Source organism: Cellulosimicrobium sp. SL-1, assembly GCF_011033075.1.
Taxonomy (GTDB): Bacteria; Actinomycetota; Actinomycetes; order Actinomycetales; family Cellulomonadaceae; genus Cellulosimicrobium; species Cellulosimicrobium funkei.
In genome coordinates this window covers 1-55,471 of record NZ_JAACJC010000004.1, presented here as the reverse complement: position 1 = coordinate 55,471, position 55,471 = coordinate 1, and the positions used below count along the sequence as shown (strand labels likewise).

Here is a 55,471-nt window from a genome sequence, read left to right as displayed (position 1 = left end):
CCTGCCCGACCTCCTCGCGCACCGACATCTCGCAGTGGCCGCACGTCATCCCGGTCACCTGGTACTCGATCTCGACGATGCTCACGACGTTCCTCCTCCGTGCTGATACCCCCATGGGGTATGGCTAGGATGGCGAATATACCCACAGGGGGTATCGAGGTCAAGGAGGAGAGATGGGCGACGTGGACAGGCCGGACGTGGCAGGTCGCCGGGTTCGGCGTCGCCGTGCCCGGCGCGACCCCGGAGCACCGCACGCTCGACGGCGGCGGGCTGCTCACCGAGCTGCGTGTCGGGGGCGACCTGGTCGCCGTGGTCGGCCTCGGCGCGACGCGGGAGCTCCACGCGCTGCGCCGAGACCTGCGCCGCCCCTGAGGCGTCGTCGGTCCACAGCGCGCCGGCGCGCGAGAATGGCCGCGTGACCACCGAGCGACTTCCCCGTGTCCGCGCGTCCGAGCTCGTCGGGCGCGGCTGGCTCAACACCGGCGGCCGCGACCTGACCCTCGCCGACCTGCGCGGCAAGATCGTCCTGGTCGACTTCTGGACCTTCTGCTGCGTCAACTGCCTGCACGTCCTCGACGAGCTGCGCGAGCTCGAGGAGCGGCACCGAGACGTGCTGGTCGTCGTCGGCGTGCACTCGCCGAAGTTCGAGCACGAGGCGGACCCGGCGGCGCTCGCGGCCGCGGTCGAGCGGTACGAGGTCCACCATCCCGTGCTCGACGACCCGGAGCTCGTCACCTGGTCCGCGTACGCGGCGCGCGCCTGGCCGACGCTCGTGGTCGTCGACCCCGAGGGCTACGTCGTCGCGCAGATGGCGGGGGAGGGGCACGCGTCCGCGATCGCCGCGCTCGTCGAGGAGCTCGTCGCGGAGCACGACGCGAAGGGCACGCTGCACCGGGGCGACGGCCCGTACGTGGCGCCCGAGCCGTCGTCGGGCACGCTGCGCTTCCCCGCGAAGGCGATCGAGCTGCCCGGTGGCAACATCCTCGTCGCGGACGCCGGGCACCACGCGCTCGCCGAGCTCCTGCCCGACGGCGAGACCCTCGTCCGGCGCATCGGGTCCGGCGAGCGCGGGCTCGCCGACGGCGGCCCCGAGGACGCGCGGTTCGCCGAGCCGAACGGGCTGTGCCTGGTCCCGGTCGAGCTCCGACCGTGGCTCGGGTACGACGTCGTCGTCGCGGACACGGCCAACCACGTCCTGCGCGGGGTCCGCCTCGAGGACGGCCACGTGACCACCGTCGCGGGGACGGGCGAGCAGTTCATGGTCGGCGGGGTCGAGAACGTCGTGCTGCGGGAGGGACGGGGCGCCGACGTCACGGGCCACGGCCCTGCCGAGGCGGGCGGGCAGTACGCGCCGCTCGACGTGCGCCTCTCGTCGCCGTGGGACGTGGCCTGGTCGCAGGACCTCGCGGCGTTCGTCGTCGCGATGGCCGGGAACCACACGCTGTGGGCGTTCGACGGCGAGCAGGGCTCGATGACGCACCTCGCCGGGACCATGAACGAGGGTCTGGAGGACGGGCCGGGAGCGTCGGCCTGGTTCGCCCAGCCGTCCGGGCTGGCCGTCGCACCCGACGGCGCCGTCTGGGTCGCCGACGCCGAGACCTCGGCGCTGCGCCGCGTGACCGCGGTCACCGGTGGAGATGTCGAGGTGCGGACCGCCGTCGGGCAGGGGCTGTTCGACTTCGGCCACCGCGACGGCCCGGCCGAGCAGGCGCTGATGCAGCACCCGCTCGGGGTCGCGACGCTGCCCGACGGGAGCGTCGTCGTCGCCGACACCTACGACGGCGCGCTGCGCCGGTTCGCGCCCGCGGCCGGTGACGCCGGGAGCGTCGGGGACGACACCTCCGGAACCCGCCTCGCGGGCGAGGTCACGACCCTGGCGACGGGCCTCGCGGAGCCGAGCGGCGTCGTCGTGCAGGTGGGCGAGGGGCCGGACGGCGAGCCGCAGGTCCACCTGCTGGCTGTGGAGTCCGCGGCGCACCGCCTGACGCGCGTCGCGCTCCCGGCGTCGCTCGCGGGCGAGGTGCTCGACGGCGGCGCGCACCGCACGCAGCGCCCCGTCACCGACATCGGGGCCGGGCCGCTGTGGCTCGACGTGCCGTTCGTCCCGGCGCCGGGGCAGAAGCTCGACGACCGGTTCGGCCCGTCGACGGAGCTGCGCGTGAGCGCGACGCCGCCCGAGCTGCTGCTGTCCGGGGAGGGCGTCGGCGTCGAGCTCGGCCGCGACCTGGTCATCAACCCCGCGGTCGGGGAGGGCGTGCTGCACGTGACGGCCCGGGCAGCGTCGTGCGACGTCGTCCCGCTCGGCCCGGACGGCGAGCCCGACCCGGACGTGTTCCCCGCGTGCCACCTCGCGCAGCAGGACTGGGGCGTGCCGGTCCGCGTGGTCGACCGCGGCGAGCCGGGGGACGTCCCGTCCCTCACGCTCCCGCTGCGCGGCTAGACCACGGTCCGCACCGGGGCCGTCGGTGGACGTGCGCGGGGTCGGGCTCCGACGGAGCCCGACCCCGGTGACGCATGATCGTCAGCAGGCGGTCCAGGAGTGGCCGAGGATGTGGCCCGCGGTGCTGAAGGTCTTGGACTGCCCGCCCAGGAGCCGGTAGGTGGCCGTCGTCTTCGCCCCGCCGGCGTTGGCGTAGGAGATCACGAGGACCCGGCAGCTGCCGAACGTGTTGGTGTACGTCCGTGTCTCCGCCGCGTTCGCGACGGTCGGCGTGGCGAGGGCCAGCGCCGCAGCGGCGGCGACGACGGCGACGAGCTTCTTGAACTTCATCGTTCCCCCTTCATCGGGTGTGATGCGCGAGCATCCTGACGCCGTGCTCGCCCCCTGTGGACGTGGCGTCAGTATCGAAGCCTCGCATATGGAAGGGGTCCGCACAATCGCTCGCCGTGGCCCTCCCGGCCGATCGGGGGCCCGACGCATCAGCCCCAGGTGAGCAGCTCCTCGCCGTGGGCGGCCCACGCACCGACCTCGGCGAGCGAGGTCACGTCGTCGGGCGCCGCCTCGAGCGCGACCACGGGGCACACGGCCGAGCGGCCGCCGGCGCGCACGGCCTTCGGGTCCCACGTGACGAGCACCGTGCCGCGCTGGACGTGGTCGCCCTGCGCGACGTGCGTCGTGAAGCCCTCGCCGCCGAGCTGGACGGTGTTGATGCCGAGGTGCACGAGGACCGCGCGGCCGTCGTCGTGCTGGACGACGAACGCGTGCGGGTGCAGCTTGACGACCGTGCCCGTGATGGGCGCGACGGCCTCGCCGCCCTGCGCGTCGTCGGGCTCGACCGCGAGCCCGGGGCCGACGAGCCCGGCGGAGAAGACGGGGTCGTCGACGTCGCCGACGTCCACGACCGTGCCCGTGACGGGGACGAGCACCGTGAGCGGCGCCGCCATCAGCGGAGGTCCTCGATGTCGGAGGCGATGTTGTCGGCCTCGGGGCCGACGATGACCTGGATCGCGGCGCCCGACCGCACGACGGCGATCGCCCCGGCCGCGGTCAGCGTGGCGTCGTCGACGAGCGCCGGATCCTCGACCTCGACGCGCAGGCGCGTGATGCACGCCTCCAGGTCGAGGACGTTCGCGTCGCCGCCGAGGCCTCGGAGGATCTGCTCTGCCTTGCTCACGGGTGCTCCTCGTGGTCGGGGTCCGGCCGGGGCCGGGTCGGGGGGCCCGGCCGGCAGCCGTGCCGGTCGGGGTGCGCGGGGTGCGCTGGAGAAGGGCGGTGGCCCGGGTCGCGCCCGGGCCGGGTTCCTCACATGAGGTCGGCGAGGTCGGACGCGATGGTGTCGACCTGCGGGCCGACCACCACCTGCACGACCCGCCCGTTCACCATGACGCCGAACGCGCCGGCGCGGCGCAGGAGCGCGGCGTCGACGAGTGCGGGGTCCTTGACGAGCGACCGGAGCCGCGTGGTGCACGGGTCGATCTCCTCGATGTTCCCCACCCCGCCGAGGCCGGCGAGGATCGTCGCGGCGCGTTCCGCGTCGGACTGTGTCATCGGTCGTTCCCTTCGGTCGCCCGTGCCGGCACCGGCACGGGGGCGAGCTGGTCGGTCGGCGCGTCGTCGGTGACGGCGCCCCCGTCCGCGGCGGCGGCGTCGTCGGCGGTGGTGCTGCGCGGCACGAGCGTCGGGCGCGCCTCGCGCAGCGGGACGAAGACGCTGTACCGGTCGCCGCGGTAGCTGGACCGGGAGTACATGAGGGGCGAGTCGCCCGCGAACGTGCGTCGCACGGTGCGCATGACGGCTCGCGAGGCGCGGAGCCCGAGCAGCTTCTGCTCCTGGACGGTGGCGTCGGACGCGGTGATCGTGTCCTCGCCCCACGTCGGCGCGAGGCCGCGCTCGCGCAGGGCGCCGTACAGGCTCTCGGGCACGCCGTCGTCGAGCAGGTCGGGGGCGAGGTCCACGGGGATCCAGGCCTCCTCGACGCTCATGGGCGACCCGTCCGCGGTGCGCAGGCGCACGACGTGGTGCATCGGGTCGCCGGTCGCGCGGCCGAGCGACTCGGCGACGGAGGCGGGCGCGGGGACGGTCCCGACCTCCAGCACCTCGGTGCCCGGCTCCATGCCGCGCCGTCGTGCCTCCTCGCCGAACGTCGTGAGGCGCATCTCGAAGTCGGCGCGCGGCGGAGCGACGAAGGTGCCCCGCCCCTGCGCGCGCTCCAGCACGCCCTCCGTGACGAGCGCGTCGACGGCCTGGCGCACGGTCATGCGCGAGACGCCGAACTTCTCGGTGAGGCTGCGCTCGGACGGCACCGCGTCGCCGACGGAGAGCTCGCTCGCCACGAGGTCGGCGAGGTAGGCGCGCACCGTGAGGTACTTGTGCTCGCTCGCCTGCGATCGTGACCTGCTCATCGTCGTGCCGCGTCCTCGTCCTCGTGCCGTCCCTGGTCCCGGTCGTCGCCGACCGTCCTGCTCCGGTGCCGCGTTCTCCACGGCTGCATTCTCGTTGCCCGGCCGTGGTGCGACCTGCGGCGACGCGCCCCGCGGGGCCCGCCGTGTGTCCCGGGTCACCCTCCGGGGTTGACACATCATGAGGTCTAGACCACTCTTCCTGCAAGTGGTCCAGACAACCTGGACCGACAGCCCGGGCACGACGACCCCAGGTCTTCTCGTCGCGCCCCGGGACCGGCAACGACGCCGCTCGACGTCGCGCCACAGCCGCCGCACGACGCACCTCGCCTGCGCCCCAGGCCTGCCCAGGAGGAGAAGGACATGACGACCGTCGCCGAACCGACGAGGACCAAGAGGGGGGTGCCCGGCTTCGCGCAGCTCCAGCGCGTCGGGCGCTCGCTCATGCTGCCCATCGCGTCGCTGCCCGCCGCCGCGCTGCTGCTGCGCCTCGGCCAGCCGGACATGCTCGGGGCCGACGGCGTCGCCGGCACCTTCGCGTGGATGCAGCCCGTCGCCGACGTCCTCGGCGCCGCCGGGAACGCGCTGTTCAGCAACCTCCCGATCATCTTCGCCCTCGGCGTCGCGGTCGGGTACGCGAAGAAGTCGGACGGCACGACGGGGCTCGCCGCCCTCATCGGCTACCTCGTCTTCAAGGGCGTCAGCGACTCGCTCTCGCCCTACGTGCTCGGCGAGGCGGCGGAGGGCGAGACGCAGGCGCTCATCAACTACGGCGTGCTCGGCGGCATCGTCATCGGCCTGACGGCCGCGCTCCTATACCAGAAGTACTACCGGATCAAGCTGCCGCAGTACCTCGCGTTCTTCGGCGGTCGGCGGTTCGTGCCGATCGTCACGGCGGGCGTCTCGGTGCTCATCGCCGTGGTGGGCGCGCTGATCTACCCCGCGTTCGACTGGCTCATCAACGAGCAGATCGGCGGGTTCGTCACGGGCTCGACCATCCTCGGCGCGTTCGTCTTCGGCACGCTCAACCGCCTCCTCGTGCCCATCGGCCTGCACCACCTGCTCAACTCGCTGCCATGGTTCCAGTTCGGCGAGTACACCGCCGCCGACGGCACGGTCGCGCAGGGCGACATCTTCCGGTTCCTCGCGGGCGACCCCACCGCGGGCACCTTCCTCACCGGGTTCTTCCCCATCATGATGTTCGCGCTCCCGGCCGCCGCGCTCGCGATCGTCCACACCGCCAAGCCGGCGCAGCGCAAGGTCGTCGCGGGCATCATGGGCTCGGCCGCGCTCGTCTCGTTCGTCACGGGCGTCACCGAGCCGCTCGAGTTCGCGTTCGTGTTCGTCGCCTACCCGCTGTACGTCATCCACGCGGTGCTCACCGGCACGTCGATGGCGCTCGTCAACGCGCTCGGCATCCGCGACGGGTTCGGCTTCTCCGCGGGCGCGATCGACTACCTGCTGAACTTCCGGATCGCCGAGATGCCGCTGCTTCTCATCCCCATCGGGCTCGGGTACGCGGTGCTCTACTACGTCCTCTTCCGCTTCGTCATCACCCGCTGGAACCTGCGGACGCCGGGTCGTGAGGACGACGACGCGGAGGGCGCCGTCCAGGCGACGGGCGCCGTGGACACCACCGACGACGCCCGGCCGGACGCCTCGGCGGCCGAGGCCGCGTCGGTGCGGCGCACGGCCGCCGACACCGCGGAGGCAGGCACCCCGAGCCGGACGGGCGCGTCCGGCGGCGGGGGCACGGCGTGACGCTCGCCGACGACGTGACGCGCGCCCCGGCGCGGGCCGCCGACCCGGGGCTGACCGGCGTGCCGGTCAGCCCCGGGCGGGGGGCGGGGCCGGTGGCCCGGATGCCCGGCTCGGTCGCGGAGCCGGACCCGGCTCCGCTGTCCGCCGCCGCGTCGGGCGCCGACGTCGACCTCGCGGTGACGCAGGTCCTCGCGGCGGTGACGACGGTCCAGGAAGACCTCACGGCCCGCGCCGCGCGGGCCGAGGGCACCGCGGCGGAGGTCCTGGGCGTGACCGCCGCGATGGCGGCCGACCCCGCCCTGGCGCGCGACGCCGTCGGGCGGGTGCGCGAGCAGCGGGCCACCCCGGCCCGGGCCGTGTGGGACGCGGCGGGGGTCGTCGTCGGGCGGCTCGAGGCGCTGGGCGGCCTCCTCGCCGAGCGGGCGCGCGACGTGCGGGACGTGCGCGACCGGATCGTCGCGACCCTGCTCGGCCTCCCCGTACCCGGCGTGCCCGATCCGGGCCACCCGTTCGTGCTCGTGGCCGACGACCTCGCGCCCGCGGACACGGCACAGCTCGATCCCGAGCGCGTGCTCGCGGTCGTCACGCGCGGTGGTGGGCCGACGTCGCACACCGCGATCCTCGCGCGCGCCCTGGGCATCCCGGCCGTCGTCGCGGTCGAGGGCGCGCTCGCGCTGCACGACGGTGAGACCGTGCTCGTGGACGGCGGCCTCGGCACGGTGGAGCGCGACCCGTCGGAGCACGACGTGGCGGCGGTCGTCGCGGCCCGGGGTACGCGCCGCGCCCGGCGGCGCCTCGACGGCCCGGGGCGGACGGCGGACGGCCGGCGCGTGGAGCTGCTCGCCAACGTCGCGGACGGCGCGGACGCGCGCGCCGCCGCCGAGGCGGGCGCGGAGGGTGTCGGGCTGTTCCGCACCGAGGTCTGCTTCCTCGGTCGCACCGTCGAGCCGACGGTCGACGAGCAGGTCGCGGCCTATCGGGAGGTGCTCGCCGCGTTCCCGGGCCGCAAGGTCGTCGTGCGCACGCTCGACGCGGGCGCCGACAAGCCGCTCCCGTTCGTCACCCCCGACGCCGAGCCGAACCCCGCGCTCGGGGTGCGCGGCCTGCGGACCGCGCGCCGCCACCCCGACGTGCTCGACCGCCAGCTCACGGCGGTCGCGCGCGCGGCGGAGGCGGAGGCGGCCGACGTGTGGGTCATGGCGCCGATGATCGCGACGCCGGACGAGGCGGAGTCTTTCGTCGCGCTGTGCGCGGACCACGGCCTCGCGACGGCGGGCGTGATGATCGAGGTGCCGGCCGCGGCCCTCGGCGCGCGCTGGGTGCTGGCCAGGGCGGCGTTCGCGAGCATCGGCACGAACGACCTCACGCAGTACACGATGGCGGCCGACCGCGAGGTCTCCGACCTCGCGCGCCTGTCCACCGCGTGGCAGCCGACGGTCCTCGCGCTCGTCGGGGCCACGGGCTCGGGGGCGGCGCTCAACGGGCGACCGCTCGGCGTGTGCGGGGAGGCGGCGGCCGACCCGGTGCTCGCCCCGGTGCTCGTCGGGCTCGGCGTGACGTCGTTGTCCATGACGCCGCGCGCGCTCCCGGACGTCGCCGCGGTGCTGGCGGCCACGACGTCGGGGGAGTGTGAGGAGCTCGCGTTCCTCGCGCTCCAGCAGCCCACGCCCGACGCCGCGCGCGCGGCAGTGCGCGCCCGGCTCCCCGTGCTCGACGAGCTGGGTCTGTGACGAGCGCCGTGCCCGGCCCCGCGCCCGCGGGGCCGGGCACCGCGTCAGGCGACCTCGGTCTGCTCCAGGAAGGCGACGAGCGCGTCGATCGACGCGCTCGCTTCGTCGCCGTCGGCGTCGGTGGAGAGCACGACCTCGTCCCCGGCCGAGACGCCGAGCGTCATGACCCCGAGGATGCTCGCCGCCTCGACGGCGTCGCCGCCGGGCTTGGCGATGCGCACGGGCGCGGGCTGGGCGGCGGCAGTCTTGACGAAGAGCGCGGCCGGGCGGGCGTGCAGGCCCTCGGTGATCGCGACGACGACGGCACGGTCCATGGTGTTCCTCCGGCAGACAAGTGGTCTGGACCAGTGCATCCTAGGCGATCCGGCCCGGAAAGGGGAGGGTCGGAAGCCCTTCGCGCGGCGCGGCGTCGTCGGCGCCGCCCGTCCGCTGGTGTGGGCCACAGCGGACGGGTCTAGGGTGACCGGCATGTCAGACGCGACGACGCCGCGAGACGCCCCCCGGTCACCGGGGGAGCAGCCGCGCATCCACGTCACGCTGTCCACGGCGAGCGTCTACCCGCGCAAGGCCCAGTACGCCTTCGAGGCGGCGGCCGACCTCGGGTACGACGGCGTCGAGGTCATGGTGTGGTCCGACGAGACGACGCAGGACGCCGCGGCGCTGCGCCGGCTCTCCGCCGAGCACGACGTGCCGATCCGCAGCATCCACGCGCCCACGCTCCTCGTGAGCCAGCGCGTGTGGGGACGGTCGCCCGGCCCCAAGCTGCGGCGCAGCGTCGAGCTGGCGCAGGAGGTCGGGGCGAGCACCGTCGTCGTGCACCCGCCGTTCCGCTGGCAGTACCGGTACGCGCGCGAGTTCGAGGACCTCGTCGGCGAGCTCGACGAGACCGAGGGCGTCACCATCGCGGTCGAGAACATGTACCCGTGGCGCAGCCGCAAGCGCGAGATGCAGGCGTACCTGCCCGGCTGGGACCCGTCCGAGCACGGCTACGAGCACGTCACGCTCGACCTGTCGCACGCCGCCGTCGCGCAGCAGGACGCGCTCGCGCTGCTCGACGTGTTCGACGGTCGTCTCGCGCACGTGCACCTCGCGGACGGGTCGTCGTCCATCACGGACGAGCACCTCGTCCCCGGGCGCGGCGACCAGCCGTGCGACCTCGTCCTCGCCGAGCTCGTGCGCCGCGGCTGGGAGGGGGACGTCGTCGTCGAGATCTCGACGCGGCGCGCCCGCACCGCGGCCGAGCGGCGCGAGGACCTCGCCGCCTCCCTGTTCTTCGCGCGCACCTACCTCACGCCCGGGCCGCACCCCGGGTACTCGCCACCGCCCGGACCTCCGCACCGCCACGTCGACGCGTGGGGCGAGGCGGAGGCGCGCGAGATAGCGGCGGCGGAGGACGCCGCGGGCAGCGCCGGCACCGGCTGACGGCGGAGCGTCAGAACCGTAGCGAGCCGAGGATCCCGCGCAGCGTCTCGAGCCCCGCGTCGTCACCGGGCAGCGAGATCATCAGCATGAGGTTCTCTCCGCCGTCCGCGCCGTGGACCCGGACGTCCGCGCTGAGCGCCGAGATCCCGTCGTCCGCCCAGAACGGCCCCTGGTGCAGGAGCACCTCGGCGAAGTCGGCGCCCGGGACCTCGATCCGCTGCCCGTGCCACCCCTCGCCGGAGTAGTCGAACGCGCGCGCCCCGGAGCCGCCTCGCTGGACGAACATGTTCCAGTGCACGTCGGGGGACGTGCCGTCCTGGATAGGCCCGGGGTTCGTGGCGAACGGGCCCGTCCACTCCACGCCGGGACCGTAGTTGCCCTCGACGTCGGCGACGGTCCAGCCCGGCGGCACGGCGTAGGAGAGGGTGCCCGTCGTGGCCGTCTGCCACCCGGCGGGCGTGCCCGTGGTGAGCGGGCCGATCTCCGGGTACGTGTACGTCGGGCCGAACCACTCCGGCGCGCCCTCGGCCGCGAACCACAGGTTGCCGAGGAAGTCGCGGGCGAGCTCGTCGCCCACGGCGTCGTCCGTGAAGTCGAGGCGGATCGTCCAGCCCGTTCCGCCGTACCGGACCCGGGCCTCCCAGCGGGCGAGGTCCGGGTCGTCGGCCGGGCCCCGCGTCACCACGACGAAGTCCGAGCCGGGGACCTCGACCGTCCAGGCCCCGGAGTCCCGGGCCGGCACGACCCACGACGCGGCCCCGGGGTCGACGTCGATGCTCACCGTGGCGCCGGAGTCGACCATGGGCGGCGGGACCGCGTCCGCGGGGATCTCCGACCCCGGAGGGGCCCAGTGCTCCGGGCCCTTCCAGCGGACCGACGCGGGCTCGCCGGACGCCTCGCCCTCGACCTCCCACCCCCCGGGGGGCAGCGTGTACGTGAGCCCGCCCTGCACGGTGTAGTCCCCGTGGTGCGTGCCGACGACGCCGTGCTCGACACCCGGCAGCTCCGGCAGCTCGCCGTCGCCCACCGGCAGGTAGCGTGCGGGCTCCTGCGGTGGCGCCGCGGGAGCGGGGGCCCCTCCCTCCGACGCCGGTGCGGTGGTCCGCGCGGGGGCCGCCGCGAGCGCGGGCGGCGGCGCCGACCCGCGGGACAGGGCCCCGGGGAGGAGCGCCGCGACCGCGACCAGCGCCGCCACGGCGACGGCCGACCCGCTCGCGGCGACCACGCGCCGTCGTGCCCGCACGCGCCGGACCGCGCGGCGCGCCAGAGCGTCCGGGTCCAGCGTGGGCGGCACCTCGACGGCGGTCTGCGCGGCGCGCACCCGCTCCACGAGGTCCTCGTCGTCCGGGGTCCTGCGTTCCGGCGTCGTGCTCATCGCTCGGTCTCCGTCCCGTGCTCGGGTGCGATCAGGGTGCGCAGGCGGGCCAGGGCCCGGGACCCGGTCGACTTCACGGTGCCGACCGCGATCCCGAGCTCCGCGGCGGTCTCGGCCTCGGACCGGTCGAGGACGTAGCGCAGCAGGACGACCCGCCGCTGCTTGACGGGGAGGGCGAGCAGGGCCCGCACGACCCGGTCCCGGTCCTCGATCCCGGACGAGTCGCCCGTCGCCGGGACGTCGAGACCCACGAGGGTGTCGTGCTCCACGGAGACCTCCCTCCGGGTGCGCCGCCACGAGTCGATGCGAGCCGTCACCACGACGCGGCGCGCGTAGGCGAACGGCTGCCCGTCGCCCACGCGCGTCCACGCGCGGAACGTCCGTTCGAGCGCGAGCTGCACCAGGTCGTGCGCCCGGTGCGCGTCCCCGCACAGCAGGTACGCGTACCGGTACAGGTCGGCGGAGCTCGTCCGGGCGAACTCGGTGAAGCGCTCCTCGGCGGTCAGGCCGACGCGCACGACCTGCACCTCGGGCGCGCCGCCCCACCGCTCGGTCGTGACGTCCGTCATGGCCGACCGCCCCCCTGCTGCGGTCGGCGCCTCGGCCGACGTCGGTTCCTCACGACTGCTAGACGCAGCGGAGGGTGCCACGGGTTCCACCTTTCTCCGGGAGCTCGCAGGGATCGCCCAGGATGCCACCGTCGACTCCCGAGCGTCCCGCGCCCGGCCGGCCCGCGCGGCCGGTCTGCCCGCGCGGCCTGCGGGCTGACGTAGGCTCGGCGGTCGTGGCTCGAGTCAACGGTCTTCTCGCCGACACGACCCCGCTGCGCATCTCCCCGCCGTTCCGCCGCCTGTGGTGGGGGCTCGGCATCTCCAACCTCGGCTCGCAGCTCACGGTCGTCGCCGTCGGCCTGCAGGTGTACGCGCTCACGGGCTCGTCGCTCGCGGTCGGCGTGCTCGGCCTCTGCGCGCTCGTCCCGCTGGTGGTGCTCGGGCTCTACGGCGGCGCGCTCGTCGACGCGTACGACCGCCGCAAGGTCGCGCTCGCGGCCTCGACGGCGCTGTGGGTGGTCACCGCGCTCATCGCCGTCCAGGCGTGGCTGCACCTGAACTCGGTCGGGGTGCTCTACGCGCTCGTCGCGGCGCAGTCCGCGGCGTTCGCGATCAACAACCCGGCGCGCTCCGCGATCATCCCGCGCCTCGTCGAGCCGCGGCTCCTGCCCGCGGCGAACGCGCTCCAGACGATCGCGTGGAACGTCGCGCTCACCGTCGGCCCGCTGGGCGGCGCGTTCCTCGTCGCGCTGTGGGGCTACCAGGTCGCATACACGATCGACGCCGTCCTGTTCACGGCCGCGCTGTGGGCCGTGTGGCGGCTCCCCGACATCCCGCCTCTGCCCGCCGGGCCCGGCGCCCCGGCCGCGGTCGCCGCCGCCCCCGCGGGGCGCCGGCGCCGCGTCGTGGGGTGGCGGTCCGTCGTCGACGGCCTGCGGTACCTCGCGACCCAGCCCAACGTCCGCACGACGTTCCTCGTCGACCTCGCCGCGATGGTGCTCGCCTCGCCGCGCGTGCTCCTGCCCGCCGCCGGGGTCGTGTTCCTCGGGGGCGGCGAGGCGACGACGGGCGTCCTCACCGCGGCGTTCGCCGTCGGGGCGGTGCTCGCGGGCGTGTTCTCCGGGGGCCTGTCGCGCGTGCGGTGGCAGGGCCGCGTCATCGTGTGGGCGATCACGGCCTACGGGCTGTCGATCGTGCTGTTCGGCGTCGTGCTCCTCGGCGTGGGCGCGACCACCCCGACGACCGTCCTCGTGGGCGGCGTCGTCGCGGCGAGCGTCGCGCTGGCGCTCGCGGGCGCGTCCGACGCCGTGAGCGCGGTGTTCCGCCAGACGATCCTCCAGACCGCGACGCCCGACGACATGCGCGGCCGCCTCCAGGGCGTGTTCATCGTCGTCGTCGCGGGCGGGCCCCGCCTCGGCGAGCTCGTCCTCGGGGCGCAGGCCACCTGGGTGGGGGAGGCGTGGGCCGCCGTCGCGGGCGGTGTCGCGTGCGTCGTCGTGCTGTGGCTCGTCGTGCGGGCCCAGCGCCGGTTCTGGCGCTACGACGCCCTGCACCCGGAGCCCTGAGGCCCCGGCTCAGCCGAGGCGTGCGGCGCCGATCCGCTCGATGCGGTCACGACCCCAGTCCCCGAGGGACTCGAGCGCCGCGTTGAGCGTGCTGCCGTGCTCGGTGAGGGAGTACTCGACGCGCGGCGGCACCTCCGGGAACACCTCGCGCACGAGCAAGCCGTCCGCCTCCATCTCGCGGAGCTGCTGCGCGAGCACCTTGTCGCTCACCCCGGGCAGGCTGCGCTTGAGCGCGGCGTACCGGCGCACGCCGTGGTCCTCGAGCTCCCAGAGGATGAGCGACTTCCACTTCCCGCTCACGACGTCCATCGCGGCGTCGAGCCCGCAGACGTAGGGCCCGCGCCGCGCGGTGCCGGTGGACGTGCCGGTGGGCGTCCCCGTGCCGGGGGAGGTGCGGACCGTCGTCGTCATCGTTCGCTCCTTCGTCGCAGACCCGTTCCGTTCCGGGGGACGCCCTGACCTGCACGCTCACCCAGAGGTGAGAACCCCACCTCGAAGTGCGTTCTTCCCGGGGGACCGCACGCCGGGGAGGGTGGACCGCGAGGGCACGCCGCGCCGCCGGCCGCCCCAGGACCCACGACCCGACCCGGAGGAACGATGCCCGACCAGTCACCCGCCCCAGCAGCCGTCACGCGGCCCGTCACCGTGCTCGGCCTCGGGGCGATGGGCCGCGCCCTCGCCGCCGGGACCGTCGCCGTCGGTCACCCCACCACGGTGTGGAACCGCACGCCCGGACGTGCGGACGTGCTCGTCGCGGCCGGCGCGCGCGAGGCGGCGTCGGTGCGCGACGCAGTCACCGCCTCGCCGCTCGTCGTCGCGGTCCTCCTCGACCACGCGTCGGTGCACCAGACGCTGGACCCGGTGGCGGAGGAGCTCGCGGGCCGGACGCTCGTCAACCTCGTGACGACGACGCCCGAGGAGTCGCGCGAGCTCGCCGCGTGGGCGGGCTCCCACGGGGCGGCCTACCTGGACGGCGGCATCATGGCCGTCCCCGGCATGATCGGCGGGGCGGGGGCCGAGATCCTGTACAGCGGGTCGCGCGCGGCGTTCGACGACTCCCGCCCCGTGCTCGACACGTGGGGCGCGAGCACGTGGTTCGGCGAGGACCCGGGCCTCGCGCCGCTCTACGACCTGGCGCTGCTCGCGGGCATGTACGCGATGTTCGCGGGCTTCTTCCACGGCGTCGCGATGGTGGGGACGGCGGGTGTGAGCGCGCGCGACTTCGCACGCCGTGCCGCGCCCTGGATCGCGGCGATGACGTCGGAGCTCGCCGGCTACGCCGACGTCATCGATCGCCGTGACTACGCGGGCCCCGGCCAGCAGAGCCTCGAGTTCTCGGACCTGTCCGACATGGTCCGGGCGAGCGCGGAGGCCGGGCTCGCGACCGACGTCGTCGCCGCCGTCCAGGCGCTGGTCCGCCGTCAGATCGAGGCAGGCCACGGCGCCGACGGCTTCGCGCGCGCCGTCGAGAGCCTCCGAGACCCGGTCCGCACCCCCGTCGGCACCGTCACCGCAGGAGGAGCACGATGAGCACACCCGCCCCCGTCACCCTGATCGGCCTGGGCCCGATGGGCCAGGCGATGGTCCGCACGCTGCTCGCCGCGGGCCACCCCGTCACCCTGTGGAACCGGACGCCGGCGCGCGCCGACGCGCTCGTGGCCGAAGGCGCGGTCCTCGCCACGACGGCGGCCCAGGCCGTGGCGGCGAGCGACCTCGTCCTGCTGAGCCTGACGGACTACGCCGCGATGCACGACGTCCTGGACGCCGCGACGGAGGTCCTGCGCGGTCGGACGGTCGTCAACCTCGGCTCGGGCACCCCCGGAGAGACCCGCACCGCGGCCCGGTGGGCGGACGAGCACGGCGCGACGCTCGTCACGGGCGGCGTCATGACGCCCCCACCAGGTGTCGGGGGCGCCGACGCGTACGTGTACTACAGCGGTCCGGAGGCGGCGTTCCGTGCGCACGAGACCACGCTCGCGCTGCTGGGCGCACCCCGCTACCTCGGCGATGACCCGGGGCTCGCGCAGCTCCTGTACCAGGCGCAGCTCGACGTGTTCCTCACCGCGCTGTCGGGCGTCGCGCACGCGGCCGCGCTCGCGCAGGCGGCCGGGGTCGCACCCACGAACTTCGTCCCGGAGGCGCTGCGGACGCTCGTCGAGACGCCCGCGATGATCGCGGGCGACGGCCCGCCGGGCGCGGAGTTCGAGACCGGCGTCCACCCGGGCCACCTCAGCACCGCGACGATGATGGGCGCGACCGCGGCGCACGTCCTCGGAGCGAGCGAGGAGCTGGGAGTCGACGACGTGCTGCCGCGCGCCGTGCTGTCGCACTACGAGCGCACGCTCGCCGCCGGGCACGGGCGGGACGGCTGGACGGCGATCTTCGAGGTCGTCAAGGCGCGGACGCCCGCGGCGCAGGGCGTCGGTGGAGACTCCTAGGCTCGGGGCGTGCCCCCGAAGAAGCCGACGACCGAACCACCCGCGATCGACCCGGTCGTCCTGGACGACCTCCAGCCCGGCGACGCCTACGACCTCGAGGCGGAGGCCGATCTCGAGGGGTTCGAGATCACGGACCTCCGTCTCGACCGGCTCGACCTGCACGGCGCGACCGTGTTCTCCACGCGGCTCGACCAGGTGCGCGCCGACGAGGCCGACCTGGGGGCGGTGACGCTCACGGAGGTCATGCTGGGGCGCCTCGACGTCCCGGTGGTGCGCGGGACGCGCGGCCGGTGGCGCGAGGTCGAGGTGCGGGGCGCGCGCCTCGGGTCCGCCGAGCTCTACGAGTCGTCGTGGGCCGGGGTGCGGTTCGTCGGGTGCAAGCTCGGGTTCGTCAACCTGCGCGGCGCGTCGCTGCGCGACGTGGTGTTCACCGACTGCACGATCGACGAGCTCGACCTCGTCGCGTCCGACGCGCTGCGCGTCGCGTTCGAGGGCACGCGCGTGCGCCGGCTCGACGTGCAGGGCGCCACGCTCGCCCACGTGGACCTGCGCGGTGCCGAGATCGACGAGCTCGGCGGCATCGAGTCGCTGCGCGGCTCGACCATCGACTCGATGCAGCTCGCCCGCCTGGCCGCGACGTTCGCCCACAGCCTCGGCATCACGGTGACGGACTGATGGCGGCCCCGCAGGCCGAGGTCCTCGTGGCCGGGCCGGCGTCGTGGAACCTCCTCGTCCAGCTCGACGAGCTGCCCGCTCCCACGCCCCACACCGTGTTCGCGCGGTCGCACCGGCACACGGTCGGCGGCACGTCCGCGGGCAAGGCGCTCAACCTCGCGCGCCTCGGCCGGTCGGTGCTCCTGCGCACCGTGCTCGGGGCGGACGACGACGGCGCGCGCGTCCGGTCCCTTCTCGAGAGCGCGGGCGTGCGGGTGCTCGCGGAGCCCTCGCCCGACGGCCGCACCGAGAGCCACCTCAACCTCATGGACGACGGCGGCGGCCGCGTCTCGGTCTACCTGCGCGCACCGGGCGAGGTCCCGGCCCAGGGCGAGGCATGGGACGCCACGGTCGCCGCGCTCGACGTGGCGCGGGCCGTCGTCGTCGACCTGGCACTGCCCGCCCTCCCGGTGCTCGACCTCGCGGTGGCCCGAGGCCGCGACGTCTGGGTCGACCTGCACGACTACGACGGCGAGTCCGCCTTCCACCGGCCCTGGGTCGACGCGGGCACGCACGTGTTCCTCAGCGGGGACCGGCTCGACGACTGGCGCGGTTTCATGGCCGCCCGGGTCGCGGCGGGCGCGCGCCTGGTGGTCTGCACGCACGGCTCGCGCGGCGCGGTCGCGCTCACGCCGGAGGGCGGCTTCGTCGAGGTCCCGGCACAGCCCGTGCCGCACGTCGTCGACACGAACGGCGCCGGTGACGGCTTCTTCGCCGGGTTCCTCGACGCGCACCTGCGCGGTGCAGGCGTCGAGGAGGCGATGCGGGCGGGCGCCCGGCACGCCGCCCTCGTCGTGCAGAGCCCGGACCTGGCCCCGGCCTGACCAGCCCTGACGACCCGACCCCTCGCCTGCCCCGCCCCGGCGCCGACCCCGGCCCGCCGCCCACGCCCCGCCCCCGCCCACCCGTCGAGCACGGGGTCGGCGACCGGATCGGGCGGGTTCCGGTCGGTAACCCCGTGCTCGGGCGGGCGTCGGGCGCGTGGTTGGCGGTCGGGTGCAAGGGGCGGTCAGGCGAGGCCGGAGTCCCGCGCGACGATCGCCGCCTGCATGCGGGTCGCGACGCCCAGCTTCGCGAGCACGCGTGAGACGTGCGTCTTGGCCGTGGCCTCGGTGATGTAGAGGTCGGTCGCGATGCCCTGGTTGGACAGGCCCCGGCCGAGCGCCGCGAGCACGTCGACCTCGCGCGGCGTGAGGTCGGCGAGCCGCGGGTCGGGCCGGTCGTCGACGACGCCCCCGCCGCCCGACGCCGCGGGGTCCCCGGGACCGTCCGCGCCGCCCGGGCGCGATCCCGAGTGGGGCCGGGGGGCGGCGTCGGGCACGGGGTCGCGCGCGAACGCGGCGAGGAGCCGGCGGGTGACCTCGGGTGCGAGGACGCCGTCTCCGTCGGCGACGCGCCGCACGGCGTCGATCAGCGCGGCGGGCTCGGCGGACTTGAGCAGGAACCCCGCGGCCCCGGCGCGCAGCGCCCCGTCCACGTACTCGTCGAGGTCGAACGTCGTGAGCACGAGGACCTCGGCGAGGCGCTCGCCGGTGATGACGCGTGTCGCCTCGATGCCGTCGACGCCCGGCATCCGCAGGTCCATGAGCACGACGTCGGGCCGGAGCGCCCGGGCGTTCGTGACCGCGGCGGTGCCGTCCGCGGCCTCGCCGACCACCTCGACGTCGGGCGCGGCGTCGAGCAGGAGGCGCAGGCCCGCCCGGATGGCGGCGTGGTCGTCGGCGAGGAGCACCCGGACCGGTCGTCGCGTCACGCGTCCTGCCTCTCGACGGGCAGCCCGGCCACGGGGATCTCGGCGCGCACGGACCACCCGCCCGCGGGCAGCGGGCCGGCGCTGCACGTGCCGCCGAGACCGTCGGCGCGCTCACGCATCGTGAGCAGGCCGGTGCCGGCGCTCAGCGGCGCCTCGACCGTCCCGGAGCCGGGGGCGCCGTCGTCGCGCACCTCCAGCACGACGGCCGCCCCGTGCCGGGAGAGCTCGACGACGACCGGGGCGCCGGGCGCGTGCTTGAGCGCGTTCGTCACGGCCTCCTGCGCGATGCGGAACAGCGCCTGGTCCGCCGCCGCGGGCAGGGGCGACGCGGCGACACCGTCCGGGTCGTGGAGCGTGACGGTCGTCGTCGCGCGTGCGGCGGCGAGGAGCGTGTCGAGTCCGGCGAGGCGGCCGGGGGCGACGACGGCGTCGGACGCACCGCCGTCCTCGCGTCGCCCCTCCGTGCGCAGCAGCAGGATCATGGACCGCATCTCGTCGAGCGACGCGACGGCGCTCGCGCGCACCTGCTCGAGCGCGGCGCGGTCCTTCGCGGCGTCGGGCGGGAGGGCGAGCGCGGCGCCGGAGTGGATGGCGATGGTCGACAGGTGCGACGCGATGACGTCGTGCAGGTCGCGCGCCATCGCGGCCCGCTCCGCGCGGACGGCCTCGTGCCGGTCGAGCTGCGCGATGCGCTCGAGGTCGCTCGCGCGCTGGCGCTCCAGGTCGGCCGTGCGGGCCGACGCCTCGGCCTCGCGCGCGGCGAGGTCGGCGCGCTCGCTCGCGACCTCGGCGAGCTCGCTCGTGGTGCGCACGTTGGTGGCCCACCACATCGGCACGAGGAGCAGCGCGCTGAGCTGGAGCCCCATGTACACGAACTCCCGCACGTCCCGCGTGGCCTCGCCCGCCCCGACGGCGCCCACCGCCACGACCGTCGCCGCGACGCCCCAGAGCCACGCGCGCGCCCGGGGCCGCGACCAGAGCGCCGCGGCGTAGAGCAGGTCCCACAGGACGAGCATGAGGGCGAGGCTCCCGCCCCACCGCAGGTCGACGGCGGTGACGACGACCCCGCCGAGGAGCGCGAGGATCGGGTGCGCGCGCTTGACGAGGATGAGGAGGCACCCGACGCCGAGCAGCGCGACGCGCCACCAGGCGTGCGGGGGCTCCACGACGAACGACGCGCGGACGATGCCGACGAGCCCGACCTCGAGCAGCACCCACCCGAGGACGAACGTCGTCACGGCGGAGAACAGGTCGTTGCGCCGGTCCTCGATGCGCCACACTCCGCGGAGGGAACCGGTCAGCGCGCGCCAGCGCCCCGCCCGCCCGGGCGCGGTGGCGCGCGCGTCCTGCGTCCCGCCGTCGTGCGTGCTCACGCCCCCATCCCAGCACAGCCCGCCGGGCAGCGGATCGGTCGAACGGTGTACGACGCCCGCGCCCGCTCCCCGGAACTGCGCCCGTCTCGCTCCTCCGCGGCCCGCGGTGCGGCGCGCGGGTCGGTCGTTCGCCGGACGACGCGCGCGCGCCCGGACGGGAGGCTCGGGCCATGGACCTCCCCCTCGACCTCGACGCCGTCGGCGGTCCGGGCCTCGGCCTGGCCGCGATGGCCGGCGTGCTCGTCGTGCTGGCGCTCATCGACTCCACGAGCTTCGGCACGCTGCTCATCCCCGTGTGGCTCCTGCTCGCGCCCGGGCGGCTGCGTGCGGGGCGCGTGCTCGTGTACCTCGGCACGGTGGCGGGGTTCTACCTCGCCGTCGGGATCGTCGTGCTGCTCGGCGCGGGCGCGTTCCTCGACCGGTTCGGCGACGCGCTCGACACACGCGCCGCCGCGATCGTGCAGCTGCTCCTGGGCATCGGGCTGTTCGCGCTGAGCTTCCGGTTCGACAGCAAGCGCGCGGCGCGCAAGGCCGCGCAGTCCGACGCCGCCCCGTCCGCCGCCGGCCGGCCCGACGCCGTGGGGCCCAGCCCGTGGACCGGTGCCGGTGCCGGGACCGCCGGGCCAGGGGCGCCGTCGGCGCCCCCGCGTCCGGGGAGGCTCTCGCGGTGGCGCGAGCGTGCGCTCGGGATCGAGGCGGACGCCGTCGGGACCGGGGTGGTCCGGACGCGCTCGTCGGTGCTGCCGCTCATGGGGCTGGCCCTCGGTGCCGTCGCGATCGAGGTGGGGACGATGCTGCCGTACCTCGCCGCGATCGGGATCGTCACGACGTCGGACGTCGGCTGGCCCGGGAACGCTGCGATCCTCGCCGCGTACTGCGTCGTCATGGTCGCTCCCGCGCTCCTGCTGCTGCTCGGCCGGCTCGTCGCGGCGCGTGCGGTCGACCCGGTGCTGCACCGTCTCGACCGGTGGCTCACGAAGAACGCGACGGACATGACGGGCTGGGTGCTCGGGGCGCTGGGCGTGCTGCTCGCGCTCAACGCGTTCGGCCGCCTCGGCTGGGCCTGACCTGCCTCACGCCCCGCCCGCCGACCGGCCCGCCCACCAGACGGCCGTGGCCCGCCCGGAGGTCCGGACGGGCCACGGCCGCATGCTCGGCGGGGTGGGTCAGTGCGACGTGCCGTTGGTCGGCGCGTCGCCCGAGCCCGCGAGCTGCGTGCCCGCGAGGTTGGCGATGAGCTGGTTGATGTCGACGCCGGTGAGCTGCTTGATGACGCCCTGGCCCTCGCCCAGGACGGACGCGACGTTCTTCGTGAGCGCGGACGCGCCGTCGGTCGAGACGACGGTCATGCCCTGGATGTTGCCGATCGGCTCGGCCGCGGCCCGCACGATCTCGGGCAGGCGCTCGATGAGCTCCTGGACGAGCGCCGCCTCGCCGTACTTCTGCAGCGCGTCGGCCTTGGCGTCGGTCGCCGCCGCCTCGGCGCGACCCTCGGCCTCGATCGCCGCGGCGCGGGCCTCGCCCTCGGCCCGGATACCGGCCGCGAGGGCGACCTGGCGGTCGCGCTCGGCCTCACCGGCACGACGCACGGCCTGCGCGGACGCCTCGGCGTCCTGGATGGCCGCGGTCTTGTTCGCCTCGGCGATGACGGTGCGCTTGTACGCGTCGGCCTCGGTGGCGGCGTTCGCGGCGTCACGACGCGCGTTGGCCTCCTGGACCTCCGCGTACGCCTTGGCCTCGGCGGGCTTGCGGACCTCGATGTCTAGGCGCTCCTGCGTCACGCGCGCCTGCTCGGCGAGCGCCTCGCGCTCCTGCTGCGCGACGAGGCGGTCCTGCTCGGCGCGCGCGAGCTGGCCCGCGGCCTCGGCCTCGGCGTTGGCGCGGTCGGTGTCGGCCTTGATCGCGGCGCGCTTGAGGTCGAGGGCCTTCTGGCGCTCGGCGATCTGCTCGGCCGCCTCGATGACGGCGAACTCCGAGGCGCGCTGCGCCTCGGCCTCGGAGACCTCGGCGACCTGGCGGGCGCGGGCCGACTCGGCGCGCCCGAGGTTCGCGAGGTAGTCCGACCCCGGCGTCGAGATGTCGGAGATGTTGAGCAGGTCGACCTGGAGGCCCTGCTCCGAGAGGTCGGCCTTCGTGGACTCGACGACGCGGTCGGACAGGCCCTTGCGGTCGGAGATGATCTGCTCGATCGTCATGTCGCCGACGATGGAGCGCAGCGAGCCCTCGAGGGACTCCTTGATGATCTCGGTGAGCGTGCCCTGCTGGGAGAGGAAGCGCTGGGCCGCGCGGCGCACGCCCTCCTCGTCGCCCCGCACCTTGAAGTTGATCGACGCCTTGATGGCGATCTTGATGCGGTTCTTGTCCACGCCCTCGACCGTGATGCCGATCTGGCGCTGCTCGAGCGAGATGGAGAAGCCCTGCTGGAGGATCGGCCAGACGAACGTGCGGCCGCCGACGACGACCTTCTGCCCGCTGCCCCCGGCCTCCTTGCGGCCCGCGCCGCGGCCCACGATGACCAGGGCCTCGTTCGGCGGGACGCGGCGGATGCGCTTGCTGATGAAGATGACCACCGCGAAGAACGCGATGACCAGGGCGACGATCGCCAGGGTCGTGATGAGGTTCGTGTCGTCGAACATGGTCCGCGCCGGGGCGCGTCTCCTTCCGTGGGTGCGGGCAGGTCAGGACGTGCGGCAGTCGTGCGGGTGCGCAGCACCCACGGGACGACGCGCGGGGCGTCGTGGTCTGGTCCGTCGGACCTCAGTCGTTGGGGTAGTGCCGCTGGACGCGCACGCGGCTCCCGGACTGCTCGAGCACGACGACGCGCGCGCCTTCCGGGATCGGTTCGTCGGACCACGCGAGGCGGCGCTCGAGCTCGTGCGCCGCGTCGAGCGAGACCTCGCCGCGCGCGGGGTCGATCGCGGTGGTCGCGGTGCCCTGGACGCCCACGAGGGACACGGGGACGCCGTCCTCCGACGCGCGCAGGTTCTTGACCAGCAGCTGGACGAGGACCATGACGACGAGCGCCACGACGAGGGACCCGACGTACGCGAGCCAGGTCGGCAGGTCGTTGGAGGCCACGATCACGCCGACGGCGCCGAACACCACGCCACCGACGCCGAGCGTCGTCCCGGACACCGCGCCGTCACCCAGGTCGACGATCTCGCCGACGAGCAGCGAGAGGAGCAGGAGGGCGAGTCCGGCGATGCCGATGACGATGAACGCGATCATGCGAGGTCCCCTCGGACGGGTGGCCACGGCGCGGGAGTGGCGTGTGGAGTTGTCGTGAACGTACGCACACCTTACCGTGACCCGACCGTGCCGTGGGGCGATCCGGGGGTACGTCACATGGGGAGGACTCCCCACGGGGGAGTCTCAGACGCCCAGCTCGTCCAGCATCCGCAGCAGGTTGGCGCGGGCCGTGCCGGCGTACCCCTCGACCCAGTCGCCCTCGTAGCCCCGCGGCACCACCTCGACCGCGAGGAGGCACGACAGGTAGGTGCGGTACAGGCGCAGGCGCGTCCACGCGGCGGGGTCGCCGCTGCCGGGCGTGCCGTCGCCGAGGCCCAGGTCGCCGCCCTCGGCGGCGTAGCCCGCGAGGAGGTCCGCGTCGACGGGCCCGGCACCGAGCTGGTCGGCGCCCGCGAGCTCGAACAGCGGGTCGCCCCAGAGCGACCGCTCGGCGTCGAGCACGCCGACGATCCGCGGGGTGTCCGGCGCGAGCAGCACGTTCCCCGGCCACAGGTCCGCGTGCACGAGCCGGGGGACCTCGACGCGGGCGAGGACCTCGCGGTGCCGGGCGACGGCGTCGCGCACCCGGGCCTCCGGGAGCTCGACCCCCCACGTGCGCGCGTCGTCGAGCACGGCGTCGACCATGCGCACGACCGCGTCGGGCCAGGTCGCCGCGGCGAGGTCCGACGCGGGGGCCGGGTAGCCGAACCGGTCGCCCGCGATCCGGTGCAGCCGCGCCATGAACGACCCGAGCCCGCGGCGGACGGCGGCGGACTCCGCCGCGTCGGCCTCGCGCGCGCTCCACAGGGTCCCGTCGAGGAACGTCACGACGAGCGCGTCGCCGTCCACGTGCTCGCGCGTCAGGTCGGCGTGCAGCACCTGCGGGACGGGCAGGCCCGCGGCGTGGGCGGCCCGGTATGCCGCCGCCTCGGTGCCGGGGATGCCGTGCTCGTAGCGCAGGAGCCGGGACGTGTCGGCGCCCGTGACCTTGACGACGACGCGGCCCGGGACGTCGTCGGGCGTCGCGCCCGGCCGCGGGGCGAGGTCGACCGCGAAGACGCTCGCGAACATCCCGCCGCTCAGCGGCTCGGACCGCAGCGCGTCGCCGAGCGGCGCCACGAGCGCCGCGAGCTGGTCGTCCGTGACCGTCGTCCTGGTGAGCACGCGGCGATGCTACCGCCCGGGCAGGCGGCGCCGGACGCGCGCCCGCGCCGGCCACCGGCCGCGGGTCAGGACGCCGTGAGCAGGCCCTGGTCCGTCACCGCGTCGAGGCTCAGGGTCCGGTACCCGTGGGTCTCGAAGAGCACCGTCACGCGGTCGTCGCCCTCGTAGCCCATGACGGTCCCCTCGCCGAACTCCGGGTGACGCACCGTCGTGCCCGTCGACCACGGCGCGGACGCGTCGTCGGCGGCCCTCTCCTCCGCGGTCCCGGCCCAGCAGCTGTCGCAGCGCCCGCACGGCTCGGGCAGCTCCTCGCCGAGGTAGGCGAGCAGGAACTGGCGGCGGCACTGCGGGGTCTCGGCGTACGCGCGCATCATCTGCAGGCGCGAGTCGTCGACCCGGCGCCGGGCCTCCGCGAGCTCGTGCGCGACGTCGGCCACCGCACCCGGGCGCGCGTCCTCGCCGGCGAGCGCCCGCGCGTCCTCCACGAGCGCGCGCAGGCGTGCGAGACGCCGCGGCAGCCGCGCCCGCCCTCCTGACGACGACGAGCCCGACGCCGGGCCGCCCCGGCCCAGGGCGCGCGCGACCTCGCGGAGGTCGTCGCGGTCGGGCACGCCGACCGCGAAGTAGCGCTGGAGGCCCAGGTCCTCCGGCCGGTAGAAGAGCACCGCGACGGCGGGCTCGCCGTCGCGGCCCGCGCGGCCGACCTCCTGGTAGTAGGAGTCCGGGGAACCGGGGACGTCCGCGTGGACGACGAACCGCACGTCCGGCTTGTCGATGCCCATGCCGAACGCGGACGTCGCGACCACGACGTCCACCTCGTCGTCCGTGAACCGCCGCTGGGCCTCGTCGCGCTCGGCCCGCCGCAGCCCGCCGTGGTAGGCCGCGGTGCGCAGGCCCGCCTCCGCGAGCGCGTCGGCGACCTCGGTCGTGCGACGTCGCGTGCCCACGTAGACGATCCCCACGCCGTGCTCGGCCTCCGCGCGCACCCGCTCGACGACCGCGCGGTCCTTGTCCGCCGCCTCGACCGTGCGCACGACCTCCAGCGCGATCCCCGGGCGGGCGAACCCGCGGACGATCACCGCGGCGTCGCGCAGGTGCAGGCGCTCGGCGACGTCCTCGCGCACGGGCGGGGACGCCGTCGCGGTGAGCGCGAGCACGGGCGGTCGCGGGTCGAGCGTGTCGAGGCGCTCGCCGACGCGCAGGTACTCGGGCCGGAAGTCGTGCCCCCAGGTCGAGACGCAGTGCGCCTCGTCGACCGCGACGAGGCTGGGCCGGGCCGCGCGGACGGCGTCGAGCACCTCCTCGTTGGCGAGCTGCTCGGGCGAGAGGAAGAGGAACTCCAGCTCGCCCGCGGCGGCGGCCTCGAGCGCGGCGCGGCGCTCGGACGCGGGCACGGCCGAGCTCACGGCGGCGGCCCGCGCGTCGTCGTCGCCGAGCTCGAGCAGGGAGCGCACCTGGTCCTGCTGGAGCGCGATGAGCGGCGAGACGACGAGCGTCGGCCCGGGCAGCTCGAGGCCGGGGAGCTGGTAGACCGCGGACTTGCCGGCCCCCGTGGGCAGCACGAGCAGGACGTCGCGGCCGTCGAGGAGCGCGGTGATCGCCTCGCGCTGCCCGGGGCGCAGGTCGCGGTAGCCGAAGACCTCCCGGGCGGTGTCGCGGACGTCGGCGAGGGTGGGCTCGTCGGTCACGGGCGGGGCACGTTGCGCAGGTTGGCGCGGGCCATCGAGACGACCTCGCCCATGCCGCCGCCGAGGACCTCCTTGCTCATCGCGACCGCGAACCCGCGGACCTGGCCCGCGGTGATGTTCGGCGGGATCGAGAGTGCCCGGGGGTCGGTGACGACGTCGACGAGCGCCGGCCCCGGCCGGTTCAGCGCCTCCTGGAGGGCGCGGCGCAGGTCCTTCGGCTTCTCGACGCGCACGGCCGGGATGCCGATCGCGTTCGCGACCGCGGCGTAGTCCACGTGCGGCGACTCGGTGCCGAACATCGGCAGGCCGTCGACGAGCATCTCGAGGCGCACCATGCCGAGGCTCGCGTTGTCGAACAGGACGACCTTGACCGGCAGGTCGTAGTGCTTGAGCGTCACGAGCTCGCCGAGCAGCATCGAGAGGCCGCCGTCGCCGGCCATGGCGACGACCTGGCGTTCGCGGCCCCCTTCGCGCCCAGCGGCGGCGGCGCCGATGGCGTGGGGGAGCGCGTTGGCCATCGAGCCGTGGATGAACGACCCGATGACGCGGCGCTTCCCGTTGGGCGTGATGTACCGCGCGGCCCACACGTTGCACATGCCCGTGTCGACGGTGAACACCGCGTCGTCGGCGGCGACCTGGTCGAGCGTGTCGGCGACGAACTCGGGGTGGATCGGCGTCGTGCGCTCGACCTTCTTCGTGTACGCCCCGACGACGCCGGTCATCGCCTTCTCGTGCTTGGCGACCATCGAGTCGAGGAACTTGCGGGACCGCGCCTTCTTCACGAGCGGCAGGAGCGCGCGCACCGTCTCGCCGACGTCGCCCACGACGGCGAGGTCGAGGCGCGTGCGCCGCCCGAGGTGGGTCGGGTCGACGTCGACCTGCGCCGTACGGACCGACTCCGGGAGGAACTGGTCGTACGGGAAGTCGGTGCCGAGCAGCACGAGGAGGTCGCAGTCGTGCATGGCGTCGAACGCGGCGCCGTAGCCGAGGAGGCCGGACATGCCGACGTCGAACGGGTTGTCGTACTGGATGAACTCCTTGCCGCGCAGCGAGTGGCCCACGGGCGCGGCGATCTTGTCGGCGAGCGCGATCACGTCGTCGTGCGCGCCGCGCACCCCCGCGCCGGCGAAGATCGTGACCTTCTTCGCGGCGTCGATCGCGTCCGCGAGCTGCTGGACGGCGGTCGTGTCGGGGACGACGCGCGGGGGAGCGGGCCGGCACGCGACGTCGGGCACGGCGGCCGGGGCGTCGAGGTCGGCGACGTCGCCCGGGAGCGTGAGGACGGAGACGCCGCGGGCGCCGTACGCGTGGTGGATCGCGGAGTTGATGACGCGCGGCGCCTGCTCGGCGCTCGAGATCATCTCCGAGTAGACGGAGCACTCGGTGAACAGGCGGTCGGGGTGGGTCTCCTGGAAGAACCCGGTGCCGATCTGCTTGCTCGGGATGTGGCTCGCGATGGCGAGCACCGGCACGCGCGACCGGTTGGCGTCGTACAGGCCGTTGATGAGGTGGAGGTTCCCCGGCCCGCACGACCCCGCGCACACCGCGAGGCTGCCCGTGACCTCGGCCTCGGCAGCCGCGGCGAACGCGGCGGCCTCCTCGTGGCGCACGTGGATCCACTCGATCCCCTTGCCTGCGTTCTCGCCCGCGTTGGACCGGTGCACGGCGTCCACCACGGGATTGAGGCTGTCGCCGACGATGCCGTAGATCCGGCGCACCCCCGCCTCGATGAGCTGCGCGACGAGCAGGTCGGCGACCGTGCGGTTGCGCTTGTCCTGCGGGGAGCGACCGATTCCGAACGGCATGACGTACCTCCACGGTGGGCTGGGGTCGTCCTCCATCGTGCGACGGGCCGCCCGGCCGCGCAGCGCGAGCGGGCGTCTCGTGCGTCACCCTCCGCGCGGCCGGGCGCGCGGTCGCTCTCGACCGCGAGCCCGGCCCGGGTGCCTGGGGTCGCCCCCTCAGATTGCGGGCTCGGCGTGCGCCGCGAACGGCGTCCGGCGGCGCGCGACGGCCGCCGCCGCGTCGGCCTGCGCGAGCTCCCCGTGGATCCCCGCGCCGGCCATGACCCCGGCCGCCGCCGACGCGCCGACCTGCGCCATGAGGTCGCTCGAGTTGCCTGCGGCCCACACGCCCGGGACGGCGGTCTGGCCGCGCGGGTCGGCGGGCACGAACCGCCCGAGGGGCTGCTCCTCGAGCGTCCCGCCGAGCTGCTCGAACAGCTCGCCGCGCGCGACGAACCGCGGCCCGACGACGACCGCGTCCACCGGGAACGACGTCCCGTCGGCGAGCACGACCGACCGCACGGACCGGCCGTCGACGTCGAGCCACGCGACCTGCCCCTCGACCACGCGCACGCCGAGCGCCGAGAGCTGTTCCCACGTGGCGTCGTCGGGCTCGGGGGCGGTGTGCTGGAACAGCGTGACGTGCGGGGTGAGCTGGCGGAACAGCAGCACCTGGTGCGCCGCGGCGGGCCCGGTCGCGAGCACCGCGATCCGCTCGCCGCGCACCTCCCACCCGTGGCAGAACGGGCAGTGCAGCACGCTCGACCCCCAGCCCTCGCGGACCCCGGGGACGTCGGGCAGCTCGTCGACGAGGCCGGTCGCGAGCAGCACGCGGCGCGCGCGGACCGTCCCGCCGTCGTCGAGCGTGAGCGTGAAGCCGGACCCGACGTCGCCGTCGGCGCGGGCGACGCGCGCGTCGCGGACCTCGGCGCCGTAACCCTCGGCCTCGGCGCGGCCGGTGGCGAGCAGCTCGCGCGGCGGCACGCCCTCGCGCCCGAGCAGGTTGTGCGCGCCCTCCGCGGGCGCGTTGCGGGGCTCGCCGGCGTCGAGCACGACGACGGACCGCAGCGACCGCGCGAGCGTCACCGCCGCGCTCAGCCCGGCGGGCCCGCCGCCGACGATCGCGACGTCGTAGGGGGCGTTCTTCTCGGTGGTGGTGTCCATGACTCTCCTCGGCAGGGGACGGGGGTCCACCGCTGAGTGCGTGAAACAGTCGCGGGGATCGGCCCGGACGGCGACTGTTCGATGCACTCAGCGGGGGCGGCGGGCGGCCCAGACGACGCGGCCGCCCCGGGCGCGGACGGTGTGGTCGGTGGTGCCGGGCGCGGTCGCGGCGAGCACGGCGTCGAGCGCGGCGAGGTCGGCGGGCTCCAGCTGGTCCGCCAGGTGCTCGCGCTGGCGCAGCGCGGTGGCGTGCGCCCAGCGGGACGTGTCCGGCCCCGGCGGCACGACGGCGCTTGGCTCGCGCCGGTCCACCACCTCCAGCCCGGCGTCGGTCAGGTACGGGGTCCAGTCGGGGTAGCGGTTCCAGCCGGCGTGCGCCATGGCGCTCTCGAGGTGCGCGGCGAGGTCGGTGTGGTCCGCGCCGTCGGGCAGGACGGGCGACGTCGCGGTCATCTCGACGACGACGAGCAGGCCGCCCGGGGTGAGCGCGTCGCGGGCGTCGTGCAGGACGCGCGCCGGGTCGGCGACGTGGTGCAGCGAGGCCGACGCCCACACGACGTCCGCGACGCCGACGGGCGGCCACCCGGCGTCGAGGTCGGCCTCGACGGTGCGCACGCGGTCCGCGAGACCGGTCCCGGCGAGCCGGGCGCGCAGGCGGTCGAGCATCGCGGCGTCCGCGTCGACGGCGGCGACCTCGGCCTCCGGGAACGCCCGCGCGAGCGCCCGGGTGCCGGTGCCGGTCCCCGCGCCGAGGTCGACGACGGCGCGCGTCGGGGCCGGGGCGTGCCCGACGGCGACCGCGACGGCCTCGTCGAGGAGATCCTCGAACACGAGCGCGTCGAGCTCGAGCAGCTCGGCCAGCCCGGCGCCGTCGTGCGGGCCGTGGGCGTGGGTGTGCCCGTGCCCGGGCGCGTCGCCGGGGGCGTGCCCGTGCTCGTGGACGTGCCCGGAGGCGTGACCGGCGCGGTGCGGGGAGTCCTCGGCGGCGTCGGGGGTGGGCGCGTGGCGCCCGGGGGCGGGGAGGTCCATGACTCCACCGTAGGACGGCCGTGCGTGCTGAGCATAGGATCTTGCTCATGACGCAAGAACCGGACCTCGACGCCGTCGTGCGGCAGCGCATCCGCGGGCTGCGGCTCGCGCGCGGCTGGACGCTCGACGCGCTCGCCGCGCGCTGCTTCCTCAGCCCGTCCACGCTCAGCCGGATCGAGACCGGGCACCGGCGCATCGCTCTCGACCAGCTCGTGCCGATCGCCCGCGCGCTCGGTACGACCCTCGACCAGCTCGTCGAGCCCGTCGACGACGAGGACGTCGTGATCCGGCCCGAGCCGCAGCGCCGCCCGGGGGAGACCACGTGGCTGCTGTCGCGCGAGCGGACCGGGACGATGGTCGCGAAGATGCGCCTCACGCCCGAGCGCGCCGTCGGGCCGGAGCACCAGCGCGTCCACCCGGGGCACGAGTGGTTCACCGTGCTGTCCGGGACGGCCGTCGTCTACCTCGCGGACCGCCGGATCCTCGTCCAGGAGGGCCAGGCGGCGGAGTTCTCGACGATGGTGCCGCACTCGTTCGGCGCGCACGACGGCCCGGTCGAGATCCTCACGATCTTCGACCAGGAGGGCGAGCGGGCCCACCTCTCGGGCGCCGACCCGGCCTGAGCGTCACGCCGGCCGCGGCCGGACCGATATCCGGTCGATGCTCCCCGGGCGCGATCCGGCGCCCCCGTCAGTGGGCCGGCGTGCCGTCCGTGACGTCCTCGCGGTCGGCGCTGCGTCGCAGCGACCGCAGGGCCACGAGCACCAGCACGACGGCGAGCGCGGCCGCCGCGACGACGACCTCGAACCCGGCGTGCGCGCCGCCCGCGTCGATGCGCGACCCGGCGACGGACGACCCGATCGACACCCCGACGCCGAGCGACGTCCCGACCCACGCGAGGCCCTCGGTCAGCTGGGTCGGGGCCACGAGGTTCTGCACGAGGTTGTTGCCGTTGATGAGCGTCGGCGCGATGGCGAACCCGGTGACGAACATGACCGCCGCGAGGACGGGGATCGACGTGACGAAGAAGAACAGCGAGACGCCCGCGGCGAGCGCGACGATCCCGATGACGAACCGGCGCCACAGCGGGGACACCCAGTGGCGGGCGCCGTAGACGAGGCCGGAGATGAGCGACCCCAGGGCGAACACGGCGAGGATGACGCCGGCGGCGCCCTTCTGGCCCTCCTCCTCGGCGAACGCGATGGTCGAGACGTCGGTCGCGCCGAACACGATGCCCATCGCCACGAAGATCACGGCGAGCACGACCATCCCCGTCGACCGCATGGCCGAGCGCTGCTTGACGCCGGCCTCGGGCACGACGACGGGCGGCTCGGTCGCGCGCTGGGACAGGAACCACAGCCCGCCCACGACGGCCGCGACCAGGGGGACGATCAGGCCCGCCGACGGCGACACGCTCGTGGCGAGCACGGTCGCGAGCACGGGCCCGACGACGAACACGAGCTCGTCGAGCGCGGACTCGAGCGAGTACGCGGTGTGCAGGCGCCGCGCGTCGGGCACGACGTGCGTCCAGCGCGCGCGGACCATCGAGCCGTACGACCCCTGCGTCGCGCCGGAGACGGCGGCGAACACGTAGAGCGTCCACTCGGGCGCGCGGAGCACGGCGCACAGGATGAGCCCGCCGAGCCCGAGCGTCGCGGCGGCGAGCAGCGGCAGCATGACGACGCGCTGCCCCGTGCGGTCCACGAGGCGCGCGATCTGCGGCGACACGACCGCCTGCGCCACGACGAGCGCGGCCGCGACGCGTCCCGCGAGCGCGTACTCGCCGTAGATGCCCTGGATCATGAGGATCGTGCCGATGCCGACCATCGACATCGGCAGGCGCGCGACGAGCGCCGCGGCGGAGAACCGCCACGCGCCGGGCAGCGTGAGCACGGCGCGGTAGGGGTTGCGGGAGGCCCGGACCTCGGCGTCGGGCGCGGTGCCCGACGTCGTCCCCTCGGTCGTCAGGTCGTCCCGCCGGTGCTCGGGGTTCTCGGGGTCGTCAGCGCGCGACGGGGAATCCTGGACCACCGTCCCAGTGTCGCACCCGGAAGCCGTCCGGCCGGTAGCGAATCCGTGTCGCCACGCCCGACGTGACCGCCGTCTCAGGGGTCGCGCCGTGGTTGTCCGGGGGCGCCGGGCCGACGACGATGGCGGCATGACCGACAGCCCCGCACCCCGCACGCCCACCGTCACCGTCACCGACGAGGGCGACCGCTTCGAGGCCCGCACCGACGACGGCGTCGTCGCCGGCTTCGCCGCCTACGTGCGGGAGCCGGGCGCGGTGATCTTCACGCACACCGAGGTCGACCCCGCGTTCGAGGGGCGCGGCGTCGGGTCCGCGCTCGCCGCCGGCGCGCTCGACAGCGTGCGGGAGTCGGGTGAGCGCGTCGTCGCGCTGTGCCCCTTCATCCGCGCGTACGTCGAGCGGCACCCGGAGTACGAGGACCTGACCCGGCGCTGAGCGCACGAGAGCCCCGGTCCGTCGGGGCCGGGGCTCTCGCGGCAGGCGCGGGCGGCGTCAGGAGATCGTGCCGGTGCCCTCGCCCTCGATGCGCTCGTCGTGCAGGAGCTCGCCCTCCGCGTCCACGGGCGTGATCACGGCGTCGAACGTGATCGGCGAGCCGGGCTGGTAGCGGAAGTTCGTCGCGTACGAGTACGACTGGCCCGTCGCGAACGGGTACACCGACGGCTCGCGGTACGCCTGGTTGTGCATCGCGTCGTCGTGCACGCCCTGCGCCTCGTACAGCGCGTCGTCGACGATCGTGTCCATGCCCTGCATGTACGGCCAGTCGTCGTAGCGCTCGTCGATGCTCACGAGGCTCGAGCCGAGGTCGATCGGGTCGCCCTCGTTCGTGATGACGTAGTTGATGAAGACGATGTCGTCGCCCGCGGCGATGAGCGGCTGGTTGGTGTCCGGGTCGACGAACAGGCCGTCCTTCGAGGCCTGCGTGACGCCCACCTGGTAGACGTCGACGCGCACGTCGCCGACGTTGAACGTCGAGATCTGCTCGCCCGGCGTCGCGACGGGGTTGGCCCAGTCGGGGAGCTCGCCGTCGGAGCCGGTCTCCGCCGCCGCGTCGTCGGTCTCCTCGGCGTCCTCGGCGGGCGCGGACTCCTCCGTCGTCGTCTCCTCGGGGGCGGACGTCTTCGGGGCGTCCCCGCCGTCGACGGCGACGGTGCACGCGGTGAGGCCGAGCGCGAGCGCGGCGGCGACGGTCAGGCGGGCGGCGGTACGGGCGGGACGCATGAGTGCTCCGGTGGTTCGGGGAGGGGTTCCGCACGGACCTTACCCACAGACGGGCCGCGGGCTCGATGGGGAGCGGTGCCCATGGGGCCCCGGACCGGGACCTTCGCCTGTTGCGCTGCCCCGGCGGCGCGGGGACCCTTCCCCTATGCCTCGGCACGCTCTCCCCCCGCTCCGCCCTGCACGCCCCGGACCGGCCGGCCTCTCCCGCACGCCCCGAGGACGCCGGTGACCGCGCTGCGCGTCGAGCGCGCCGACGTGGTCGTGGTCGGGGGCGGCGCCGCCGGGCTGAGCGCGGCGCTCGCCGTCGCCGAGGCAGCGGCCCGCGACGTCGGTCGCGCCCCCGTGGTCGCGCTCGTGTCGAAGGTGTACCCGATGCGCTCGCACACGGTCGCCGCCGAGGGCGGCGCGGCGGGCGTCGTGGGGGACGACGACTCGCTCGAGCAGCACGTCGCCGACACGCTCGCGGGCGGCGCGGGGCTGTGCGAGGACGACGCCGTCCGGTTCGTCGTGGAGCGCGCGGCCGGCGAGCTCTACCGGCTCGAGCGGTGGGGGCTGCCGTGGTCGCGCACCGACGCCGGCGACGTGGCCGTCCGCCGGTTCGGCGGCATGAGCCGCGCGCGCACCTGGTTCGCCGCCGACAAGACCGGCTTCCACCTCCTGCACACCCTGTTCCAGACGTCGCTGCGGCACTCCGGCGCCGACGGTCCCGTCCGCCGGTACGACGAGCACCACGTGCTCGACCTCGTGGTCGAGGACCCGGGCGGCCCGGACGCCCGGGTGCGCGGCGTCGTCGTGCACGACCAGCACCGCGGCGAGCCGCTGCTCCTGGAGGCCCCCGCCGTGGTCCTCGCCACGGGTGGCTCGGCGCGCGCGTGGGGGACCAGCACGAACGCGGGCATCTGCACGGGCGACGGCACCGCGATGGCGCTGCGGGCGGGCGTGCCGCTGCGCGACCTGGAGTTCCTCCAGTTCCACCCGACCGGCCTCCCGGGCAGCGGCATCCTCCTCACCGAGGCCGCGCGCGGCGAGGGCGGGGTGCTGCTCGACGCCGACGGCCGCCGCTACCTCGCCGACTACGGCCTCGGCCCCGAGTCGCCCGTCGGGGCGCCCGTGCCGCGCACCATGGAGCTCGGGCCGCGCGACCGCCTGTCGCAGGCGTTCTGGCACGCCGACCGCGACGGCCGCACGATCCCCACGCCCGACGGCGGCGTCGTCCTGCTCGACCTGCGGCACCTCGGCAAGGAGCGGCTCGCCGAGCGGCTGCCGCTCGTGACCGGCCTCGCCAAGCAGTTCGCGGGCGTCGACCCGGCGGACGAGCCCGTCCCCGTCCGCCCGACGGCGCACTACACGATGGGCGGCATCCGCACCGACGCGCGCGGCACGACCGGCGTCGCCGGGCTGTTCGCCGCGGGGGAGTGCGCCTCCACCGGCCTGCACGGCGCCAACCGGCTCGGGTCCAACTCGCTCGTCGAGACGCTCGTCGTCGGGCGCGCGGCGGGCGAGGCGGCGCTCGCGTGGTCGCGGGAGGTCGGTCCGCCCAGGGCCGACGGCGGGCCCTCGGCCCTCCCGACGGGTCCCGCGGTCGTGGACCGGGCCGCCGAGATCGCCGACGGCTACCTCGCGATGCGCGGCCGGGGGACCGAGCCGCCCGCCGCGATCCGGGCCGAGCTCGGGCGCGTCCTCGACGCCGACGCCGGGATCTACCGCGACGCCGACGGCCTGCGGCGGGCGCTCGGGGCCGTCGAGGACCTGCGGGCCCGGTACGACGACGTGCGCGTCGCCGACACGAGCGCCGTGCTCAACACCGACTGGGCGACGACCGTCGAGCTCGGCGCGACGCTGCTCGTCGCGCACGCGACCGTCGCCGCCGCGCTCGCGCGGGAGGAGTCGCGCGGCGCCCACCAGCGGCTGGACTTCCCGGCGCCGGACGCGGTGGCGCGCCACTCCGAGGTCCGCCTCGGCGCGGGCGGCACCATCGAGGTGGCGCACGTCCCGGTGGGTGCCGGGACCCCCGCCGAGCACGGGGTTGCTGCCGGGAAGGGCCCGGAGACGACGACAACGTCGTTCTCGGCGAAGGAGGGAGAGGGCGCGTGAGCGAGCAGACGGTGCGGCTGGAGGTCGCGCGCACGTCGCCCGACGGCGCGAGCGCCGGCGGGCGGGACGTGTTCGACGTGCCCTACGACGACCGCACGTCCGTGCTCGACGCGCTCCAGTGGGTCAAGGACCACGCCGACCCCACGCTGACGTTCCGGTGGTCGTGCAAGATGGCGGTCTGCGGGAGCTGCGGCGTCATGGTCAACGGACGCCCGGTGCTCGGGTGCGAGACGTTCGTGCGCGGCTACCGCACGTCCGGCCTCGTCGTCGAGCCGCTCGCGCACGCCGAGGTGCTCCGCGACCTCGTCGTGGACACCGACACGTTCCTCGGCAAGCTCGCCACCGTGCAGCCCTGGCTCGTGCCCGACGGCGCCACGCGCCTCCCGCTCGTCGACCCGCCCTCGGCCGGGGTCGGGGCGGGGGCCGGGGCCAGGACCGGGGCCGGCGCCGGGGTCGAGGTGGGCGAGGACGTCGACGGCTCGCGGACGCCGGACGGCGGCGACGTGCTGCGGGCGGTCGGGCCGGCGTCGGGCCACCGGCAGACGCCGGGCGAGCTCGCCGCGTTCAAGGGTTTCGCCGAGTGCATCGACTGCATGCTCTGCTACGCGGCGTGCCCGCAGCTCGACGTCGCGCCCGACTTCCTCGGCCCGGCCGTCGTCGCGACGGCGCGCCGCTGGGACGAGGACTCGCGCGACGCGGGCGAGCTCGACCGCGCCGACGTCCTCGACACCGAGCTCGGCGCCTGGCCGTGCATCCAGATCGGTGCGTGCACGCAGGTCTGCCCCAAGGGCGTCGACCCGGCCCGCGCGCTCCGCGACGCCCAGCGCGTCGCGACGGACACGTGGGACGCCCGCGAGCGCCGTCGGACGACGTAGCCCCTCTCGCGAGGGAGATCCCCGGTCCCGCGAGGTAGAGGCGTGGTCCCGCGAGGTAGAGCCCCGGTTTCGCGAGGTAGAGGCGTGGTCGTGACCACGCCTCTACCTCGGCGGGGTCGTCAGCTCCCGAGGGCCGCGGAGACGACGTCCTTCGCCTCGGCCTGGACCTGGGACAGGTGCTCCGCGGAGACGAACGACTCGGCGTAGATCTTGTAGACGTTCTCCGTGCCCGACGGCCGGGCCGCGAACCACGCGTTCTCGGTCGTCACCTTGAGCCCGCCGATCGGGGCGTCGTTGCCGGGGGCGTTCGTGAGCTTCGCAGTGATCGGCTCGCCCGCGAGCTCGGTCGCGGTGACCTGCTCGGGCGAGAGCTTGCCGAGCGTCGCCTTCTCCTCGAGGGTCGCCGGCGCGTCGACGCGCGCGTACCAGGACTCGCCGTAGCGCTCGACGAGGTCGCGGTGGTGCTCGGACGGCGTGCGGCCCGTCGTCGCGATGATCTCCGACGCGAGCAGCGCGAGGAGCAGGCCGTCCTTGTCCGTGGACCAGACGCGGCCGTCCTTGCGGAGGAACGACGCCCCCGCGGACTCCTCGCCGCCGAACCCGACCGAGCCGTCGAGCAGGCCGGGCACGAACCACTTGAACCCGACGGGGACCTCGACGAGCCGACGGCCGAGCCCGCCCGCGACGCGGTCGATGAGCGCGGACGACACGAGCGTCTTGCCGATCGCGGCGTCGTCGCGCCAGCCCTCGCGCGCGCCGCCGTAGAGGTACTGGATCGCGACGGCCAGGTAGTGGTTGGGGTTCATGAGCCCGGCGTCGGGCGTGACGATCCCGTGGCGGTCGGAGTCGGCGTCGTTCCCGGTGGCGACGTCGAACGGTGCGCCACCCTCGGCGTTCCCGGACTCCCCGGTCATGCCCGCGACGAGGGACGCCATCGCGTACGGCGAGGAGCAGTCCATGCGGATCTTGCCGTCCCAGTCGAGCGTCATGAACGCCCAGCGGGGGTCGACCTGCGGGTTGACGACCGTGAGGTCGAGCCCGTACCGCTCGCCGATCTCGCCCCAGTACTCGACCGACGCGCCGCCCAGCGGGTCGGCGCCGATCCGCACGCCGGAGTCGCGGATCACGTCGAGGTCGAGGACGTTCGCCAGGTCGTCGACGTACGTGGTGAGAAAGTCGTGCTTGTGCACGTGCTCGGACGTGAGCGCCTGGGTCAGCGGCACGCGCGGCACGCTGCCGACGCCGGTGCGCAGGATCTCGTTCGCGCGGTCCGCGATCCAGCCGGTCGCCTCGGACCCGGCGGGGCCGCCGTGCGGCGGGTTGTACTTGAAGCCGCCGTCGCGCGGGGGGTTGTGCGAGGGCGTGACGACGATCCCGTCGGCGAGGCCGGGGCCGGTGGTGCGGACGCCGTCGACCGTCGTCGCCTCGTTGTGCAGGAGGATCGACTGCGAGACGGCGGGGGTCGGGGTGAACGAGTCGCGCGCGTCGACGTACGTCTGGACGCCCGCGGCGACGAGGACCTCGAGCGCGGTCTGCCACGCCGGGAGCGACAGCGCGTGCGTGTCGCGCCCGATGAACAGCGGCCCGTCGGTGCCCTGCAAGCGCCGGTACTCGACGATCGCGGCCGTGATCGCGATGATGTGCGCCTCGTTGAACGCGTGGTCCAGGCTCGACCCCCGGTGGCCCGACGTGCCGAACACGACCTTCTGGGCCGGGTCGTCGACGTCGGGCGCGAGGTCGTAGTAGGCGCCGACCACGGCGTCGACGTCGATGAGGTCGCTGGGCTGGGCGGGCATGCCGGCGCGGGGATCCATGGGTCGATCCTGCCAGGGGTGGCGCCCGCACGTCAGCCGGGACGGACGTCGTGGCGCGGGACCTTCGGCACGACCTCCCTAGCCTGCGGGGTCGGGGTCCTCCGGCGCGGCGGCGGGGTCGTCGGACCGGTCGGCGCTCGCGCTGTCGATGGCCAGCTCGACGGCGTCGAGCAGGCGGTCGAGGCTCGCGTCGAAGGGCCCCTGCGGCGCGTCGAAGCCGCCCGCGACGTAGACGCGCGTCATGACGGGGTAGCGCTCGACGTCGAACCAGTCCTCCCAGAAGCTGCCGAGGGTCGTCCAGTACTCGTCGTTGCCCACGCCGGTCGCGTCGCGCTCGGTCCGCTCGGCGATCGTGGCGCGCGCGAGGCCCTGGACGTAGTTGTCGACGAGGCCGAGCGTGTCGACGACCTGGAGCTCGGAGAGACCGGTGTCGACGATGGTCCGCAGCCCGGCCTCCTGGGCGTCGAGCACGTGCGGCGCGAGCGGGGCGCGCCACATGTTGGTCTGGAGGATCCACGGGTGGCGCAGGTAGAGGTTCCACAGCTCGTGCGCGTACTGCGCGAGCGCGGGACGCCACGGGGCTCCCGCAGCGGGCAGGTCGAGCTCGGCGTACGCGCGGTCGATCATGAGGTCGACGAGCTCGGTGCGGCCGGGCACGTAGGTGTAGAGCGACATCGCCCCGACGCCGAGCTCGGTCGCGACGCGGCGCATGGACAGCGCGTCGAGCCCGCCCTCCTGCGCGACGGCGATCCCCGCCCGCACGACGTCGTCGAGCGTGAGGCGCGGCTTGCGGCCGCGCGTCGCCGGGGCGGGCGGGTCCCACAGGAGCGCGAGGCGGCGCGTGATCTCGGGGGTGCGGACGATCTCGGTGAACTGGGCGCGCGCGTGCTCGGCCGCCTGCACCGCGGAGGCGACCCCGGCGTCCGCGGCGGCCGCGACGCCGCGCGGACGCTCGGAACCCTCGGGGTCCTCGGGGTCCGGGGTCGCGGGCGGGGTCGGCGCGGTGGCCGACGGCGCACGGTCGGCCGCGCGGGCGTCGGTCGGGTCGGTCGTCACGTCCGTATCCTCCCCGACTTCCCGCGGGATCTCGCCTCCGGCGCCGTCGCGCGCTGAAGGCTTGCCTTTTCCCGTACACCGTATGCTAGCGTGGTCGCTCCATTTCAGTACGGCGTACGAGAGGGTGGCTCCGGTGATCCGAGCCCGCGGCCTGACCAAGACCTTCCACCGCAAGAAAGAGACCGTCGAGGCCGTCAAGGGCATCGACGTCGACGTCCGGGAGGGCGAGCTCGTCGCCTTCCTCGGCCCGAACGGGGCCGGCAAGTCCACGACCTTGAGGATGCTGACGAGCCTCCTCGCACCGACCGCCGGGACCGCGGAGGTCGCCGGGTACGACGTCGCGCGCGACCCGGCGCGGGTCCGCTCGCGCATCGGCTTCATCGGCCAGGGCAACGGCGGCGGGTTCTCCTACCGCGTGCTCGACGAGCTCCACAACCAGGGCCGCTTCTACGGGCTGGCGCCCACCGAGTACACGCGGCGCGCCGCCGAGCTCCTCGACGCCCTCGACCTCGGCGGGCTCGAGAAGCGGACCGTCCAGTCGCTGTCCGGCGGCCAGCGCCGTCGCCTCGACGTCGCGCTGGGGCTGATGAACCACCCGCCGCTGCTCTTCCTCGACGAGCCGACCACGGGCCTCGACCCCCACGCCCGCGCGAACCTCTGGGAGCACATCGCGGCGATGCGCGAGCGCTACGGCATGACGATCGTGCTCACGACCCACTACCTCGACGAGGCCGACAGCATGGCGGAGCGCGTCGTCGTCATCGACCACGGGGAGATCATCGCCGACGCCACCCCGGACTCCCTCAAGCACGACCACGCGGACGACGTCATCACGCTCGCCGTGGTCCCGGCGCCCGGTGGCGGCGCCCCGGGGGAGGCGTCGCCGGGAACGGTGCCCGACGTCGTCGGCCGCGTCCGCGCGTCCCTCGCCGAGGACGCGGGCGAGGTCGCGACCACGACCGGCCCGGACGGCGTCGTGACGGTCCGCATCTCGACGACGCACGGCGCCGACCGTCTCCCGGAGGCCATCGAGGCGCTGCGCGTCGCTGGGCTGGCCGTGCGCTCGGCGGAGCTCAAGCAGGCGAGCCTCGACGACGTCTTCCTCAACCTCACCGGCCGCAGCCTGCGAGAGGAGGCCGCATGAGCACGCGGACCGACCTGGCGGGCGCGCGCGTCGGGGCACCGGCCGCCGGTGCCGACACGGCGATGCGGACCGGCGTCGCGAAGTTCCTCGGCGATACGTGGGCCGTTTTCACGCGCGAGATCCTGCTCGTGCTGCGCGACCCGTTCACGCTGATCTTCTCGCTGCTGCAGCCGCTGATCTTCCTCGGCCTCTTCGGCCCGCTCCTCACGGGCGCGGTCGGCGGGTTCGGCGGCGGCGCGCCCGGGGGCGGCGGGTCGACGGCCGAGACGCTGCAGTGGTTCGTCCCGGGCGTGATCGTCATGATCTCGCTGTTCGGCACGTCCATGAGCGGGTCGAACCTGCTCTACGAGATGATGACCGGCTCCTACGAGCGGGTGCTCGCGACGCCGCTCGACCGCTCCGCGATCCTCGTCGGGCGCTCGCTCAAGGAGTTCGCACCGCTCGTCGTGCAGGGGCTGCTCATCGCGCTCGTGTGCGTCCCCTTCGGCTTCACGCTCTACCCGCTGCACCTGCTCGTCGGGCTGCTGCTGCTCGGGCTGTTCGGCATCGGGGTGGGCGCGCTGTCGATCGCGCTCGCCCTCGCCGCGAAGAACCGCGAGTGGCTGTTCTGGGGCGTGCAGCAGTCGCTGCTGTTCCCGCTGCTCATCCTCTCCGGCATGATGCTGCCGCTCGAGGCCGGACCGGCGTGGATGCGCACCGCGGCGCTCTTCAACCCGCTGACCTACATCGTCGACGCGGAGCGCGCGCTGCTCGCCGGGTCGTTCGCCGACCCCGACGTGCTGTGGGGCTTCGTCGCCGCGGCGGTGACGTGCGCCGTCGGGCTGTGGGTCGGCATCCGCCGCACCCGCAAGACCGTCTGACGCCTCACCGGTCGTCCTCCACCTCGTCCAACCACGACGTGAGGACGGCGGTGGCCGCCGCCGTGAGCGCCGCACCGTGCCGGCGGGCGTCCTCGCGGAGCGCTCGCGGGTCGATCCCCGCGCCGGCGAGCTCGTGGGCGTGGCCCACGAGCCACTGCTCGATCCGCGCAGGGTTGGCCTCGACGTGGAACTGGAGGCCGAGGGTCGAGCGGCCGTGGGAGAAGGCCTGATTCGGGAACCCCGGCGTCGCGGCCAGCCGCCTCGCGCCCTGCGGTATCGCGAAGGCGTCACCGTGCCAGTGCAGGACGGGGACGCCCGCGAGGGGCGCCAGCACGGACCGCTGCCCGTCGTCGGTGAGGTCGAGCGGTGCGTAGCCGATCTCCGTGCGCCCGGTGGGTGCGACGTCGGCGGCGAGCGCCGCGGCGAGGACCTGCGCGCCGAGGCAGACGCCGAGCGTCGGGCGGCCGGTCGCGAGACGCGCCTGCACGGCGGCGATCTCGCGGGAGAGGAACGGGTAGCCGGGTGCGTCGCCGATGCCGACGGGGCCGCCGAGGACGACGACGAGGTCCGCGTCGTCGAGCGACCCGACGGGCAGGGGGTCGCTCGGGGCCTCGACGTACGAGACCCGGTAGCCGCGCCGTTCGAGCAGCGGGGCGAGCACCCCGAGGTCCTCGAAGTGCACGTGACGGACGGCGACGGCGTGGCGCGAGGCCGGGGCGGCGTGGGGCCGGGACGACGGCACGGGTCGTCTCCTCTCGGGCGGGTGGTGCGGGGGCGGGGGAGGGGCGGTCGAGCAGCAGCCGTGCCCAGCCTCCTCGCGGACGTCGGCCCGCGGGTGCCCGATCGTCCGGGAGACGTACCCGATCGTCCGCTCTCCTGACGGGCGGCGACCGACGCCGGGCCGGACGCCGCACGGGTCGTCGTGGTGGGCGGGGGTCGTCCATGAGATCGTCGAGCGCAACCGACCACCAGGAGGACGACATGTCGTGGACCACGCCGGCGAAGAAGGCGGTCTCCGGGCTCGTGCTCGCGGTGATCGCCTGCGTGATCTTCTTCAGTGCCGCCGCCGTGGGTTCCTTCCTCACCGCCGTCGTCGTCGCCCCGGACGCTCCCGACGTCACCACACCTGTCCCGCGCGGCGCGCTCACCGCCCTCTACCTCTGCGGGTTCGTCCTCTTCCTCTGGGGAACCCTCCGGATGACGATGGCCACGTGGGAGATGATCGGGAGCATCCGCCGTCCTGCCGAGCCGGACCCCGCTCCTCGGCGCCGCGCGTCCCGGTGATCCGGCGGCCCCGGGGCTGCCGTCGTCAGGCGCTCGTCGTCGCGCGGTCCGACACCCACGGGACGGCGCGCCCCGTCGCGAGCGAGGCCCGCGCGTCGAGCACGCGCTGGTTGGTGCTGCCGCGGAACGCGAGCGTGAGGTCGCGGCGCGCGAGCTCGAACCGACCGTCGACCAGCACGTCGACCTCGGCGAGGAGCGCGCGCTGGTCCGCGGTCCCCGCGCGCAGCTCCTCGAACGTGTAGCCCGTCCAGCACCACACGTCCCGGCGGTCGCCGTGCTCGGCGCGCAGGCGGCGCACGAGCCGCAGGCACACGCCCGTGTTGAGGAACGGCTCCCCGCCGAGCAGGGACAGGCCCTGCACGGCGGGGTGCGCGAGGTCGGCGAGGACGCGGTCCTCCAGGGCGTCGTCGTACGGGCGCCCGTAGCGGAAGCTCCACGCGGCCTCGTTGAAGCAGCCCTCGCACGCGAAGAGGCACCCGCTCACGTACAACGAGCAGCGCACGCCCTCGCCGTCGACCATGACGAACGGCTTGTAGTCCGCGACGTACCCCTGGCTGACGCGGTCCGAGCGCCAGCCGGAGCCGGGGGTGCGCGCCACGGTCACGCCGACGCCGGGTCCGGCAGGTGCTTCACACGCGCGGAGATCTCCGCGTGGCGGCCGTGCACCATGGGGCGCTGCTGCGGGTTGCCGAGGTACCCGCACGTGCGCTTCACGACGTCGCACGTGCGCGGGTCGGCGTTGCCGCACGACGGGCACGCGAAGCCGCGCGCGGTCGGGTCGAAGTCGCCGGTGAACCCGCACGCGTAGCAGCGGTCGATGGGCGTGTTCGTGCCGAGGTAGCCCACGCGGTCGTACGCGTAGTCCCACACGGCCTCCAGCGCCCGCGGGTTCTGCTGGAGCACGGGGTACTCGCAGTAGTGGATGAACCCGCCCGACGTGTACCGCGCGTACTCGGCCTCGAAGTCGAGCTTCTCGAAGGGCGTCGGGCTCTTGCGGACGTCGTAGTGGAAGCTGTTCGTGTAGTAGTCCTTGTCGGTGATGTCGGGCACCGCGCCGAACCGCTCCCGGTCGAGGCGGCAGAACCGGTCGGTCAGGCTCTCGCTCGGCGTCGCGTAGACGCTGATCCGGTAGCCGAGCCGCGCCGTCCACCCGGCGGCGTGCGCGTGCAGGGACCGCAGCACGTCGAGCGTGAGCTCCTTGGCCCGCGGGTCGTGCTCCCAGGCGCCGCCGAAGAACGCGGCGGCGACCTCGTACAGCCCGATGTACCCGAGCGACACCGTGGCGCGGCCGTCGCGGAAGAGCCGGTCGACGTCGTCGCCGGGAGCGAGGCGCTCCCCGAACGCCCCGTGGACGTAGAGGATCGGCGCGTTGCCCGGCGTCGCCTCCTTGCAGCGCTCGATGCGGAAGACCAGTGCGTCGTGCACGGTCTCCAGGCGCTCGTCGAGCAGGCGCCAGAACGTGTCGAGGTCGCCGTCGGCCTCGAGCGCGATGCGCGGCAGGTTGAGCGTCACGACGCCCAGGTTCATGCGCCCCTCCGAGACGTCCCGGCCGTGCTCGTCCTGCCACCCCTGGAGGAACGACCGGCAGCCCATCGGGACCTTGAACGACCCCGTGAGCTCGACGATCTTGTCGTACGACAGCACGTCCGGGTACATGCGCTTCGTCGCGCACTCGACGGCGAGCTGCTTGAGGTCGTGGTTGGGGTCGCCGGGGTCGAGGTTCAGCCCCCGGCGCAGCGTGAAGATGAGCTTGGGGAAGATCGCGGTGCGGCCCTCGCTGCCGAGGCCGCGGATGCGGATCTGGAGGATCGCGCGCTGGATCTCGCGCTCCAGCCACCCCGTGCCGAGCCCGAACCCGACCGACGTGAACGGCGTCTGCCCGTTCGACGTGAACAGGGTGTTGATCTCGTACTCCAGCGACTGCATCGCGTCGTAGATGTCCTTGCGCGTCTTCTCGCGCGCGTACTCCTCGTGCGCAGAGGCGTCGGCGATCCAGCGGCGCGCGTCCGCGAGGTGCTTCTCCAGGTTGCGCTCGGCGTACGGGGCGAGGAGCTCGTCGATGCGGTTGACCGAGCACCCGCCGTACTGGCTGGAGGACACGTTCGCGATGATCTGGCTGATCTGCGCCGTCGCGGTCTGGATCGAACGGGGCGGCTCGACCTGCGCGTTCCCGATCCGGAAGCCGCTCGACAGCATCGACCGGAAGTCGATGAGGCAGCAGTTCGTCATGGGCGCGTAGGGGTGGTAGTCGAGGTCGTGGTAGTGCAGGTCGCCCTTCTGGTGCGCGTTCGCGACGTGCGGTGGCAGCATCCGGAGCCCGATCGCCTTGCCCACCGTCCCGGCCGTGAGGTCGCGCTGGGTGTTGAAGACCTCGCTGTCCTTGTTCGCGTTCTCGTTGACGACCGTCGAGTCCTTGTCGAGCAGCCGCACGATCGAGTGGTTGAGGTCCGTCGCCCGGCTGCGCGCGAAGTCACGCTGCACGCGGTAGTCGATGTAGGCGCGTGCGACGTCGTACTCGTGCGATTCGAGGAGCACGTGCTCGACGACGCCCTGGATCTCGTAGATCTTCACGGTCGCGTCGAACCGCGCGGCGATCTCCGCGTCGACCCGGTCGACGACCTCCGCCACGCGGCGGCGGTGCGTCGCCGTGAGGTCGCCGTGCACCTCCGCGAACGCCTTCGTCACGGCTGCGCGGATGCGGGCGTCGTCGAACGGCCGTCGCCGGCCGTCGCGCTTGAGGACCTCCAGCGTGGCGGTCGTGCGGTGCGGTGCTGCCTGGTCGAGCTCGATGGCGGTCATCGCTCGTCCCCTCTGCCCACCGGGTTCTCGCCGGCGCGCAGGGGTTGCGCGACGGACCGTACCCCAACATGTGGGGTGTGAATCACGGCTGCGCCACCATATCTAGTCCGACGACCGCGCGTGACGGCGGACGACGGCGCGCCGCGGGCCGCCGTCGAAGGTCAGGACGAAGGTCCCGCGCGGCCGGGACGTGCGGCCGCGCGCACGGGGGACTCCGCGCGGCCGGAGCCGGTCGCCGCGGCGCTAGCCTCGGGAGGTGGCCCGACGTCCGCCCGGCTGGGTGCCGAACCAGCACGGCGCGTGGCCCATGCTCCTGCTGCCGTTCGTGGTCGGCACGGTGCGCGGCGTGCAGGACGCCGGGTTCCGTCCGGTGACCCTCGCGCTCGGCGCGCTCTGGCTCGTCGGGTACCTCGCCTACTCCGCGGCCGGGCTGTGGCTGAAGTCCCGCCGCCGGCCCCGCTACCGGCGCCCGATGCTCACGTACGGCGCGGCTGCGGCCGTGCTCGGGACGGTCGTGCTCCTGCTCGACCCGGCGCTCGCGGCCTGGGCGCCCGCGTTCGTGCCGTTCCTCGCGCTCGGGCTGTGGGCGTCGGCGCGGCGCACCGAGCGGTCGGTCGCCGCGGGCGGCGCCCTGACGGTCGCGGCGTCGCTCATGACGGTGGTCGCGTACGCCGCGTGCCGGCGCGCGGGTGCGTCCGTGCTCGCCGTCCCGGCCGTCGTCTGGCTGGTCGCCGCGCTGCTCCTCGCGTACCTGTTCGGCACGGTGCTCTACGTCAAGACGATGATCCGCGAGCGCGGCGTGCGGTCGTACGTCGTCGCCTCGGTCGCGTACCACGCGGCGGTCACCGTCGCGGCGGGCGTCGTCGCCGTCGTGCACGACCCCACGTGGTGGTGGGCGACGGCGTTCCTCGCGGCCGCGACCGCCCGGGCGGCGGTGCTGCCGGGCCGACGGCTGAGCCCGCGGGCCGTCGGGATCGGGGAGATCGTCGCGACGGTGCTGCTGCTCGTCGTCGCGCTCGTCGTGCGGTAGGTCCGCTGTTCGGCAGGTCGTGCGGGGTTCGGCACCTCGTGCTGCCGAACGCGGACCGTGGGTGCCGAACGGTCGGAGGTGCCAGGTGGTTCGCTGGCGCGATGGACGACGACGCGCCCCTCACCCTGCCCGCGCTCGGCGAGCGCGTCGAGGCGGTGTCGGCGCTGTACGCGCGCAAGTTCGGCGTCGACCGCGACCCGGACTGGTTCATGCTCAAGCTCACCGAGGAGGTCGGCGAGCTGACCCAGGCGTTCCTCGCCGCGACGGGGCGCACCCGCCCGCGCGGAGGCGCGGGGACGCCCGGGCCCGACGGCGGAGCCTCGCCGCTCGCGGACGAGGTCGCCGACGTCCTGGCGCACCTGCTCCTGCTCGCGCGCTCCCAGGGCGTCGACGTCGAGGCGGCGGTGCGGCGCAAGTGGCTCGCGTGGGAGGCCGACCTGCCCTGAGCGGGCGCAGCGGCGCGGTCGCTAGGGTGGCGCCGTGACCGACCACCGCACCGACCCGCCCGTCGCCGCCGACGAGGTGACCACGCTGCGCGGCTTCCTCGACTTCCACCGCGACACGCTCCGCTGGAAGACGGCCGGGCTCGACGCCGCGGAGCTCGCGCACCGGCTGCGGCCGTCGTCGATGACGCTGGGCGGGCTGCTCAAGCACCTCGCGTTCGTCGAGTCGCAGTGGTTCTCGCAGGTGTTCCGCGGCGAGGAGCTCATGCCCCCGTTCGACACGGCGGACTGGGCCGACGACCGCGACTGGGACTGGACCTCCGCGGCGGGCGACTCGCCGGAGGAGCTGCGCATGCTGTTCGACCGCGCGGTCGCGGCGTCGGACGCGGTGCTCGACGCGGCGCTCGCGGACGGCGGGCTCGACCGGCTGAGCGCTCGCGCCGACCGGCACACGGGCGAGCGCTGGACGCTGCGCTGGATCCTCGTGCACCTGGTCGAGGAGTACGCGCGGCACAACGGTCACGCCGACCTGCTGCGCGAGGCGATCGACGGGACCGTGGGGGAGTAGCGCCGCGGTCGGTTGCCGCGGGGGCCGCCGCCCGGGACGATGGCGGACGTGACCGCCCCCGAGCAGCCCGCGCCCCGTCCGGTCCGTCCGCGCGGCGCCGCCGTCGTCCTGGTGGCGCTCGTCGTGCTGGGGGTGGGACTGCTGCTCGCCGCGCTCTGGGTCGCGAGCCGCCCGACGTCGTTCGGCTGGTTCGCGTACGCGCCGGTCTCCGGGACGACGTTCGTCCCCGCGGGCGCGTACCCGCCGGGTGCCGCGGCGCTTCTCGCGGGAGCCGGAGCCCTGCTGGTGGGCGGGGCGGTCGGGTTCGTCCTCGGACGGCGCCGCGCCGCCCCGTCGCAGGAGACCTCGGCGCCCTCGCCGGCACCGTCCGACGGCCCTGGCCCCGGCCCCGGCTCCGCCCCGTCCGACGGCGGGACGGCACCGACCGCCTGACGCGCCACCTCCGACGCCCGGTCCCGCACGCCGCGGGGGCCGGGCGTCGTCGTGTACCCACCGCCCGACGGCCGGGCACTCCTCCGCAGCCCCCGCGTGCTCACCCGGCGTCCGGGGCGGTGCTCCACCGCGTCCGGGGCCCGGATGGGTACCGGCCCGTGCGACGGACGGTGGAACCACCGACGACGACAGGAGGTGGATCGTGTACCAGCTCGGTACGACTCAGGCAGGGACCGTGCTCGCGACGACGGGAGCGATCGCGGGCTTCTACGTGGTGGGAGCCTGGACGCTCGTCGTGGCGGGGCTCGCGCTCGTCATGACGGCGCGCGTCCTGCGCAAGCGGCTCGCGGAGCACCGATGAGCGCGGCGACGCTCCCACGGGTGGTGGTCGTGGTCCCGGCGCACGACGAGGCCGCGGCCCTGCCGACGACGCTCGCGTCGGTCCGGGCGCAGACGCGTCCGGTCGACCGGGTCGTCGTCGTGTCCGACCGCAGCACCGACGCGACGGTCGAGACCGCGCGCCGCCTGGGCGCCGACGTCGTCGAGACGGTCGGCAACACCGGCCGCAAGGCCGGGGCGCTGAACCAGGCGCTGCGCGGGGTGGAGGCGGAGAACGTCCTCGTGCTCGACGCGGACACGACCATCGCCCCGACGTTCGTCGAGGACGGCCTCGACCTGCTCGACGCGCGCCCGGAGCTCGGCGCGGTCGGTGGCGTCTTCCGCGGCACACCGCCGCGCTCGGTGCTGGAGCAGCTCCAGTCCGACGAGTACGAGCGGTACGGCGTGCAGATCGACGTGACCGGGCGGACGTCCGTCCTCACGGGCACGGCCGCGCTCGTGCGGACCGAGGCGCTGCGGGCGGTCGCCGCCGCGCGCGGGGACCGGCTCCCGGGGCGGCGCGGCGACGTGTACGACGTCGGCGCCATCACCGAGGACTCCGAGCTCACCCTCGCGCTGCGCACGCTCGGCTACGAGCTCGCGTCGCCGGTGCGGATGTCCTGTACGACGGAGCTCATGCCGACGTGCCGCGACCTGCACCGCCAGCGCGTGCGCTGGTACAAGGGGATGCTCGACAACCTGCGCGCGTACGGGTTCACGCGGGTCACCGCCCGGTACGTCGGGCAGCAGGCGATGCTCGTGCTGAGCACGCTCATGCTCGCGAGCCTCCTCGTGCTCACGGCGCTGACCGTCGTCGCGGGCACGTTCCGGGTGGTCCCGGCGTGGCTCGCCGTAGGCGGGGTCCTCGTGCTCGAACGGCTGGTCACGGTGTGGCGGAACGGGCCCCGGGGTCGGCTGCTCGCCGTGCTCGTGCTGCCCGAGCTCCTCTACGACCTGTTCCTCCAGGTGGCGTTCGTCCGGGCGTGCTTCCTCGCCGCGACGTCGCGCGACGCCGGGTGGCACCACGTGGCGCACGCGACCGTCTCCGGGAGCGCGACCGCGGACGCCCCCGAGACCGGCCCCGCGAGCAGCATCGAGAACACGAGGGGCCCGAAGCAGTTGACCTTGACGTGATGTCAACTTCTACCGTGGTCCCGGTGCCGCACGAGAGCACCACACCGACGCACGGGAGGAGCGGGAGATGAGCACGACGGGCGCCCGCACGGCCGACTGGTCCATCCAGGAGGTCGCGCGCCTGGCCGGGACGACGAGCCGGACGCTGCGTCACTACGACGCGGTCGGGCTCCTGCCCCCGAGCCGGGTCGCGGCGAACGGTTACCGCCACTACGACGCCGACGCGCTCGTCCGGCTCCAGCGGATCCTGCTCCTGCGCGACCTCGGTCTCGGGCTCCCCGCGATCCGCGAGGCGCTCGACGGCCCGCCCGCCCGGCAGGGTGACGGGCCGCCGTCGGACAGTGCCCGGCGGGAGGCCCAGGTGCGGGCGCTGCGCGGCCACCTCGGGTGGCTGCGGGCGGAGCGGCAGCGGCTGGCGCGGCAGATCGCGTCGGTCGAACGGACGATCACCACGATGGAAGGAGGTGGCGAGCTCATGGCGGACGACATGTTCGACGGGTTCGACCACACGCAGCACCGCGACGAGGTCGAGGCCCGCTGGGGGAAGGACGCGTACGCGCGGAGCGACACCTGGTGGCGCGGGATGTCCGACGACGACCGCGCCGCCTGGCAGGACCGCACGCGCGCGCTCGGAGAGGACTGGGCCGCGGCGGCCGCCCGGGGCGTCGACCCGGCGTCCGACGAGGCGCAACAGCTCGCACGCCGCCACGTCGAGTGGCTCGGCGGCATCCCCGGCACCCCGGGTGCCGGCGCGGCGCCGGTCAAGGAGTACGTCGTCGGCCTCGGCGAGATGTACGTCGCGGACGAGCGGTTCGCGAAGAACTACGGCGGCGTCGAGGGTGCGACGCTCGTGCGCGACGCCCTGCGCGTCTACGCGGACGCCCACCTGTAGCCCCGTGCCCGGGCCGGGACCTCCGGCCCGGGCACGATCCGTTCGACGTCACTAGCCTGGAACCCCGGCGGGACACGGCGCCCCGCCGCCGCCAGGAGGCAGCCATGGCCACGACGTCGACGTCCACCGGCCCGGCCACGACCCGCAACGTCGCCCTCGTCGGGCACAGCGGCTCGGGCAAGACCACGCTCGCCGAGGCGTTCCTCCACCGTGCGGGCGCCGTCCCGCGCCCGGGCTCCGTCGCGGAGGGCACGACCGTGTGCGACCACGAGCCCGAGGAGGTCGCGCGCGGCATCTCCGTGAGCCTCGGCGTCGCGCACCTCGACTGGCGCGCGCCCGACGGCACGACCTACCAGGTCACGCTGCTCGACACCCCCGGCTCGCCCGACTTCGCGGGGTCCGTGGACGCGGCGCTCGCGGTGGCGGACCTCGCGGTCGTGGTGGTGAGCGCCGTCGACGGGGTGCAGTCGGGCACGGAGGAGGTCTGGCGGCGGTGCGACGAGGCGGGGATCCCCCGCATCGTGGTCGTCTCCCAGGAGGACCGCGCGCGGGCGAGCTTCCGCACCGTCCTCGCCGCGCTCCGCGCCGCGTTCGACGCGCCGTTCGTCCCGCTCGAGCTCCCGCTCGGGGAGGAGCAGACGCTGCACGGCGTGGCCGACGTCCTCACCGAGCGCGCCCGCGAGTACGGCGGCGGGGCGCAGGGGGTCTGGCAGGGCCACGACGAGGAGGTCCACGCCGACGTCCGCGACGAGGAGCACGCGCTGCACGACGAGGTCGTCGAGGAGATCGTCACGCACGACGACGACCAGCTCGAGGCCTACCTCGGGGGCGACGAGCCGGGCCCGGCCGACCTGGAGCGCACGCTCGCGCACGAGGTGCTGACGGGCGAGGCCGTGCCGGTGCTGCTCGCGTCCGCCGTCACCGGCGTCGGGGTGGACCGCGTCCTCGACCTCGTGTGCGAGCTCGGGCCGTCCCCCGCGGACCGCCCGGCCGTCGTCGCGCTGCCCGACGCCGCCGGGTCGGGCGAGGCCGTGACGTCCGAGGTCGTGGCCGACCCCGCGGGCGACGCGCTCGTCCACGTCTTCCGGACCGTCGTCGACCCGTTCGTCGGGCAGGTGTCCGTGTTCAAGGTGCTGTCCGGGAGCGTCGCGACGGGCGACCGGCTCGTGAGCACGGCGACCGGCGCGGACGACCGCGTCCACGGGCTCTTCCGGCTGCGCGGACGCGAGCACCTGGCCGTGGACCGGGTCGTCGCGGGCGACGTCGCCGCCGTCGCGAAGCTCTCCGCCGCGTCGACCGGCACGCTCCTCGCGGGCCGCCGGATGCCCGTCGCGGCGCGGGACCTGCCACCCCGGCCACCGGTGTACGCGCTCGCGCTGCGGCCCGTGTCGCAGTCCGACGACGACAAGCTGTCCGCCGCGCTCACCCGGCTGCGCGCCGAGGACGCGACGCTGCACGTCGACCTCACGGGCTCCCAGGCGGTCCTCGGCGGCCTCGGTGACACGCACCTCGCGGTCGCCGTCGAACGGCTCGAACGGTCCTTCGGTGTCCGCGTCACGACCGAGCCCGTCCAGGTCGCCTACCGGGAGACGATCACGCGCGCCGTCGAGGTCGAGGGCCGCGTGAAGAAGCAGTCCGGCGGGCACGGGCAGTTCGCCGTGGTGCGGCTGCGCGTCTCCCCGCTCCCGCGCGGCGAGGGGTTCGCGTTCGTCAGCTCCGTCGTCGGCGGGTCGGTGCCGCGCCAGTACCTGCCCGCGGTCGAGCGCGGCGCGCGCGAGGCCATGGAGAGCGGCGGGCCGCACGGCTACCCCGTCGTGGACCTGCGCGTCGAGGTCCTCGACGGCAAGGCGCACTCCGTCGACTCGTCCGACATGGCGTTCCGCACCGCGGGCGGCGTGGGGGTGCGCGAGGCGCTCGCCACGGCCGGGACGGTCGTGCTCGAGCCCGTCTCCGCGGTGACCGTGACCGTCCCGCCCGACGCGCAGGGCGACGTCATGGGCGACCTCTCCGCGCGGCGCGGCCACATCACCTCGACCGACTCCCTGCCCGACGGCCGCGTGCGCATCGACGCGCTCGTGCCCGAGGCCGAGCTGACCCGCTACGTCCTCGACCTGCGCTCGATCACCGGCGGGCGAGGGTCGTTCACGGCCGCGCCCGACCGCTACGAGGTGCTCCCCGGCGGCGTCGGGGCGAGTCGCTAGGCCGGGCCCTCTCGACGGGCGGTGCTCCACGGTCTTCGACCCCGCGCAGAGAAGATCCCCCGGGTTGCGCATCGTGGAGAGGCGTGGGGGATGTCGTGCTCCCCACCCTGTCGTCCTCAGCGGCGCGGCACGACGATCGGCGCGCCGCCGCCCGGGTGGTCGACGACCTCGACGGGGTAGTCGTAGACGCCGCTCAGCAGCTCGGCGGTGAGGACGTCGCGTGGACCGCCGTCGGCGACGACGCGCCCGCCCGCGAGCACGGTGACCTGGTCGGCGTACGCGGCCGCGAGCGAGAGGTCGTGCACGACGACGACCACCGCACCGCCCGCGGCGGCGTGCGCCCGGGCGAGCTGGAGCACGAGCTCCTGGTGCTTGAGGTCGAGCGCGGCGGTCGGCTCGTCGAGCATGAGGAGCGCGGTGCGCTGGGCGAGGACGCGCGCGAGCGCGACGCGGGCCTTCTCCCCGCCGGACAGCGACGTGAAGTGCCGGTCGGCGAGGTGCTCGACGTCGGTCGCGGCGAGCGCCTCGGCGACCGCGGCGTCGTCGTCGTCCTCGAACGGGGTGCCGCGCCACGGCGAGCGGCCCATGCGTACGACGTCCCCGGCGGTGAACGGGAAGCTCAGCGACACCTGCTGGAGCATGACCGACCGGCGCAGGGCGAGCTCGGTCGGGGTCCACGCGGCGAGCGGGCGGCCGTCCACGGTGACGTCGCCGGCCTCGGGGCGCAGGTCGCCGGTGAGGACGCCCAGCAGCGACGACTTCCCGGCCCCGTTCGGGCCGAGCAGCGCGCGGACCTCGCCCGCGCGCACGTCGACCGACACGTCGTGCAGGATCGGCGCCTCGCCGAGGGTGAGGGACACGCCCTGCGCGGCGGTGACCACGTCGCCGGGCGCGGCACGCCCCGGGAGGCGGGGCCGCCGTCGGGCACCGGTGACGGCGGTGCGCAGGGAGCCGAGGAACGACGAGCCCTCGTGGCGCAGGTCGCTCATGCCCAGCCTCCCTGGCGCGAGCGCGTGCGGCGCAGCAGGTAGAAGAAGAACGGCCCGCCGACGAGCGACGTGATCATGCCGAGCGGCAGCTCGACGTTCGCGACGGCGCTGCGCGCGAGGAGGTCGGCGGCGAGCAGCACGACGGCGCCGCCCAGCACGGACGCGGGGACGAGCGTGCGGTGGCTCGGCCCGCACACCATGCGCACGAGGTGCGGCACGACGAGCCCGACGAACGCGATGATCCCCGTGAACGCGACCCCGGCGGAGACGAGCAGCGCGACGAGGACGATGACGAGCTGGCGCAGCCGCTCGACGTCGACCCCGAGGTGCTGCGCGGCGCGCTCGCCGAGCGCGAGCAGGTCCATCCTGCGGCGCACGAGCATCGCGCCGGTGACGCCGACGACCGCGATCGGCAGGACGACCGCGACGGACTGCCACGTCGCGCCGCCGAGCGACCCGAGCTGCCAGAAGACGATCTGCTCGCGCGCGGCCGGGTCGGCCACGAACGTGAAGAACGCGAGCATCCCGCCCGCGAACGCGTTGACCGCGATGCCGGTGAGCACGAGCGTCACGACCTCGGTGCGACCACCCGCGCGCGCGAGCGCGTAGACGACGAACGTGGTCACGAGCCCGCCGACGAACGCCGCCGCGGCGACCCACGTGCCGGGCACGAGCGCGCCCGCGGTGACGATGACCGCGCACGCGCCCACGGCCGCGCCCGAGGACACCCCGATGACGCCGGGCTCGGCGAGCGGGTTGCCGAACACGCCCTGCATGAGGGCGCCCGAGCACGCGAGCGCCGCGCCGACGACGATCGCCAGGACGACGCGCGGGAACCGCACGACCCACAGCGCGTTCTCGCCCTGTGGGTGCGACGGCATGGGTCCCCAGTCGAGCCCGACGTGGTGCGCGAGCGAGCCGAGCACCTCCGCGGGCGACACGGGCACCTGCCCCGTCATGCCGGACACGACGGTGAGCACCGCGAGCGCCACGCCCAGCCCGACCATCAGCCACCGGGCGGCGTGGCGGCGCTGCTGCCCGACGGCGGGCCCCACCCGGGCGGGCCGACCACCGGGGCGCGGGGCGCCGTCGGGCGCGGCGACGCCCTCGGGACCGGGTGCACCGTCGGGCGTGCCGAGGGGGCGGGTGGCGGGCGCGCTCACGACGCCGGGAGCTCCGGCGCGGGCACGCCGTAGAAGGCCTCGACGAGCGACGCGATCGTGGAGCCGGTGCGGGGGCCGAACGTGAGCAGGCGCGAGCCGTCCATGTCGACGACGCGGCGCGCCTCGCCCGCGGGCGTCTGCGCGAGGCCGGGGATCGCCATCATGGCGTCGAGGCCGCCCATCGACTCGAGCCCGTCGGTCATGACGAGGTAGGCGTCGGGCGCGGCGCTGATGATCGCCTCGCTCGTGACCGGCGCGTACTGCTGCGTGAGGCCGATGGCGGTCCCGGCGTCCTCGCCGCCGATCTCGCGGATCAGGTCGTCGGCGCCGGAGCCGGGCCCGAACAGCATCTTGATGTTCGCCCCGCGCAGGTAGAGGAACGCGACGCGGGGCGTCCCGGTGTCCTGCGGCACCGTGGCGAGGGCTGCGCAGATCTGCCGGTCCGTGCGCTCGACCAGCGCCTCGCCCTGCTCGGGCACGCCCAGCGCGGTCGCGACCGCGCGGATCCGGTCGTCGACCCCGTCGAGCGTGCGGGCCTCGTCGAAGTACACGACGGGGATGCCCGAGCTCTCGAGCTGGCCGCGCACGTCGTCGGTGAGGATCGTCGCGTCGGTGAGGATCACGGAGGGGTCCAGCCCGAGGATCGCCTCGACGTCGAGCGCGTGGCCGGCGCCCGTGACGACGGGGACGTCCGCGGCCTCGGGGAAGCCGGTCGGCAGGTCGCGGCCCACGACGTTCGCGCCCAGCCCCAGGCTGTAGACGATCTCGCCGAGCGTCCCGTACAGGTCGACGGGGATGATGCGGCTCACGTCCGTGATCTCGACCTGGCGCCCGTCGACCGACCCGACCGTCACCGGGAGCTGCGGGGCGGGCGCCTCGGCGACCGGGTGGATCGCGTCGTCGGTGAACGTCGCGCTCGTGGGCCCGGTGGGGAACGACGCGGGGTCGACGTCGGAGCCGCCGCCCGCGGCCCGGGACTCCTCGAGCGTCGTGCAGGCGGCCTCGGTGCCCGGGGTCTCGGCCGGGGTCGCCTCGACGGGTGCGGCGTCCTGGCTCGCCGCGGCCGACGGCGTCGCGGGCGCCTCGTAGGGGAGCGGCGAGCACGCGGCGACCAGGCCCAGCAGGACGACGGCGCCCGCCCCGGCCAGCGCGGTCACGGTCCGGCGTGCGCGGCGGGGTGCGGCACCCGGCGTGCCGGCGGGCGACGTCGGGCGGCGCGGCGACGAGCCGGGGTGCGGCGCAGGGCGGGCAGCGTGAGGCATGGGGAGTTCTCCAGGAAGCGGTCCGAGGGCGCGGCCGCCACGGCCGCCGCCACCAGGTAAGACGAGCCTAACCTGACCCGCGGACGTTTCTCGACCGCCGTGGAGGTAACTCACCTCACGAACGCCCCCCGGCGCGCGGCCGAGCATGGCGACGCGGCCCGTCGGCTGGGTGGGACGGGCCGCAGCCGCATGGTCGGCGGCGGCGGCGGGGGTGGGTTGGGGGCG

Annotated in this window: 55 protein-coding genes (1 of these 55 cut by a window edge); 26 read left to right on the top strand and 29 right to left on the bottom strand. The window is 75.2% G+C overall.

From position 1 onward, the window contains the following. Positions 1-79: the 5' portion of a heavy-metal-associated domain-containing protein gene (locus GWJ10_RS06970; protein ID WP_163186813.1), read on the bottom strand. Its footprint begins 134 nt before the window's first position; 79 of the gene's 213 nt are visible here — the first part of the coding sequence; it begins with the start codon at positions 77-79; its stop codon lies beyond the left edge, outside the window. Between the two features lie 50 nt (positions 80-129). On the opposite strand from GWJ10_RS06970, the gene GWJ10_RS06965 reads away from it, so the two are divergent. Together GWJ10_RS06965 and GWJ10_RS06960 are read left to right on the top strand one after the other, a co-directional pair. Further along, complete coding sequence (locus GWJ10_RS06965) at positions 130-372, top strand: hypothetical protein (protein WP_163186439.1); 243 nt, start codon at positions 130-132, stop codon at positions 370-372. Positions 373-415: 43 nt separating this feature from the next. Next, on the top strand, positions 416-2,440 hold the full coding sequence (locus GWJ10_RS06960) for an NHL domain-containing thioredoxin family protein (protein ID WP_163186437.1): 2,025 nt from the start codon (positions 416-418) through the stop codon (positions 2,438-2,440). An 81-nt stretch (positions 2,441-2,521) separates the two neighbouring features. Here the strand turns inward: GWJ10_RS06960 and GWJ10_RS06955 are convergent, their stop codons facing one another. The 5 genes from GWJ10_RS06955 to GWJ10_RS06935 all read right to left on the bottom strand — a co-directional run bounded on the left by GWJ10_RS06955 (position 2,522) and on the right by GWJ10_RS06935 (position 4,842). Next, entirely contained in the window at positions 2,522-2,770 is a 249-nt protein-coding gene (locus GWJ10_RS06955) for a hypothetical protein (protein ID WP_021482232.1), read from the bottom strand. Between the two features lie 149 nt (positions 2,771-2,919). After that, the gene (locus tag GWJ10_RS06950) at positions 2,920-3,384 is read right to left on the bottom strand and encodes a PTS glucose transporter subunit IIA (RefSeq protein WP_061267011.1); all 465 of its coding nucleotides are present in this window, start codon (positions 3,382-3,384) and stop codon (positions 2,920-2,922) included. After that, complete coding sequence (locus tag GWJ10_RS06945; protein ID WP_061267010.1) at positions 3,384-3,614, bottom strand: PTS glucose/sucrose transporter subunit IIB; 231 nt, start codon at positions 3,612-3,614, stop codon at positions 3,384-3,386. Before GWJ10_RS06945 ends, GWJ10_RS06950 begins: the two co-directional genes overlap by 1 nt. A gap of 128 nt (positions 3,615-3,742) precedes the next feature. After that, positions 3,743-3,988: a glucose PTS transporter subunit EIIB gene (locus tag GWJ10_RS06940; protein WP_021482555.1), complete on the bottom strand. Its 246-nt coding sequence runs from the start codon at positions 3,986-3,988 to the stop codon at positions 3,743-3,745. Continuing rightward, complete coding sequence (locus GWJ10_RS06935) at positions 3,985-4,842, bottom strand: GntR family transcriptional regulator (protein WP_076403813.1); 858 nt, start codon at positions 4,840-4,842, stop codon at positions 3,985-3,987. The genes GWJ10_RS06940 and GWJ10_RS06935 overlap by 4 nt, the downstream gene beginning before the upstream one ends. 360 nt (positions 4,843-5,202) lie before the next feature. Between GWJ10_RS06935 and GWJ10_RS06930 the strand changes: the two genes are divergently transcribed. Beyond that, positions 5,203-6,600 (top strand): PTS transporter subunit EIIC, encoded by a 1,398-nt coding sequence (locus tag GWJ10_RS06930; protein WP_081600258.1) that lies wholly within the window; start codon positions 5,203-5,205, stop codon positions 6,598-6,600. Continuing rightward, entirely contained in the window at positions 6,597-8,330 is a 1,734-nt protein-coding gene (ptsP, locus tag GWJ10_RS06925) for a phosphoenolpyruvate--protein phosphotransferase (protein ID WP_277394943.1), read from the top strand. The genes GWJ10_RS06930 and ptsP overlap by 4 nt, the downstream gene beginning before the upstream one ends. 44 nt (positions 8,331-8,374) lie before the next feature. Here ptsP and GWJ10_RS06920 read toward each other — a convergent pair whose 3' ends face one another. Then, positions 8,375-8,644, bottom strand: a complete 270-nt coding sequence (locus GWJ10_RS06920; protein WP_061267008.1) for an HPr family phosphocarrier protein — start codon at positions 8,642-8,644, stop codon at positions 8,375-8,377. Between the two features lie 154 nt (positions 8,645-8,798). Here GWJ10_RS06920 and GWJ10_RS06915 point away from each other — a divergent pair, with 154 nt between their 5' ends. Beyond that, positions 8,799-9,752, top strand: coding sequence for a sugar phosphate isomerase/epimerase family protein (locus GWJ10_RS06915; RefSeq protein ID WP_163186435.1), 954 nt, complete (start codon positions 8,799-8,801; stop codon positions 9,750-9,752). 10 nt (positions 9,753-9,762) lie between these two features. Here the strand turns inward: GWJ10_RS06915 and GWJ10_RS06910 are convergent, their stop codons facing one another. Together GWJ10_RS06910 and GWJ10_RS06905 are read right to left on the bottom strand one after the other, a co-directional pair. Further along, a complete protein-coding gene (locus tag GWJ10_RS06910; protein WP_163186434.1) occupies positions 9,763-11,127 on the bottom strand; it encodes a hypothetical protein in 1,365 nt (454 codons plus the stop codon). Beyond that, positions 11,124-11,696, bottom strand: a complete 573-nt coding sequence (locus GWJ10_RS06905; protein WP_061267006.1) for a SigE family RNA polymerase sigma factor — start codon at positions 11,694-11,696, stop codon at positions 11,124-11,126. The genes GWJ10_RS06910 and GWJ10_RS06905 overlap by 4 nt, the downstream gene beginning before the upstream one ends. A 215-nt stretch (positions 11,697-11,911) precedes the next feature. Here GWJ10_RS06905 and GWJ10_RS06900 point away from each other — a divergent pair, with 215 nt between their 5' ends. Further along, positions 11,912-13,243: an MFS transporter gene (locus tag GWJ10_RS06900; protein WP_086149366.1), complete on the top strand. Its 1,332-nt coding sequence runs from the start codon at positions 11,912-11,914 to the stop codon at positions 13,241-13,243. Between the two features lie 9 nt (positions 13,244-13,252). Here the strand turns inward: GWJ10_RS06900 and GWJ10_RS06895 are convergent, their stop codons facing one another. Next, positions 13,253-13,654 carry a helix-turn-helix domain-containing protein gene (locus GWJ10_RS06895; protein WP_082774275.1) on the bottom strand — a complete coding sequence of 134 codons (402 nt, stop codon included), beginning with the start codon at positions 13,652-13,654 and terminating at the stop codon, positions 13,253-13,255. 186 nt (positions 13,655-13,840) lie between these two features. Between GWJ10_RS06895 and GWJ10_RS06890 the strand changes: the two genes are divergently transcribed. From GWJ10_RS06890 to GWJ10_RS06875, 4 genes are read left to right on the top strand one after another with little or no spacing between them, the layout of a single operon-like run. Continuing rightward, positions 13,841-14,773 carry an NAD(P)-binding domain-containing protein gene (locus tag GWJ10_RS06890; RefSeq protein ID WP_163186430.1) on the top strand — a complete coding sequence of 311 codons (933 nt, stop codon included), beginning with the start codon at positions 13,841-13,843 and terminating at the stop codon, positions 14,771-14,773. Next, complete coding sequence (locus tag GWJ10_RS06885) at positions 14,770-15,681, top strand: NAD(P)-binding domain-containing protein (protein WP_163186428.1); 912 nt, start codon at positions 14,770-14,772, stop codon at positions 15,679-15,681. The genes GWJ10_RS06890 and GWJ10_RS06885 overlap by 4 nt, the downstream gene beginning before the upstream one ends. Before the next feature lie 9 nt (positions 15,682-15,690). Next, positions 15,691-16,356: a pentapeptide repeat-containing protein gene (locus GWJ10_RS19795; RefSeq protein WP_241005700.1), complete on the top strand. Its 666-nt coding sequence runs from the start codon at positions 15,691-15,693 to the stop codon at positions 16,354-16,356. Further along, entirely contained in the window at positions 16,356-17,219 is an 864-nt protein-coding gene (locus GWJ10_RS06875; protein WP_061267001.1) for a carbohydrate kinase family protein, read from the top strand. Before GWJ10_RS19795 ends, GWJ10_RS06875 begins: the two co-directional genes overlap by 1 nt. A gap of 185 nt (positions 17,220-17,404) precedes the next feature. Here GWJ10_RS06875 and GWJ10_RS06870 read toward each other — a convergent pair whose 3' ends face one another. Both GWJ10_RS06870 and GWJ10_RS06865 read right to left on the bottom strand, forming a co-directional pair. Continuing rightward, on the bottom strand, positions 17,405-18,148 hold the full coding sequence (locus tag GWJ10_RS06870; protein ID WP_061267000.1) for a response regulator transcription factor: 744 nt from the start codon (positions 18,146-18,148) through the stop codon (positions 17,405-17,407). Next, positions 18,145-19,521, bottom strand: a complete 1,377-nt coding sequence (locus tag GWJ10_RS06865) for a sensor histidine kinase (RefSeq protein WP_061266999.1) — start codon at positions 19,519-19,521, stop codon at positions 18,145-18,147. The genes GWJ10_RS06870 and GWJ10_RS06865 overlap by 4 nt, the downstream gene beginning before the upstream one ends. Positions 19,522-19,691: 170 nt before the next feature. On the opposite strand from GWJ10_RS06865, the gene GWJ10_RS06860 reads away from it, so the two are divergent. Further along, positions 19,692-20,588: a GAP family protein gene (locus GWJ10_RS06860; protein WP_076403802.1), complete on the top strand. Its 897-nt coding sequence runs from the start codon at positions 19,692-19,694 to the stop codon at positions 20,586-20,588. A gap of 99 nt (positions 20,589-20,687) precedes the next feature. Here the strand turns inward: GWJ10_RS06860 and GWJ10_RS06855 are convergent, their stop codons facing one another. The 7 genes from GWJ10_RS06855 to GWJ10_RS06825 form a co-directional block, all read right to left on the bottom strand. After that, entirely contained in the window at positions 20,688-22,157 is a 1,470-nt protein-coding gene (locus tag GWJ10_RS06855) for a flotillin family protein (RefSeq protein ID WP_034652746.1), read from the bottom strand. A gap of 121 nt (positions 22,158-22,278) precedes the next feature. Further along, positions 22,279-22,749, bottom strand: coding sequence for an NfeD family protein (locus tag GWJ10_RS06850; RefSeq protein WP_021482495.1), 471 nt, complete (start codon positions 22,747-22,749; stop codon positions 22,279-22,281). 144 nt (positions 22,750-22,893) lie between these two features. Continuing rightward, positions 22,894-23,913 (bottom strand): aminoglycoside phosphotransferase family protein, encoded by a 1,020-nt coding sequence (locus GWJ10_RS06845; protein WP_163186426.1) that lies wholly within the window; start codon positions 23,911-23,913, stop codon positions 22,894-22,896. 65 nt (positions 23,914-23,978) lie between these two features. After that, on the bottom strand, positions 23,979-25,601 hold the full coding sequence (locus GWJ10_RS06840) for an ATP-dependent DNA helicase RecQ (RefSeq protein ID WP_163186424.1): 1,623 nt from the start codon (positions 25,599-25,601) through the stop codon (positions 23,979-23,981). After that, the gene (locus GWJ10_RS06835) at positions 25,598-27,406 is read right to left on the bottom strand and encodes a pyruvate dehydrogenase (RefSeq protein WP_163186422.1); all 1,809 of its coding nucleotides are present in this window, start codon (positions 27,404-27,406) and stop codon (positions 25,598-25,600) included. Before GWJ10_RS06835 ends, GWJ10_RS06840 begins: the two co-directional genes overlap by 4 nt. A 156-nt stretch (positions 27,407-27,562) precedes the next feature. Continuing rightward, positions 27,563-28,549 carry an NAD(P)/FAD-dependent oxidoreductase gene (locus tag GWJ10_RS06830; protein ID WP_163186420.1) on the bottom strand — a complete coding sequence of 329 codons (987 nt, stop codon included), beginning with the start codon at positions 28,547-28,549 and terminating at the stop codon, positions 27,563-27,565. Positions 28,550-28,636: 87 nt separating this feature from the next. Continuing rightward, positions 28,637-29,578, bottom strand: a complete 942-nt coding sequence (locus GWJ10_RS06825) for a class I SAM-dependent methyltransferase (protein ID WP_163186418.1) — start codon at positions 29,576-29,578, stop codon at positions 28,637-28,639. Between the two features lie 47 nt (positions 29,579-29,625). On the opposite strand from GWJ10_RS06825, the gene GWJ10_RS06820 reads away from it, so the two are divergent. Continuing rightward, positions 29,626-30,201: a helix-turn-helix transcriptional regulator gene (locus GWJ10_RS06820; RefSeq protein ID WP_009861301.1), complete on the top strand. Its 576-nt coding sequence runs from the start codon at positions 29,626-29,628 to the stop codon at positions 30,199-30,201. A 67-nt stretch (positions 30,202-30,268) separates the two neighbouring features. Here the strand turns inward: GWJ10_RS06820 and GWJ10_RS06815 are convergent, their stop codons facing one another. Beyond that, entirely contained in the window at positions 30,269-31,471 is a 1,203-nt protein-coding gene (locus GWJ10_RS06815; protein WP_241005720.1) for an MFS transporter, read from the bottom strand. Positions 31,472-31,736: 265 nt separating this feature from the next. On the opposite strand from GWJ10_RS06815, the gene GWJ10_RS06810 reads away from it, so the two are divergent. Beyond that, positions 31,737-32,042: a GNAT family N-acetyltransferase gene (locus tag GWJ10_RS06810; RefSeq protein ID WP_061266992.1), complete on the top strand. Its 306-nt coding sequence runs from the start codon at positions 31,737-31,739 to the stop codon at positions 32,040-32,042. A gap of 57 nt (positions 32,043-32,099) precedes the next feature. Here GWJ10_RS06810 and GWJ10_RS06805 read toward each other — a convergent pair whose 3' ends face one another. Further along, positions 32,100-32,828, bottom strand: a complete 729-nt coding sequence (locus GWJ10_RS06805; RefSeq protein ID WP_061266991.1) for a hypothetical protein — start codon at positions 32,826-32,828, stop codon at positions 32,100-32,102. 225 nt (positions 32,829-33,053) lie between these two features. On the opposite strand from GWJ10_RS06805, the gene GWJ10_RS06800 reads away from it, so the two are divergent. Together GWJ10_RS06800 and GWJ10_RS06795 are read left to right on the top strand one after the other, a co-directional pair. Further along, on the top strand, positions 33,054-34,922 hold the full coding sequence (locus GWJ10_RS06800; RefSeq protein ID WP_206158362.1) for an FAD-binding protein: 1,869 nt from the start codon (positions 33,054-33,056) through the stop codon (positions 34,920-34,922). Then, on the top strand, positions 34,919-35,797 hold the full coding sequence (locus tag GWJ10_RS06795) for a 2Fe-2S iron-sulfur cluster-binding protein (RefSeq protein WP_163186413.1): 879 nt from the start codon (positions 34,919-34,921) through the stop codon (positions 35,795-35,797). The genes GWJ10_RS06800 and GWJ10_RS06795 overlap by 4 nt, the downstream gene beginning before the upstream one ends. Before the next feature lie 119 nt (positions 35,798-35,916). On the opposite strand, the gene pgm is transcribed toward GWJ10_RS06795, so the two are convergent. Both pgm and GWJ10_RS06785 read right to left on the bottom strand, forming a co-directional pair. After that, on the bottom strand, positions 35,917-37,611 hold the full coding sequence (gene pgm, locus GWJ10_RS06790; RefSeq protein WP_163186411.1) for a phosphoglucomutase (alpha-D-glucose-1,6-bisphosphate-dependent): 1,695 nt from the start codon (positions 37,609-37,611) through the stop codon (positions 35,917-35,919). 78 nt (positions 37,612-37,689) lie between these two features. Further along, positions 37,690-38,667 carry a TetR/AcrR family transcriptional regulator gene (locus GWJ10_RS06785; protein WP_163186409.1) on the bottom strand — a complete coding sequence of 326 codons (978 nt, stop codon included), beginning with the start codon at positions 38,665-38,667 and terminating at the stop codon, positions 37,690-37,692. A 133-nt stretch (positions 38,668-38,800) separates the two neighbouring features. Between GWJ10_RS06785 and GWJ10_RS06780 the strand changes: the two genes are divergently transcribed. Together GWJ10_RS06780 and GWJ10_RS06775 are read left to right on the top strand one after the other, a co-directional pair. Next, positions 38,801-39,811: an ATP-binding cassette domain-containing protein gene (locus tag GWJ10_RS06780; protein WP_241005699.1), complete on the top strand. Its 1,011-nt coding sequence runs from the start codon at positions 38,801-38,803 to the stop codon at positions 39,809-39,811. A 62-nt stretch (positions 39,812-39,873) separates the two neighbouring features. After that, positions 39,874-40,671: an ABC transporter permease gene (locus GWJ10_RS06775; protein ID WP_061266993.1), complete on the top strand. Its 798-nt coding sequence runs from the start codon at positions 39,874-39,876 to the stop codon at positions 40,669-40,671. A 4-nt stretch (positions 40,672-40,675) separates the two neighbouring features. Here the strand turns inward: GWJ10_RS06775 and GWJ10_RS06770 are convergent, their stop codons facing one another. Further along, positions 40,676-41,413 carry a glutamine amidotransferase gene (locus tag GWJ10_RS06770; protein ID WP_163186405.1) on the bottom strand — a complete coding sequence of 246 codons (738 nt, stop codon included), beginning with the start codon at positions 41,411-41,413 and terminating at the stop codon, positions 40,676-40,678. A 239-nt stretch (positions 41,414-41,652) separates the two neighbouring features. Between GWJ10_RS06770 and GWJ10_RS06765 the strand changes: the two genes are divergently transcribed. Beyond that, positions 41,653-41,955 (top strand): hypothetical protein, encoded by a 303-nt coding sequence (locus tag GWJ10_RS06765; protein WP_163186403.1) that lies wholly within the window; start codon positions 41,653-41,655, stop codon positions 41,953-41,955. A 25-nt stretch (positions 41,956-41,980) separates the two neighbouring features. On the opposite strand, the gene nrdG is transcribed toward GWJ10_RS06765, so the two are convergent. Beyond that, entirely contained in the window at positions 41,981-42,553 is a 573-nt protein-coding gene (nrdG, locus tag GWJ10_RS06760; RefSeq protein WP_163186401.1) for an anaerobic ribonucleoside-triphosphate reductase activating protein, read from the bottom strand. Between the two features lie 2 nt (positions 42,554-42,555). Then, complete coding sequence (nrdD, locus tag GWJ10_RS06755; protein ID WP_163186398.1) at positions 42,556-44,754, bottom strand: anaerobic ribonucleoside-triphosphate reductase; 2,199 nt, start codon at positions 44,752-44,754, stop codon at positions 42,556-42,558. A gap of 256 nt (positions 44,755-45,010) precedes the next feature. Between nrdD and GWJ10_RS06750 the strand changes: the two genes are divergently transcribed. The 8 genes from GWJ10_RS06750 to GWJ10_RS06715 all read left to right on the top strand — a co-directional run bounded on the left by GWJ10_RS06750 (position 45,011) and on the right by GWJ10_RS06715 (position 51,832). After that, entirely contained in the window at positions 45,011-45,784 is a 774-nt protein-coding gene (locus GWJ10_RS06750; protein WP_163186395.1) for a YwiC-like family protein, read from the top strand. 101 nt (positions 45,785-45,885) lie between these two features. Then, on the top strand, positions 45,886-46,230 hold the full coding sequence (locus tag GWJ10_RS06745) for a MazG nucleotide pyrophosphohydrolase domain-containing protein (protein ID WP_034655042.1): 345 nt from the start codon (positions 45,886-45,888) through the stop codon (positions 46,228-46,230). A 34-nt stretch (positions 46,231-46,264) separates the two neighbouring features. Continuing rightward, entirely contained in the window at positions 46,265-46,795 is a 531-nt protein-coding gene (locus GWJ10_RS06740; RefSeq protein ID WP_043652923.1) for a DinB family protein, read from the top strand. Positions 46,796-46,843: 48 nt separating this feature from the next. After that, positions 46,844-47,227 carry a hypothetical protein gene (locus tag GWJ10_RS06735; RefSeq protein WP_163186392.1) on the top strand — a complete coding sequence of 128 codons (384 nt, stop codon included), beginning with the start codon at positions 46,844-46,846 and terminating at the stop codon, positions 47,225-47,227. Between the two features lie 202 nt (positions 47,228-47,429). Beyond that, entirely contained in the window at positions 47,430-47,588 is a 159-nt protein-coding gene (locus tag GWJ10_RS06730) for a hypothetical protein (protein WP_009861736.1), read from the top strand. Then, positions 47,585-48,739, top strand: a complete 1,155-nt coding sequence (locus GWJ10_RS06725) for a glycosyltransferase family 2 protein (RefSeq protein WP_163186389.1) — start codon at positions 47,585-47,587, stop codon at positions 48,737-48,739. Before GWJ10_RS06730 ends, GWJ10_RS06725 begins: the two co-directional genes overlap by 4 nt. A 67-nt stretch (positions 48,740-48,806) precedes the next feature. Next, positions 48,807-49,631, top strand: coding sequence for a MerR family transcriptional regulator (locus tag GWJ10_RS06720; protein WP_163186386.1), 825 nt, complete (start codon positions 48,807-48,809; stop codon positions 49,629-49,631). A gap of 104 nt (positions 49,632-49,735) precedes the next feature. Continuing rightward, on the top strand, positions 49,736-51,832 hold the full coding sequence (locus tag GWJ10_RS06715) for an elongation factor G (protein ID WP_163186383.1): 2,097 nt from the start codon (positions 49,736-49,738) through the stop codon (positions 51,830-51,832). Positions 51,833-51,948: 116 nt separating this feature from the next. Here GWJ10_RS06715 and GWJ10_RS06710 read toward each other — a convergent pair whose 3' ends face one another. The 3 genes from GWJ10_RS06710 to GWJ10_RS06700 form a co-directional block, all read right to left on the bottom strand. Next, positions 51,949-52,821, bottom strand: coding sequence for a heme ABC transporter ATP-binding protein (locus tag GWJ10_RS06710; protein ID WP_163186380.1), 873 nt, complete (start codon positions 52,819-52,821; stop codon positions 51,949-51,951). Then, positions 52,818-53,828 (bottom strand): iron ABC transporter permease, encoded by a 1,011-nt coding sequence (locus tag GWJ10_RS06705; RefSeq protein ID WP_061269396.1) that lies wholly within the window; start codon positions 53,826-53,828, stop codon positions 52,818-52,820. The genes GWJ10_RS06710 and GWJ10_RS06705 overlap by 4 nt, the downstream gene beginning before the upstream one ends. A 152-nt stretch (positions 53,829-53,980) precedes the next feature. After that, on the bottom strand, positions 53,981-55,246 hold the full coding sequence (locus GWJ10_RS06700; RefSeq protein ID WP_206158361.1) for an ABC transporter substrate-binding protein: 1,266 nt from the start codon (positions 55,244-55,246) through the stop codon (positions 53,981-53,983). Between the last annotated feature and the right edge of the window lie 225 nt (positions 55,247-55,471).

Coding starts and splice junctions, on each gene's coding strand:
- GWJ10_RS06965 (WP_163186439.1), top strand. CDS start 130: ATGGCGAATATACCCACAGGGGGTATCGAGGTCAAGGAGGAGAGATGG.
- GWJ10_RS06955 (WP_021482232.1), bottom strand. CDS start 2,770: ATGAAGTTCAAGAAGCTCGTCGCCGTCGTCGCCGCCGCTGCGGCGCTG.
- GWJ10_RS06950 (WP_061267011.1), bottom strand. CDS start 3,384: ATGGCGGCGCCGCTCACGGTGCTCGTCCCCGTCACGGGCACGGTCGTG.
- GWJ10_RS06940 (WP_021482555.1), bottom strand. CDS start 3,988: ATGACACAGTCCGACGCGGAACGCGCCGCGACGATCCTCGCCGGCCTC.
- GWJ10_RS06935 (WP_076403813.1), bottom strand. CDS start 4,842: ATGAGCAGGTCACGATCGCAGGCGAGCGAGCACAAGTACCTCACGGTG.
- GWJ10_RS06930 (WP_081600258.1), top strand. CDS start 5,203: ATGACGACCGTCGCCGAACCGACGAGGACCAAGAGGGGGGTGCCCGGC.
- GWJ10_RS06920 (WP_061267008.1), bottom strand. CDS start 8,644: ATGGACCGTGCCGTCGTCGTCGCGATCACCGAGGGCCTGCACGCCCGC.
- GWJ10_RS06915 (WP_163186435.1), top strand. CDS start 8,799: ATGTCAGACGCGACGACGCCGCGAGACGCCCCCCGGTCACCGGGGGAG.
- GWJ10_RS06910 (WP_163186434.1), bottom strand. CDS start 11,127: ATGAGCACGACGCCGGAACGCAGGACCCCGGACGACGAGGACCTCGTG.
- GWJ10_RS06905 (WP_061267006.1), bottom strand. CDS start 11,696: ATGACGGACGTCACGACCGAGCGGTGGGGCGGCGCGCCCGAGGTGCAG.
- GWJ10_RS06895 (WP_082774275.1), bottom strand. CDS start 13,654: ATGACGACGACGGTCCGCACCTCCCCCGGCACGGGGACGCCCACCGGC.
- GWJ10_RS06890 (WP_163186430.1), top strand. CDS start 13,841: ATGCCCGACCAGTCACCCGCCCCAGCAGCCGTCACGCGGCCCGTCACC.
- GWJ10_RS06885 (WP_163186428.1), top strand. CDS start 14,770: ATGAGCACACCCGCCCCCGTCACCCTGATCGGCCTGGGCCCGATGGGC.
- GWJ10_RS06875 (WP_061267001.1), top strand. CDS start 16,356: ATGGCGGCCCCGCAGGCCGAGGTCCTCGTGGCCGGGCCGGCGTCGTGG.
- GWJ10_RS06860 (WP_076403802.1), top strand. CDS start 19,692: ATGGACCTCCCCCTCGACCTCGACGCCGTCGGCGGTCCGGGCCTCGGC.
- GWJ10_RS06855 (WP_034652746.1), bottom strand. CDS start 22,157: ATGTTCGACGACACGAACCTCATCACGACCCTGGCGATCGTCGCCCTG.
- GWJ10_RS06850 (WP_021482495.1), bottom strand. CDS start 22,749: ATGATCGCGTTCATCGTCATCGGCATCGCCGGACTCGCCCTCCTGCTC.
- GWJ10_RS06835 (WP_163186422.1), bottom strand. CDS start 27,406: ATGCCGTTCGGAATCGGTCGCTCCCCGCAGGACAAGCGCAACCGCACG.
- GWJ10_RS06830 (WP_163186420.1), bottom strand. CDS start 28,549: ATGGACACCACCACCGAGAAGAACGCCCCCTACGACGTCGCGATCGTC.
- GWJ10_RS06825 (WP_163186418.1), bottom strand. CDS start 29,578: ATGGACCTCCCCGCCCCCGGGCGCCACGCGCCCACCCCCGACGCCGCC.
- GWJ10_RS06820 (WP_009861301.1), top strand. CDS start 29,626: ATGACGCAAGAACCGGACCTCGACGCCGTCGTGCGGCAGCGCATCCGC.
- GWJ10_RS06810 (WP_061266992.1), top strand. CDS start 31,737: ATGACCGACAGCCCCGCACCCCGCACGCCCACCGTCACCGTCACCGAC.
- GWJ10_RS06805 (WP_061266991.1), bottom strand. CDS start 32,828: ATGCGTCCCGCCCGTACCGCCGCCCGCCTGACCGTCGCCGCCGCGCTC.
- pgm (WP_163186411.1), bottom strand. CDS start 37,611: ATGGATCCCCGCGCCGGCATGCCCGCCCAGCCCAGCGACCTCATCGAC.
- GWJ10_RS06775 (WP_061266993.1), top strand. CDS start 39,874: ATGCGGACCGGCGTCGCGAAGTTCCTCGGCGATACGTGGGCCGTTTTC.
- GWJ10_RS06765 (WP_163186403.1), top strand. CDS start 41,653: ATGTCGTGGACCACGCCGGCGAAGAAGGCGGTCTCCGGGCTCGTGCTC.
- nrdD (WP_163186398.1), bottom strand. CDS start 44,754: ATGACCGCCATCGAGCTCGACCAGGCAGCACCGCACCGCACGACCGCC.
- GWJ10_RS06745 (WP_034655042.1), top strand. CDS start 45,886: ATGGACGACGACGCGCCCCTCACCCTGCCCGCGCTCGGCGAGCGCGTC.
- GWJ10_RS06725 (WP_163186389.1), top strand. CDS start 47,585: ATGAGCGCGGCGACGCTCCCACGGGTGGTGGTCGTGGTCCCGGCGCAC.
- GWJ10_RS06720 (WP_163186386.1), top strand. CDS start 48,807: ATGAGCACGACGGGCGCCCGCACGGCCGACTGGTCCATCCAGGAGGTC.
- GWJ10_RS06715 (WP_163186383.1), top strand. CDS start 49,736: ATGGCCACGACGTCGACGTCCACCGGCCCGGCCACGACCCGCAACGTC.
- GWJ10_RS06710 (WP_163186380.1), bottom strand. CDS start 52,821: ATGAGCGACCTGCGCCACGAGGGCTCGTCGTTCCTCGGCTCCCTGCGC.
- GWJ10_RS06705 (WP_061269396.1), bottom strand. CDS start 53,828: ATGGTCGGGCTGGGCGTGGCGCTCGCGGTGCTCACCGTCGTGTCCGGC.
- GWJ10_RS06700 (WP_206158361.1), bottom strand. CDS start 55,246: ATGCCTCACGCTGCCCGCCCTGCGCCGCACCCCGGCTCGTCGCCGCGC.